Here is a 56,882-nt window from a genome sequence, read left to right on the forward strand (position 1 = left end):
CAGAACACCAAGCTGCCCGACGGCCGACGCATGATCGACCAGGAATGGGTGCAGATCAATCTGGCTCGCGTGCATGCCAAAGCCGAGTACCTGAAGTTGATGAACTGGGAAATCGCCTCCGCAACCGATCACGCTCCCGGCCCCGAAGCTGCGTCCGCCAACAAGGTGTTCGGTACCGAATTCGCCACCGAGGCTTACCGCTTGCTGATGGAAATCCTCGGATCCTCCGCCACGATCAGGCAGAACTCCCCCGGCGCCCTTCTGCGCGGCCGCATCGAACGTATGCATCGTTCTTCGCTGATCCTGACGTTCGGCGGCGGTACCAACGAAGTGCAACGCGACATCATCGGAATGACAGCTCTGCGGCTTCCCGCATCGAAGCGATAAGGACCCACGATCATGGAATTCACCCTTACCGAGGCCCAGCAGGACCTGTCCGGCCTGACACGATCCGTAGTCACCGAACTGGTCACCAACGATCGCCTTCGTGAACTCGACGCCGCGGAAGACCGCTTCGACGCCATCTTGTGGAATGCGCTGGCTTCGGCCGGCGTCCTCGGTGCGGCCCTTCCGGAATCGGTGGGCGGCGACGGATTCGGTGTCCTCGAGCAGTGCAGCATCCTGGCCGAACTTGGCCGCGGCGTCGCAGCTGTTCCGTTCCTGACGTCCATCGTCGGGTCCGCCGCAGCGATAGCCGAATTCGGCTCGGACAAGCAGCGCGACGACTGGGCAAGCGCTGCCGCTGCCGGTGAGAAGATACTCACCGCGGCCCTCGCCGAGGAATACAACGACGACCCGGCGCACCCGATCACGCGTGCCGAGAAGACCGCCGAAGGTTGGCGCATCGACGGAGCCAAGATCACCGTCGACAGTGCACCGCTCGCAGATCTGTTCCTCGTCCCCGCCATCACCGAGGACGGCGTCGCGGTCTTCCTCGTCGAACCGTCGGACGCGGGCGTGAGCATTACCAGGCAATCGACCACAGATTTCTCGAGCGCGGGTCTCGTCGAATTCGATTCGGTGCAGATCCCGGCCGATCGTGTTCTCGGCTCGGTTGCCCAGGGATCGGACATCGCGGCGTGGATCGTCGAGCGAATTCAGCTCGGTTCGACCGCCTACCAGTACGGAGTGCTCGATCAAGCGTTGAAGCTGACCGCCGAATATGCCACCGAGCGTGTGCAGTTCGGTCGACCGATCGGTAGTTTCCAGGCAGTGGCCCAGCGCCTCGCAGACGGATACATCGACGTCAAGGGTGTTCGTCTGACTCTGTGGGCTGCCGCGTGGCGTCTGAGCGAAGGACTTCCGTCCGACGGCGCTGTACAGACGGCCAAGTTCTGGGCTGCAGATGCGGGACACCGTGTCGGGCACACTGCGGTTCACGTTCACGGCGGTGTCGGTCTGGACGAGGACCACCCGGTTCACCGCTACTTCCTCGCGGCCAAGCATCACGAGTTCCTGCTCGGCAACGCAACGGATCAGCTTCGCGCGCTCGGCAAGGTACTTGCCGCAGTCCCTGCCTGAGTGCGTCCCACCGAGTGGAAATCCATGACCTGGTCCGAGACGAATCGATGATGATGCAGCTATGAGTCAGAGCCCCACTGTTTCCGATCTACTCCTCGGAGTCAGCGAGATCGACGACCGCGGTATCCGTTTCGAGGACCAGGTCATCACCTGGCGCGAGCACGTTCAAGGCTCGTTCGATCGAGCAGCGCTGCTGGACACGCTGCTCGATCGAACGCGCCCCAGGCATTTCGGACTTCTGATGGAGAACGTCCCCGAGTTCTCGTTGCTGCTCGGAGCGGCATCGTTCTCGGGTTCGGTCGCCGCCGGGCTGAACACGACCAGGCGCGGCCCGGCATTGGCGCGAGACATTGCGCTCTCCGACTGCCAGGTCATCTTCACCGAGAACAACCAGGCACATCTACTCGACGACATCGATCTCGGCGACGTCCGGGTGATCAACGTGGATTCTCCGGCCTGGGCGGAATTGTTGGCGCCCTTCGCCGATACGCCGGCCTACGCGTCGACGGCGCAGCCCGACGATCTGTTGATGCTCATCTTCACTTCCGGAACCAGCGGTGATCCCAAAGCGGTTCGGTGCACGCACCACAAGTTGGCCTCTCCCGGCGTCATGCTTGCCGATCGTTTCGGGCTCGGCGCCGACGACGTCGTCTACATGGCGATGCCCATGTTCCATTCCAACGCGATGATGGCGGCGTGGACGGTCGCGCTGCACGCTCGTGCGGGAATTGCCATGCGACGCAAGTTCTCCGCTTCGGGTTTTCTACCCGACGTTCACAAGTACGGAATCACGTACTCCAACTACGTCGGAAAGCCGTTGTCCTTCATCGCTTCCACCCCCGAGGTGCCGAACGAGCGGGACAACACCTTGAAGATCATGTACGGCAACGAGGGTTCGGCGCCCGCCGTCGCCACCTTCGTCCGGCGCTTCGACGCTCGCGTCATCGACGGGTTCGGTTCCACCGAGGGCGGCATTTCGATCTCCGCGGCACCGGTTCCCCGGCCCGGCGCCCTCGGACTGCTCCCGGACGGCGTCAAGATCCTCGATCCCGAGACCGGAGCGCCATGCCCGCCTGCAGTCTTCGATGCCGACGGCCGGATCACCAACGCCGACGAGGCAACTGGTGAACTGGTCAATGTCACCGGCCCAGGCACATTCGCCGGGTACTACAAGAACCCGGAAGCCGACGCCGAGCGAATGCGCAACGGCCAGTACTGGAGTGGCGATCTGGCGTACACCGACGTCGACGGTTACGTCTACTTCGCGGGACGCAGTTCCGGTTGGCTGCGAGTGGACGGCGAGAACATCGGTGCCGCACCCATCGAACGCTCCCTGGTCGGTTACCCGGGCTTCGCGCAGGTGTCCGTGTACGCAGTCCTCGACAGCGACGTCGGCGACCGCGTCATGGCGTCGGTGATTCCGGTCGGCGATGTCGACAACTTCGACCCGGCAGCCGTAGCCGAATACATCGATTCCCGGCCGGAACTCGGGCCGAAGCAGAAGCCGACCTTGATCCGAGTGTGCAGTGAGTTCCCGAGAACGGCGACGTTCAAGGTGGTCACTCGAACGCAGAGCGCCGAACGCTGGAACACCTCCGATCCGGTGTGGATCCGTCGGCGTGGGGAATCCGACTTCCAATTACTCACTCCCGAAATGGCACTCGGACTCGAGAAAACGCGAGAGCCCGTCTAGTCCGATGTCTCAGTAGTGCTGAGCAAGCGGTTTGTGCGCCGACACCGTCTTGTAGAACTCGGTGAGCCGAAGCTGTGACGCCGCTGCCTCGTCGATCACCACTGTCGCGTGTGGATGCAGTTGGAGGACCGATGCCGGGCACACCGCGGCCAGCGGCCCCTCGACGGCAGCGGCAATCGCAGCGGCCTTGTGCTCGCCGGTCGCGATCATCACCAGATGCTTTGCTTCGCAGATAGTTCCGAGGCCCTGGGTGATCACGTGCCGTGGTACGTCGTCCGGACTCTCGAAGAATCGGGCGTTGTCGGTTCGAGTCTGTTCCGTCAGCGTCTTGACCCTGGTCCTCGAATTCAGTGAGGACGTCGGTTCGTTGAAACCGATATGACCGTTGCCGCCGATGCCCAGAAGTTGAACGTCCACCGGACCATTCGACGCAATCGCCCGGTCGTAGGCCGCCGCGGCGGCAAATGGATCCGGCGCGGTTCCGTCGGGGCTGAATACCCTTGCCGCGTCCAGGTCCAGGTGATTCACCAGCTCGGTGCGGATCACCTGGGCATACGACTCCGGATGGCCTTCCGGCAGGCCGACGTATTCGTCCAACAGGAACGCCTGCACGCCGGCAAAACTCAACCCTTCCTCGCGGTGACGGCGCGCGAGTTCGCGGTACACCGAGAGCGGTGAAGATCCTGTCGCCAGGCCCAAAGTCCGTGCACCTGAATGCACCGCGTGTTCGAAGACGTCGGCAACAACGGTGCCGGCCGCCTCCGCACTGTCGACAATGACAATTTCCATCGGTTGATTCCTCAGCTTTCGGTGTAGTTCATGAGCCAGTTCCCAGCGGCCATGACGGCGCGCGTTTCGAGTTCTGGACCGGTGACGATCAGATCGGCCCGGCAACCCGGCACGAGATCGCCGACTATTCCGGCCAGCCCCATCAGCGCAGCAGGCGTTGCCGTCGCTGCGATGACAGCCGAAAGCAGATCGACGCCCGCGTGATTGACGGCTCTGCGGACAATGTCCATCAACCGACTCGTCCCGCCGGCAATGGCCGTGTCCCCCTGGCCGGCCAGCCGCGCCACGCCACCGACCACGTCGACGTCGAGAGGTCCGAGTGGGTAGCGCCCGTCGGGCATTCCCGCCGCAGCCATCGCGTCGGAGACCAACGCGATCTGATGCGGACCGACCAGATCGAACACCGTCGCCACCGTCTCGTCGGCGAGATGTACTCCGTCCCCGATCAACTCGACCACCATCTGTCCTTTCGCGGCCGCGGCAAGACACGCCGCCACTGCGCCGGGAGCGCGATGATGCATCGGAGCCATACCGTTGAACAGGTGAGTGGCACTGAGCGGTGCATGCGCCGAGTGTGCGATCGAACGTGTCGCAATCGGGTTGGACGCATCGGTGTGTCCGATACTCACGACGGCCCGGTGACGCTCCAGCAATGAGGCAAGTTCGCCGAAGTGTGCTGTCTCCGGAGCGATCGTCATCGAGCGGATGTGCCCGCGGCCGGCTTCGAGCAGCGACTCGAGCAGAGCCGGGTCGCCGTCGAGAATGCTGTCGGGATCCTGGGCGCCACAACGGAGTACCGACAGGAATGGACCTTCCAGGTGAATTCCGGCCAGCGTGCCCTCGTCCACCAGTCCTGCCAGGAGCTCGATGCGACTGCGCAGGATCTGCGGCGGCGCGGAGACGAGCGAGCCGATCACCGAGGTCGTGCCGTTCGTCCGGTGGTGATCGGCAGCCACGGTGGATCCGAACTCGTCTGCCTCGGGGAAACCGAATCCGCCGGCGCCGTGGCAGTGAACGTCCACCAACCCCGGGATGATCGTTGTCCCCGCAGCTGCCCGTTCGGGTAACGGGTCGGTTCGCTGCGACGCGGGCCCGGCCCACACCACACGATCACCGGAAATCTCGACGACACCGTCCGGAAGCAGTTGCCCACCGGTCACCAGTTGTCCACGAAGAATTTGTCTACGATGCATCACGACATCACCTGCGGTACAACGGGAACTTCGGTATCCGCGATCGACAACTCACGGAGCACGGCGTCCGCGAGCACGTAGTGCCCTTGTTCGTTCGGATGGAATGCGTCAGCCAGGAGAGCCGGCGGTGGGCCCTCGGGAGAATGGGCCGTCCACTGCGCGTAGTGGTCGACGAACACCACGCGCGTCGAGGCGGCAACCTGCCGCACGACCTCGACGTACTGAACCAATCCCGCTCTGGTGGGCGCATTCTCGACGTCGATCGGTGGCGGCGTCTGCAGGATCGGCACCGCACCGATCGCTCGTGTCCGGAAGATCGTGTCCAAGAGGTCGTCTCGAAACCGCTCCAGTCCTTCTTCGCCATCCAATGCGTCATTCGTACCGAGCATGATCAACACCACCGAGGGTTCGAACACCTCGATGCGGTGTGCGAAACCCGCACGCACATCGGAGGATCGATTGCCGCTCACCCCGGTGTTGACAAGGACGTGGTTGAACAAGGAAAGCTCACCACGGATGCGCTCGGCGCAGTGTTCGACGTAACTTCGATGACCGTCGGTGTGCATCAATCCCTGAGTGATGCTGTCGCCGGTGAAGACCCACCGTATCGGCGTCGAGGAGTCTACGAGCAAAGTCTCCAGTCGAATCCGTTCAGCAGTCCTGGACTTCAAACCCTTCGACGTCGGGGTCACACCCTCTGCCTTCCGGCGCCCGATACTGCGGCTGCAAATTTCGACGTGATGAACGCCGGATCCGTGATTGCGGTTCCGACAACCACCGAGTCTGCACCCAGGGCGATGGCGCGTGCCGCATCCTCCGGGCTGTGGTACCGCCCCTCGGCGATGAGGACTGCATCTGGAAGTGCCTGCCGCAGTTCCGAGATCAGCTCCAGGTCCGGGCCGGCCAGCCGTCGGCTGTTCTCGGTATATCCCGCCAGTGTGCTGGAGATGACGTCGGCGCCCGCCGCGGCGGCAGCGACGCCGTCCTCGAGTGTTCCACAGTCGGCCATGACGAGGCCGCCGCGATCATGGACCGCGTCGACGGTGTCGGCAAAGGTCAGCCCATCCGGACGAGGTCGCAGCGTGGCGTCGGCAGCCACGATCTGCGCACCCGAATCCACGACTTCGAGGGCTGATTCCCTTGTCGGCGTGATGAACACGCCCTCCGAGCCGATCTTCGTCAAACCGATCACCGGTACCTTCACTGCCGACACGACTGCTGCGACATCCGGGGTTCCGCCCACACCGCCGCAGCGGATAGCCACCGCTCCCCCGTCGACCGCAGCGCGGGCCATCCTCTCGATGGTCCCGGTGTCGCGCAGGGCATGGCCGTGTCCGGCCTGACAGGACACGATCAGCTTCCCGCTGATCATCGTGAGCAATTCTTCGACAGTCACGGTGTTACCTCGATTCGTGTTGCGGCGGCCAGGAGCGCAGCGCCGACGAGCGGCGCATCGGTCCCCAAACGGGCAGGAAGAATGGCGGTTTCGGCAATGGGGCCCATCGCTTCCACCCGGAAAGCGGACGTCAGCGGAGACAGGAGGTCGGCTCCGATCTGGGCTGCGCCGCCGCCGATGACGATCACCTCGGGATCGAATGCAGTCGCGATGCCGGCCAGGACGCGGCCCAGCAGAGTACCGGCGTCGGAGACCACGGCACGGGCGATCGGATCGCCCGAGTGCATGAGCGCCACCACTGCCTGTAACGGTTGAGTGGGCACACCCGCCCGCGCTGCGTACTCGGCTGCCATCGCCGGGCCAGACGCGACTGCCTCGAGGTGATCGGTTCTGCCGCAACCGCAACCTATCGCCCCGGAGACCGGAACCAACAGATGCGCGAGCTCGCCGGCTGTTCCGTGGGCACCGTGGTACAGCTGACCGCCCACGGTCAACGCGCCACCGATTCCGGTACCGATCGAGACGAACAGTGCAGAGGTTCGACCGCGACCGGCGCCGATCATGTTCTCGCCGTGAGCCATCGCGCGCACGTCGTTGTCCACCGTCACCGGTAGGCCTGAGTGTGCCTCGAGTTCTCCGCGAACCTCGGCGCCACTCCATCCGGACAGAATGTCGGAGGCGAAGACGACGCGGCCACGCACCCGATCGATGATTCCCGGTGCACCGACTCCGATTCCGGCTACCGTGTGATTCGCCCTCAGACGGTCGATCAACGCGGTAGCGGTCCCGAGAACGGCTTCCCTACCCGCCGTCGGTGTTGCCGCACGAACGGTGTCGATCACGTCTCCGTCGGACGTCACCACCGCGGCAGCCACTTTGGTGCCGCCGATGTCGATACCGATCCATCGCTTCTGCCCAGATGTCATGTCAGAGGAGCCCGGCCTGTTCCAGAACGACCTTGATCGTTGCGGTCTCGGACTCGTCGAGCGAGAGCATCGGCGCGCACATCGTGTTGCCGGTGATGACGCCGCGCAGGGCCAGAGCCGTCTTGAACGCGCCCAGACCCGCGGCACCGGCACTGACGCGACCCGGTGTCGGCGCCTCGACGATGGAGAACAGATCGGTGAGTCGATCCTGCTCGGCCTTCGCTGCGGCCCAGTCTCCTGCCTGCGCAGCGCGCCACAGTCGTACGTAGCCGTGCGGGTCCACGTTGGCCAGGCCGGGCACTGCGCCCGAAGCACCCATCAGCAGGCATCCGTCGACGACTACCTCGTGCCCGGTGAAGACGGCGAAGTTTTCGAGCCCGGCCGACTGACGGAGCAACATACGGAAACTGACGTCGTCGCCGCTCGAATCCTTCACGCCGGCGATGACTCCCTCGCGACCGAGCTCGACCAGCATTGCCGGGCTGAGCTTGCTGTGGACACGAACCGGGACGTCGTAGGCGAACAACGGAAGATCCACTGCGGCGTGGATGGAGCGGAAATGCGTTGCCGTCTCGGCTGCATCGGTGATCGCGTAGAACGGCGCCGTCGCGACGATGGCATCCGCGCCCGCTTCACGCGCCTGCTCGGCAACGGCGATGACCCGGTTGGTGGTCATGTCGTTCACTCCGACGAGGACCGGTACCTGGCCGCCGACGTGACCGATGGCCGTCTGCACCACCTGGGCGCGCTGAGCGTCGGTGAGGTAACCGACCTCACCCGAGGAACCGAGGACGAACAAGCCGTCGACTCCGGCTTCGATCTGCAGTGAGAGCAGGCGTTCGAGCGACGTGGTGTCGACCTCGCCCTCGAGCGTCAGGGGTGTGACGATCGGCGGGACGATTCCGCTGAAGGTGGTGGTTTCCGTGCTCATGGGGTCTCCATATGTTGGTTGTCGGATTGAGTTGTGGGTGCGGCTGTCAGGGAGAAACGGAGACCGGCTGACCGCTCGAGGCGGACAGATAGGCAGCATCGATCACGCGCATCGACGCGCGGGCGTCTGCCACGGTGTAGTCGGGTTCGGTCCGTGTGGGAAGTCGATCGAGCACGTGAGAGAGAAAGCTCGACACCGCGTTGTCCGAACCGAAGCCGCCGATGGGTAGTGCGGTCACGTCTCCCGAGGCCGCGAAGTGGGTCACCGCGGGTTTGTCGTCGTCGGAACTCGCGTATCCGTGGGATCCGAGGACCCGAACCGTCGCGGTATTCGCGCCGAAACCCGGTGCTGCGGGGATTCTTCCGACGGTCACCGTCGCGGTGACTCCGTTTTCCAGGGCGAGCGAGATCAACGCCGTGTCTTCGACGCCGAACTGCTGGTGGGCCCCGCCGTACAGTGTGCTCGTCTCGGCGTACACCTCGGTGACGTCCAGGCCGGTGAGGTATCTGAGGTAGTCGGCGGCGTAACCGGCGAAGTTCACTACTTCTCCCCCGCCGGAAAGCGCGGGATCCACCACCAGTTCGGGACGCTCGACGGACGTCGCGAAATGTGTTCCGCTTGCGAGGAACTCGATGTCGACGTGGCGCGGCAGTCCGAGATTTCCGGCGTCGATCCAGCGGCGCAGTCGCCGGAGCGCAGGTGAATGAGTGCGGTTCACCACCGTACAGATTCGCCCGTTCGACCGTGCCGCTTCCTCGACCGCCGCGGCCTCCGACTCGTCGATACCCACCGGCTTGTCCACCAGGACGTCGAGTCCCGCGTTCAGTGCGGAAATCGCAAGCCGTGCATGCCTGGTCGGCTCACTGCAGATGATCGCCAGGTCTATCCGTTCGGGGTCGAGCAGCTCGCCGAGTTCGTCGATCCACTCGATGTCTGCGGCCTTTGCCATCGCGATTCCGTCCTCACGAATCCAATCGGGGACCGAGGATTCGTCGGAGGCCCCGACCAGGCTCACTCGAGGATCGGAACGCAACAGGTCTGCATAGGAGCCGGCATGCCTTACGCCGCTGACAAATCCGACGCGGATCGAAGCGGTGCCGGTCATTGGTGTTCTCCGATCGAGATCGCGCGGCCGGTGTCGAGTGATTGCTGTGCAGCGATGGCCGTAGCGAGAGCTGCACGCACCTGCCAGTTCTCGACTATCGGGGTCGCTGAACCGTCGAGAGTGGCGATCCAGTGGCGCATCTGATGCGACATCGCGTCCTCGATCGACGACGGCGGCGCGTTGGTCGTGTCCGTCACCAGTCCCGGGTCGTCGCCGGTGTCGTGCGCGAGCGTGCCGGAAGTCCCCGACACCACGATCCGGCGTACCATCTTTCCCGATTGTGGTAGCGCGTAGGCCAATTCGATGAGAGCCAGCGATCCGTCCTCGAAGCGAACGGTCAGATGGAAGCTGTCGTGCACGGGCATCCCCGCCGCGAAGGTGGGGAAACTACGAGCGAACACACGGGTCGGACGACGACCGATCAGCCACGTCACCAGATCGAGTGCGTGGGTTCCGTTGTGAACGGGGTGACCACCCGAACGTTCCTTGTCGTGTTGCCAGCCTCGCCAGCCCCCTGGCCAGACATGGCCGGTGTACCAACTGAGATGGATCAACCGGGGGTCGCCGATGGCACCTTGTGCAACCGAGTTTCCGATCGAGGTGATCGACGGCTGGAATCGTACGGTCTGTCCGACCATCAGTGAGGTGCCGTTACCTTCGGTGGCCTCGACCATGGCGTCGAAGTCCGCGACTGTCAGCGCGGCCGGCTTCTCCACGTGCACATGCTTTCCCGCGCGGCCCGCGGCTATCGTCACGGGTGCGTGGTCGGGAGTGGCCCCGACGACGTTGACCGCCTGCACGCTCGGGTCGGCGAGAATCTTCGCCAGATCGGTACTGGCCTTCGCGCCCGGCGCCAACGCCGCAACCGATGCGGCCCGGTCCAAGTCACTGCCGAATACGTAGGCGACTTCGACCGACGGGATGCGCGCCAAGGCGCTGACGTGGTCCCGCGCGATTCCGCCACTACCGATGACGGCTACACGCACCGTCACTTGGCACTTCCCGAGAGCGCTGCCGGTTCGCCGCCACCGAGTCGCACCTGTTCGGCGACGACGAGTGCGCGTTCACGTGCGTACGTCAACGGCGAGTCGGGATCAGCCTTGCCGTCGAGAACTGCTGCCATCTCGTCGATTTCGTGACGAATCGCAGCCTGCATCCACAGCGAGGATCCTCCGTTGCCCGAGTTGTACTTCTGCGTCCTGCTCGCAGCGTCGATCAACGATTGGTTCTCGGTGTCGACGTCGAAGATCGGCCACGACTCTACGACCTGTCCCCCGCGCAGTCGGCTGACCCGGCCGGTGTGGAAGTCCGCGTGGACCGAACCTTCGGTGGCATCGACGGTCAGCTGCCACGACGAAGTGTGTGACCGCGTCGAAATGGTGTGTCTGCCGATCGCGCCGCCGGCGAACGACACCACTGTATTGCGGAAGCCGTCGTCCGCGGTGGCGATGCTCGACACGGCAGTCACCTCGCCGCCGAGCCAGCACATCAGGTCCAGTTCGTGAATCTCGTGAGTCAGTTCTCCACCCGTTCGGCTCTTGTCGAGCTTCCACCACTGTGGATCTGCGCCGTCGGTGTCGATCCAGCGTGAGCGAGACGTTTCGATCGCAGCGACCTCGCCGAGCTCCCCCGACGCCAGCAGGTCCGCCAGACGTCGTACACCCGGCATCATCCGCATGATGTGCCCGACCATCAACGGCGAACCGCTCGCGTCGGCGCTCGCGATCATGTTCTGCGCATCGACCAGTTCGACGGCGAGTGGCTTCTCGACAAAAACTGCCTTGCCGTGTTCGAGCGCCGCGATGGCAGGTTCGGCGTGCGCGTGATTGGGCGTCGCGACGACAACGAGGGCCAACTCCGGGTGAGCGGCCACCGCGTCGTGATCGTCTGTCGGGGTTGCCGAGAACTCTGCGGCGACGTCCTTGGCCCGCTCGAAGTCACGGTCGCACAGCATCGTCAGTTCGAAACGTGGATGGGCAGCCAGCTCGCGAGCGAGGGAACTACCGAAGAATCCGCAACCGACCACACCGACTTTGTATCGGGTCATGAAGTCTCCAAAGATTGGATGAGGGATGTCCTATGTTATACGGCCAGCGTCATCGCTCGTCAATTCGACGCCGGTAACACAGTCTTCATCTATGCAGGTGAACGCACTATTTTTGGCTCGAATCCGGCGAAACGTCGAGGTTCGGCGCCGCCAGTTCCGAAGATTCTCTAGACGCTTTCTGATCCACAATGTAAGTTACGCAACATCGGACGTCGAACATAGGACATCCCCTATCCACTCCCTTGATGTCCCGCTCCCCGCCTTGGAGGCCGCCTTGAAGAACGAACGACCGCTGAGCTCCGCGTTCACCCGCCGAGACCTGTTCCGGTACACCGGGCTACTGGGAGCTGCAGCAGGTATCACCGCGACTCTCGCGGCCTGTGGCGGCGGGCCGTCGTCGACCTCGGTTGTCGGCGGTTCCGCGAGCACCGGCGATCTGACCACCGCCATCGGATACGGCAACGACCAGAGCTTCGACCCGATGCAGACTGCATCCGGTTTCCTCATGGCAGCGGTCAACCACGTCTACGAGGGACTGCTCGAAAACGATCCAGGCACCGGTGAGACGTATGCGGCGCTCGCACAGGCCGTCCCGACCGACGCCACCGCCTCGAGCTGGACCATGAAAATCCGCGAGGGAGCAACCTGGCACGACGGCACTCCGGTCACCTCGGACGACGTCGTCTTCACCTTCGATCGCATCCTCGATCCACAGCAGAACGTACTGATCCGCTCCTTCTTCTCCTCCTGGCTGCAGTCCGTCACCAAGGTCGACGACCAAACGGTGACCCTGAACTTCAACTACCCGTTCAGCGCTGCCGCACAGCGTCTCTCGATCGCCAAGATCATGCCCAAGCACGTCTTCGACGGCCACTGGGACGAGGCCAAGTCCGGAGCGCTGGTCGTCGGTTCCGGTCCGTACAAGCTCAAGAGCCACACCCCCAAGAGCAACACAGCTTTCGAGGCCTTCGAGGCGTACAACGGGCCGCGTCCGGCCAACTTCGCGACCATGAACTGGCTCTCCATCGTCGACACCTCCTCACGCATCGCGCGCGTCTCGGGCAACAATGCCGGTGCACAACTCGCCGACAACATCCCCGTCGCCAACGTCCCCACTCTGACCTCCGGTGGGCGCACCGTCGAGGGCAACCCGGGCATGAACCTCATGTACCTGCTCTTCGACACCACTCAGGCACCGTTCGACGACGTTCGTGTTCGCCAGGCGATGTTCTACGCGATCAACACCCCGAAGATGATCGAGATCGCCCTCGGCGGCAAGGCAGCACCGGCCACGAGCTACCTGTACGAGCGCAACCCCGACTACGCGCGAGCGTCCACCGTCTACTCGTACGATCCGGACAAGGCCCGCTCACTCCTCGCTGCCGCCGGCGTCAGTGGCCTCGACCTGACACTGCTCTCCACCAACGTCAGCTGGCTGGCCGACTGCTTGCCGACCATCAAAGAGTCTTGGGACGCAGTCGGATTCAACACGACGCTCGAACCGCAGGACACCAGCGCCATGGTGAGCAAGCTCAACAGCGGCCAGAAGTTCCAGATCGCCGCCGGTACGTCCAACCCGCAGGCATTCGGCAGCGACGTCGACCTTCTCGTCCGCTACACGTACAGCAAGGGCGGCTTGTGGACGAAGACCTACGCCAAGTGGGACGACACCCCCGAAGCGCAGAAGATCTACGCCACCATGGACGAAGCCACCCGCGAGACCGACCCGGCAAAGCGCAGCACCCTCGTGCAGTCGTACCTGAACCAGATCGCCGAAAATGCTGTCTACTACCCGGTTCTCCATCAGGAACTCCTGACTGCGTGGGATCCGAAGAAGATCGCCGACGTCACTCCGCTGCCGTACCCCGGCGTCAACCTGCTTCAGGCGAAGCCGGCCTGATACCCGCCCGCTCGGCCGTTTCCCACAACTGAGAGATCCCCCGATGGCAAGAGTCCTCCCCATGCTGATCAGGCGATTACTGATACTGATCCCCCTGATCCTCGGCATCATCGCGTTCGTCTTCATCGTGATGCAGTTCGCGCCCACCGATCCCGCAACCGCGGCGTTCAACGGTGGCAACCCGACTGCGGAACAGCTGCAGCAGTTCAAGGAAGAGAACGGACTGCTCGATCCGCTTCCGCTGCAATACGTTCACTTCGTGACCGATCTGGTCAGCGGCAACATGGGTGACAGTCTGATTTCCGGTACCCCGGTGTTGGATTCGATCTCCACCGCTCTGCCACTGACCATTCAGCTCACGGTTCTCGGACTGGTGATCGCCATCGTGCTCTCGCTGATCTTCGGCGTCACCAGCGCACTGTTCCGCGATCGTTGGCCGGATCAGGTCATCCGAGTGATCTCCCTCGGTGGTGTGGCGGCACCGTCATTCTGGTTGGCACTGCTGATGATTCAGTATCTGGCTGTTCAACTCGGATGGTTCCCCACCGGTGGCTACGTCAATCCGAGCGACTCCGTCAGCGACTGGCTCTGGTACATGGCGCTCCCGGCGCTGTCCCTGTCACTGCCCGTCGCAGCACAACTCACGCGCATCATCCGCACGTCGATGGTCGAGGAGTTGGACAAGGACTACGTCCGGACCGCGATCGGCAGCGGCCTGCCCTATCACGTGGTGATCGGACGGAATGTGTTGCGTAACGCGCTGATCAACCCGCTCACCGTCCTGGGCCTCCGTGTCGGTTACCTCCTCGGTGGCGCTGTGGTCATCGAGCAGATCTTCGGCCTGCCCGGCATGGGTCAGCTCATGATCAACGGCGTCACCAACGGTGACCCCGCAGTCGTTCAGGGAGTTGTCATCGTCATCGCGGTCGGCTTCGTCGTCGTCAACCTCGCCGTCGACATCCTCTACCTGCTCGTCAATCCACGACTTCGGAGCGCAGCATGATGAGAAGAAAACTCACCGAGAAGCTTTCGCGACCCGGCATCACCTTTTCTCGCTTCCCCCTCTCGGCCTGGCTGTCGATGGCGGTTCTCGCGATCATCGTGCTCGCCTGCCTCTTCGCGCCGCTGATCACGCAGTACACCCCACTCGAACAGGCGGTAGGTACCGCGGGCCCCAGCGCCGACCACTGGTTCGGTCAGGACAGCCTCGGCCGAGATCTGTTCAGCCGCTTGCTCTACGGCGGACGCTGGTCGCTGACCATCGGTCTCGGTTCCACCTTCCTCGCACTGTGCGCCGGCGCTCTCATCGGATCGGTGGCCGCAACGAGCCGAAAAGGCGTCGACGAGACCATCATGCGAGTGCTCGACGTGGTCATGGCGTTCCCGGGCATTGCGCTCGCTGCCGTACTCGTCGCGGCCTTCGGTGGTTCGATCCCGGTTCTGATCGTCACTATCGCGTTCCTCTACACACCGATGGTGGCTCGCGTCATTCGCGCGAACGTTCTCGCTCAGTACGGTGAGGACTACGTCGCGGCCGAAAAGGTCATCGGCGCAAGAACTTCACACATCGTCGTCAAGCACGTCGTAGCCAACTGTGCTGCGCCCGTTCTCGTCTTCTGCACTGTCATGGTCGCCGACGCCATCGTGCTGGAAGCCAGCCTGTCGTTCATCGGCGCCGGTGTGCGTCCCCCGGACCCGTCGTGGGGATCGGTGATCGCGGACGGCAAGAACATGGTCCTCCTCGGTGGTTGGTGGGCAACGGTGTTCCCCGGCCTGCTCATTCTGCTGACGGTGCTCTCCCTCAACGTGCTCGCCGAGGGCCTGACGGACGCGATGGCCGATCCGAGTCTGAAGAAGACCAAGAAGACGCCCTCCGCGCTCCAAGCAGCGCAGACCGCTGCAGCGGAGGAGACCTCCAACGAGCTCATTCTGGAGGACGAAGCCGCATCGGTCACCGACACTCCGGAGTTGATCGACGACTTCGCCGATCCGAGCGTCGTGAAAGATGTTCTCGAGCCGGCCGCCGAGCCGACTCCTCTCGAAACGCACCTGAAGATCCTGGCGGAAACCGAGCGGTCCCGCTCCGATCGTCTTGTGTACGAGGGCGATGCCACGCCACTCCTCGAGGTCCGCAATCTCACGATCCGGTTCCCGGAACGCTACGGAGACACGGCGATTGTCGACAACGTGAGCTTCACCGTCCGCCCGAACGAGACGATGGCACTCGTCGGCGAGTCCGGTTGCGGAAAATCGCTCACGTCGCTGGCGATCATGGGTCTGCTACCCAAGACGGCAGTGGTGACCGGCGAGATCCTGTTCGACGGAGTCAACGTCCTCGAGCTGAACAACCGAGAGCGAAACAAGCTGCGCGGGCACGACATGGCCATGATCTACCAGGACGCGCTGAGTTCACTGAATCCGGCGATGCTGATCCGCGCGCAGTTCAAGCAGCTCACCAAGCGCGGCGGTACCCGCACAGCCAAGGAACTGCTCGAACTCGTCGGACTCGATCCGGTGCGCACTCTCTCCAGCTACCCACACGAGCTTTCCGGTGGTCAGCGTCAGCGCGTTCTGATCGCCATGTCGCTCACCCGCAGTCCGCGGTTGATAGTCGCGGACGAGCCCACCACCGCCCTCGACGTCACCGTCCAGGCCCAGGTCGTGGACTTGCTCAACGATCTTCGGGAAAAGCTGGGGTTTGCAATGGTCTTCGTCAGCCACGACCTGGCGCTGGTTGCCTCCCTGGCCCACAAGATCACGGTGATGTACGCCGGTCAGGTCGTCGAATCGGCGCCCACGAGTGATCTGCTCGTCGATCCCCGCCACGAATACACCCAGGGCCTTCTCGGTGCCGTTCTCTCGATCGAGGACGAAGCGCCGCGACTGCATCAGATTCAGGGAACTGTTCCCTCGCCCGGAAACTTCGCGCCGGGTGACCGTTTCGCCGAGCGTTCCACTCGCCCGGACTCCGACCCCCTGCGAAAGCCGGAGATGGTCCGGGTCGACGGGACCGAGCATTGGTTCGCCGACCAGTCCGCGACTCCCGTACGTACAGAATCGGAATTGGAGAGCGTGCGATGACTACAGCTGAAGCACCCATCCTGGAACTGAAGAACATTCACGTCGTCCACAAGACCCGTTCGGGATCACTGTTCAAACCGGGCACGGTTCACGCGGTCAACGATGTCAGTATCGACGTACGACGAGGGACGACGATCGGCATCGTGGGCGAGTCGGGTTGTGGCAAGTCCACTCTGGCCAAAGTCATGGTCGGACTGCAGAAACCGACGTCGGGCGACGTGGTCTTTCGCGGCCGAAGCGCTCTGACCCGGTCGGCCGGCGTGCGCAAGGAGTTCGGCCGGGCGATTTCGATCGTCTTCCAGGATCCGGCTACCGCGCTCAATCCCCGAATGACGGTGGCCGACATCCTCACCGATCCACTCGACGTCCACGGCATCGGCAACCGCGCGAGCCGAACCGCCCGAGTTCGCGAGTTGGTCGGTTTGGTCGGACTCCCCCAATCTGCGCTCGAAGTCATCCCGAGCCAGATCTCCGGCGGTCAGCGGCAACGTGTCGCGATCGCGCGTGCACTCGCGCTCGAACCTGACGTCATCGTGGCCGACGAGCCGACGTCGGCACTCGACGTCTCGGTGCGAGCGCAGATCCTGAATCTGCTCAGCGACATCAAGGCTCGGTTGGGGCTCGGCATGGTGTTCATCTCGCACGACATACAGACGGTGCGGTACGTCTCCGACACCATCGTCGTCATGAACGCCGGGCGGATCGTCGAGCAGGGAACGGCCCAGGAAGTATTCGACAGCCCGTCCGATGCGTACACGGCCAAACTGCTGGGTGCGGCGCCCAGCCTCCTGCAACGCACCGTTGACGTGGGTTGACCAATGGAGCGGATGACCGGACATAGGATGAAGGACGTTCGTATCAGAAAAGGGGAATCGATGTCTGTCCGGAGTGGCACACAGGGCGCTCGTTTCAGCGCGCAAAACCGCATGCGCGCACTTCAGACGGACATCATGAACTTGATCCTCGAACGCAGGCTCTCCCCCGGCGACCCGATGCCCACCGAGGCCGAACTGTCCGAGGAATTGGGTATCGGCCGAAACACGCTCCGGGAGGCGCTCAAGGTTCTGCAGGCCTTGGGCGTCGTCGAGATCCGTCACGGCTTCGGAATGTTCGTCGCCCCTAGCAACTTCGACGCTCTCGCCGACGGCCTGACCTTCCGTGGCCGGTTGTCCTTGCAGGGCACCGGGCACGAGGCGATGGAACTGGTCGACATTCGTCAGGCACTCGAGACCGGACTGATCGGTGCGGCGATGGCCGAGATGACGTCGGCCGACCACGCCGACCTCGACGAACTCGTCACCGGCATGGAGGTCCGTGCCGCTGCCGGGAAGAACTTCTCCGACATCGATGCGACCTTCCACTCCCGCCTGTACTCCCCTCTCGACAACCAGGTCCTCGGTCAGTTGATGGACGTCTTCTGGCAGGTGTACAGCGAGATACAGCAGGCCATCGGGCATTCGGATACGCCACTGATCGACATCGCGTCGAAGCACCGTGCGATTCTCGACGCGATCCGTACGGGTGATGCAGTCGAGGCGGCGCACACTCTCGATGTGCACTTCGGTGGCCTGCGCGAGCGGATCGCGAGTCTCCATGCGTCCGAAGCGCAGTAATTTCGAAACACGTGATTTTGCTCCGCTGGCTCACCATCGCGCCCGTTCTTCCGGCAAAATTACAGGTATGAAGAACCCGAACCTGACGCCTTCGCGCGTTCTCGCAGTTGTCCTCGCTGCCGCCCTGGTCATTTTCGTGATCGCACGCCGCCGCGACGACGGCGCCCTCAGTCGCGGAGAATGGTTGTCGGACACCGTCGGACCGGACGACCTCGCCGGCTGAAACGACGTGTGCCCTCGGCCGAAACTCGGCCGAGGGCACACGCACGTGTCATCTACTACTTCATCGAATCCAGTCGGGTTCGCGCGTCTTCGAACCCGGACACCAGCTCTGCCATGACCTCGGCGACCGGGCGGATCTCGTTCATCCGTCCCACGATCTGACCGACGGGCATTGCCACAACTTCCGGGTTCTCCGATGCAGCGATTCTCTGATGAGCGTCGCTGACCAGAAGGTTCTGCAGCGGCATCGGCAATGGCGCCGGTGCTCCCGGGTTCGACCAGGCTTCCGTCCACTTGGTCTTGAGCAACCGAGCGGGCTTACCCGAGTAGATGCGCGAACGAACGGTGTCGGCCGACGTCGCGCCCAACAGTGCACGCTGAATAGCGGACGGGCCCTCGCCCGATGCACTGCCGAGTTTGTATTCGGACGTGGTGAGCCAGTACGAGCCCATCCACACTCCGGACGCACCGAGTGCAAGTGCGGCAGCCACCTGACGGCCGCTGCCTATACCGCCGGCAGCCAGTACGGCAGCTGAATCACCCAGTGCATCAACGATTTCCGGAACGAGAACCATCGATGCGATTTCGCCGGTGTGACCGCCGGCCTCGTAGCCCTGCGCGATCACGATGTCGACACCGTTCTCGACGTGACGACGTGCATGCTCGACGGCGCCGGCCAGCGCTGCTACCGGTACGCCCTTCTCGTGTGCCTGATCGATGACGTCCTTCGGCGGTGATCCCAGTGCATTCGCAATCAACGCAATCCGGTGTCCCAGAGCAACATCGACGTGTGACCGCGCCACCGAGTGAAGCCATCCCAGTACGCCGGTCGCATGCTCCACGTCGTCGGAAAGCGGCGGCACACCGAGCTCGTCGAGCGTGCGGTTGACGAAGGCGCGGTGCTCCTCCGGAATCAGCTTGTCGAGATCGACGGCGCCGCCCTCGGTCGGCACCTTGGCCGGCATGACGATGTCGACGCCGTACGGCTTACCGTCGGTGTTCTCGTCCATCCACGTCAGTGCGGCTTCGAGCTCTTCCGGGTCGTTGAACCGGACGCAACCGAGCACGCCCAGACCTCCCGCGCGGCTGATCGCGGCCGCGACGTGCTCGGAAGGAGTGAATCCGAAAATCGGGTATTCGATGCCGAACTTGTCGGCGAGATCCGAACGCATCAGGCTTCCACGCTTTCGTTTGCGGACGCCACAGGAGCGCCGTTTCCGTTGTGATCATCGGCCTCGCGCGATTCCGTTTCGGCCTTCGCCCAGCGGTAGTCGGGCTTGCCTGCCGGGTTGCGCTTGATCTGGTCCACGAACCACACGCTGCGCGGAACCTTGTATCCGGCAATCTCTTTGCGTGCTGCGGTGGCGATGTCGTGCAGCGTCGGCGACGTGCCTTCGCGTACCTGGACCACTGCGGCAACGCGCTGACCGAAGCGCTCGTCGGGGATACCGACCACCAGGACGTCGAAGATGTCCGGGTGCGCCTTCAAAGCGCCCTCGACCTCTTCCGGGTACACCTTCTCGCCGCCGCTGTTGATCGACACCGAACCGCGGCCGAGCATCGTGACCGTGCCGTCGGCTTCGACCTGCGCATAGTCGCCGGGGATCGAGTAGCGAACGCCGTTGATGGTGCGGAAGGTTTCGGCCGTCTTGACCTCGTCCTTGTAGTAGCCGAGCGGGATGTTGCCCTTGCGAGCGAGCATGCCGCGCTTGCCCGATCCGGGTTCGACCTCGTTGCCGTCGTCGTCGAGAACCGTTGTGGAGGCGTCGATCTTGACCGTCGGACCGCCAGTGTGCTTCTGACCCTTGCTCAGCACGGCCAGTCCGCCGAAGCCGGTCTCGGATGCTCCGATGGAGTCGGTCAGCAGGCGGTTGGGCAACAGTTCGAGGAACTGCTCCTGGATACTCGGCGAGAAGAGTGCAGCACTGCTGGCCATCACGTAGAGCGTCGAAAGATCGTACGGCTCACCGGTCTCCGGGTTTCCGGCGATGAGTGCGTCGAGCATCGGACGGCCCATCGCGTCACCCGTGATGAAGATCAGGTTGACCTTGTGCTTGTCGATGTTCTGCCACACCTCGTGGGCGTCGAATTCCGGGTGCATCAAACAGGTTCCACCGCCGAAGAGGCTGTGGAATACCGCCGACTGCGAACCGCCGTGAATCATCGGAGGGATCGGGTAGCGGATCATGCTCGGGTTGGCTGCGCCGACCTTCGCCATCTCGTACTCGTCCTCGACCGGAACTCCGGTGACGAAGTTGATGCCTCCGCCGAGAACACGCCACCAGTCCTCGTGACGCCACATGACGCCCTTGGGACTTCCGGTGGTGCCGCCGGTGTAGAGCATGAAGATGTCGTCGTTGCTGCGCTCTTCGAAATCACGCTCACCCGAACTCTGCGCGAGTGCGTCCTCGTAGCCGATGCCGAAAGCACTGAAGTCCAGATCGGTGCCGTCCTCGACCACGATGACGGACTTGACCTTGGGAGTGTTCGGCAGGACGTTCGCGACCTTGTCCGAGTAGCGGCGCTCGTGAATGAGCGCAACCATGTCGGAGTTGTCGAAGATGTACTGCAACTCGTTCTCGACGTACCGGTAGTTGATGTTGACCATCACGGCCCGGATCTTGAAAACCGCGACCATGGCCTCGATCGCCTCGATGACGTTCCGGCAGTAGATGCCGACCTTGTCACCCGGCTGAACGCCATGTTCACGCAGGTAGTGACCGAGGCGGTTTGCTCGGTCCTCCAACTGTGCATAAGTCATCTCGCGGTTGTCCGAGACCAGCGCAACGCGGTCCGGAACGAGGTCGATTGCGTGCTCTACGAAGTCTGCGATGTTAAGGGCCACGAGTTCAAAGTAGAACGTGTTACCGTTTCTGGCAAGACCCAATTTGAGAGCCAGCTCACAGACCCGCCAGGAGCCATCAGTGTCCACTTCGACGACCGAAAAATCAGACATTTCGGAAACCGCGCCGCATTGCCTCGTGGAGAAGCGTGGCCACGTTCTCATCGTGACCATGAATCGCCCCGAGCGTAAGAACGCCATCACCGGCGAGATGATGGCGATCATGGTCGACGCCTGGGATCAGGTCGACAACGACCCCGAAATCCGTGTCGCCATCCTCACCGGTGCGGGCGGCGACTTCTGCGCCGGCGCCGACCTCAAGAACATGTCCGCCAAGCCGCCGGGAGATTCCTTCGCGGGCGGTGGCGTCGACATGTCCAAGATCGAAGGCCTCCTCAAGGGCCGTCGGTTGACCAAGCCACTGATCGCCGCCGTCGAGGGTGCAGCTATCGCCGGCGGAACCGAAATCCTGCAGGGCACCGACATCCGCGTCGCGGGTGAGAGCGCCAAGTTCGGCGTCTCCGAAGCCAAGTGGGGGCTCTTCCCGCTCGGCGGTTCCGCAGTGCGTCTGGTGCGACAGATTCCGTACACGATCGCGGCGGACATCCTGCTCACAGGTCGTCACATCAAGGCTCCGGAGGCCAAGGAGATCGGGCTCATCGGCCACGTGGTCCCGGACGGCCAGGCCCTCGACAAGGCGCTGGAGCTCGCGGACCTGATCAGTGCCAACGGCCCCCTCGCCGTGCAGGCGATTCTCAAGACCATCCGCGACACCGAGGGCATGCACGAGGAAGAGGCCTTCCAGATCGACGCACAGCTGGGCATGAAGGTGTTCATGAGCGCCGACGCCAAGGAGGGCCCGCGGGCTTTCGGTGAGAAGCGGGCGCCCCAGTTCAAGGGTGTCTGACCCACCCCTGTCTGAGCCACCCCCGTCTGACCGACCCCCCGCCTGAGCCCCCTTTCCCGTCCGCTCTCGGTCCCACCCACCCCCTTTTCGAGCGAACGTACCTTTCGGCGCCTTCAGTGCGCCGAAAGGCACTTTCGCTCAGCCGGTTTCGTCCAATTTCACCCATCTCGACCTCGCGAACACCTGCGGCCGGGGACGTGACTGCGCCAATCTGTAGTGCGCACGCAGGTCCTCGATCACGCGATCAGGGTCCGTTCGCAGTGCACTGGGCACCGTCGGCAACACGATGATTCCCGCATTCTGCATACGCGTCCGACGCTCCACCGTGCGCTTGTAGTCCGTCGGCGCGGCATGCCATTCCAAGGAGTCGATGTCCCACGCGAAGGCAACCGAATCGATCCATCCGTCCGGAACTGCGATGAAGTCCCCGTTGGCATCCCGGATCTCATGGTTGAACAACATTTCCGGCAGCCCGCTCCGCTGCCACAATTTTCGCGCGTGAACCTCCGGAACCGAGTGGACGTTCGCGTTCACTTCGCGCAACACGACCCGAGGTAGCGCGGAACCCCGACTGCTACCGGCTTCGAGTTCCTTCGCAAGTTCGCGCACCGAGACATCGCCGCGCTGAACAGCCTCAGCGATGAGTGCCCGTGTGGGATCGAGCGCCTTGTACCGCCTCGCAGCGTCGAGTAACGCTCGCGGCAGCGGAGCACAGCGCAGACCGTTCCGAATCTCCGGCTCGGGCAGTCGAACAGTGCGCTCCACCGTGACGAACCCAACCGATTGAACTCGACGGTCGATGGGGATGAGCACCTGCACATCCCCCGAGTGCGTTCGATATCCGTACTCCGACATGGCTGATCGCCCCGTCAGCAGGGAATCGTCACCGCTCAACATGAGCGCAGCGATCGAGCGTTGACGTGGCGTCGGTTGACCGTTTCTGAGCAGAATGACCCCCGGCAATATGCGCTGCCACGGTCCACCTACCCGACACCGGGTGTGCACTGCGGAGTTGGACACGCCCAATCGCGCCAACTCCGCCGTTCGGATCACTCCGCTTCGACTGACGCGGTAAATCGCGTCCAGATCATCGCCCCACGTTCCTCGCCGCATGGTTGCAGCATGACTCGAGCATCAGCGCGGGCCCCGGCGGCGAACTGGGGTTTCGGTGCGCCTGTGGATAACTTTGGGCGAGCGAAAGGTACGTTCAGCGCCTCAGATGCGCTGAACGTGCCGTTCGCTCGAAGAAAAAGGGGGGTACCGCTCGAAAATGGGGGGTGCCCCGCTCAACCACCCACCGCGGCCGCGAGCTCTCGCACATGGTCGGCGTCGCGGCAGGTCACCAGCAGCATCGTGACTCCGGCTTCCTCCCAACGCTTCACGTCTGCGCGCACCTCGTCGACGTTGCCGATGATCATGGTCTCGGTGACCATCTCGTCGGGGACGACGGCAGCAGCTTCGTCCTTGCGGCCCGACATGAAGAGGCGACCGATCTCGTCGACCTCCTTCTCGTAGCCCATCCGCTTGTAGACCTGCGCGTGAAAGTTCAACTCCGGGGCGCCCATTCCGCCGACGTAGAGGGCGGTCATCGGCTTGAGAGCGGCGATGGCAGCGGCGCGATCGTCAGTCACGATGACCTGGCACGTGGCGGCCACCTCGAAATCTTCGCGACTACGACGGGCCCCGGCGCGAGCGAAGCCTTCGTCGAGCCACTTGTTGTACATCGGGGCCAGGCGCGGGGTGTAGTAGATCGCCAGCCAGCCGTCGGCGATTTCACCGGCGAGCGCGACGTTCTTCGGCCCTTCGGCGCCGAGCCAGATCGGGATGTCCGCACGCAGCGGGTGCGTAATGGGCTTGAGCGGCTTGCCAAGTCCCGAACTGCCCGGTCCCGCATACGGCAGAGGGTAGTGGGGACCGGGACTGGTGACGGGCGCTTCACGGGCGAGGACCTGGCGCACGATCGAGACGTATTCGCGGGTGCGCGCGAGCGGCTTCTCGAACGGCTGGCCGTACCAACCTTCGACGACCTGCGGTCCGGATACGCCGAGCCCGAGGATCGTTCGCCCACCGTTGAGGTGATCGAGAGTGAGCGCGTGCATGGCACAGCTGGTCGGTGTTCGCGCCGAAATCTGTACGACGGAGGTCCCGAGACGGACGTTCTCGGTGCGCGATCCCCACCAGGCGAGCGGGGTGAAAGCGTCCGAGCCCCACGACTCCGCCGCGAAGACCGCGTCGAATCCGGCGCCTTCCGCGGCCTCGATCAGTTCCGGGGCGTTTGCCGGCGGCTGTGCGCCCCAGTATCCGAGTTGCAACCCAAGCTTCATCGCAGGCCTCCACATTGCCGGTGATCAGAAGTGACTCTTGCCACAATCTCTAGAACCTGTTCTACTCGATCTTGTGACCATCGGAAAGAGCGGGGTGGCCGACAAGCCCCTGAGCGCACCATTGAATCTCCATTTCGACTACACCAGATCGACGGGACCGACCATCGGCGCGTTCGTGACTGCCCTGCGTGATCGCAAGGTGATCGGCGCACGCGGGTCGAACGGTCGTGTCTTCGTGCCGCCACCGGAATTCGATCCGGACACGGCCGAGCCACTGACCGACTTCGTCGGAGTCTCCGACGGCGGAACGGTCGTGAGTTGGACGTGGATGCCCGAACCCATCGAGGGTCAACCCCTGACGAAGCCTTTCGCGTGGGCCCTGATCAAGCTCGACGGCGCGGACACGTCCATGCTCCACGCGGTCGACGTCGACTCCCCCGACGACATCAGCACCGGCCTGCGGGTTCGTGCTCGCTGGGCGTCGGAGCGGATCGGGCAGATCAAGGACATCGAGTGCTTCGAACCAGGTGAGAGCGAAAATGGAATCGCGACAGTCGATTCCAGCGCCGATCCTGTCACCATGATCACGACGCCTGTCGATCTGCACTTCATGCATTCCGCTTCGGCCGAGGAGAGTTTCTACCTCCGCGGTCTCGCAGAAGGCAAGCTCATCGGTGGTCGCAGCGGACCCGAAGACAAGATCTACATCCCACCGCGCGGCGCGAATCCCACCAACGGGAAGCCGACGAGCGAGCAGATCGAACTGCCGGACAAGGGAATTGTCACCACCTTCTGCATCGTCAACGTCCCGTTCCTCGGGCAGCGAATCAAACCGCCCTACGTGGCCGCCTACGTGCTTCTCGACGGGGCTGACATTCCGTTCCTGCACTTGATTCTCGAATGTGATGCCGCGGACGTACGGATGGGCATGCGCGTCGAAGCCAAGTGGAAGCCTCGCGAAGAGTGGGGTTACACCCTCGAGAACATCGAATACTTCCGGCCGACAGGTGAACCCGACGCCGAGTACTCCACCTTCCAACACCACCTGTGAGGCTCCTGAAATGACTTCTGCAGACATCGCAGTCGTGGGCTTTGCTCAGGCACCCCACGTCCGCGAAACCAACGGCACCACCAACGGCGTCGAGATGCTCGTCCCGTGCTTCCAGCAGCTCTACAGCGATCTGGGAATCACCAAGTCAGACATCGGCTTCTGGTGCTCCGGATCTTCCGACTACCTGGCCGGACGAGCGTTCTCCTTCATCTCGGCCATCGACTCCATCGGAGCGGTCCCGCCGATCAACGAATCTCACGTCGAGATGGACGCCGCGTGGGCCTTCTACGAAGCGTGGATCAAGATCTTGACCGGTGAGGTCGAGACCGCGCTGGTGTACGGATTCGGCAAGTCCTCCGCCGGGCACCTGCGCAAGATCCTGTCCATGCAGCTCGATCCGTACCTCGTCACTCCGCTGTGGCCGGACTCCGTCTCGATCGCCGGACTTCAAGCCCGACTCGGACTCGACGCGGGTAAGTGGACGCACGAGGACATGGCGGAGGTTGCCGCTCGTAGCCGTCGTCACGCGCTGAGCAATCCGAAGGCTCAGCTCGCAGGCGAGGTCGACATCGAGGCCCTTCTCGCCAGCCCCTTCCTCGCAGATCCGTTGCGCGCACACGATTGTGCGCCCATCACCGACGGCGCGGCAGCAATCGTCCTGGCCTCGGGTAACCGCGCCCGCGATCTCTGCGAGCGGCCGGCGTGGATCACCGGACTCGAGCATCGCATCGACTCCCCCAACCTGGGTGCACGTGACCTGACCACCTCACCGTCCACTACGTCCGCAGCCAAGGCGGCAACGGGCGGCGAGGTCGGCAACATCGACGTCGCCGAACTGCACGCACCGTTCACTCACCAGGAATTGATCTTGAAGGAAGCGATCGGCCTGACCGACGCCACCACGATCAATCCGTCCGGCGGTCCGCTCAGCGGCAACCCACTGTTCGCCGGTGGTCTGGAACGAATCGGCCACGCCGCCAAGGCAATCTTCGACGGCCAGGCGAATCGCGCTCTGGCCCATGCAACAAGCGGCCCTGTGCTGCAGCAGAACCTGGTAGCAGTCTTGGAGGGACGGAACTGATGGCCGGAACGCCTCAACTCGCGGCCGTGCTCGGCACCGGCCAAACTCACTACGTCGCAAAGCGTCACGATGTCTCGATGGCGGGCTTGGTTCGTGAAGCCATCGACGCCGCGATGCTCGACGCCAACGTCGGCTGGGACGACATCGACGCCGTCGTCATCGGAAAGGCCCCCGACTTGTTCGAGGGTTCGATGATGCCCGAACTCGCCATGTCGGATGCTCTGGGCGCCAACGGAAAGCCGTTGCTGCGTGTTCACACTGCCGGCTCGGTGGGCGGTTCGACGGCTATCGTCGCCTCCAGCCTGGTCAAATCCGGTGTCCACAAGCGGGTTCTGACGGTTTCCTGGGAGAAGCAGTCCGAGTCGAACGCCATGTGGGCGCTGTCCGTACCGGTTCCGTTCAACATGCCCGTCGGCGCCGGTGCCGGTGGATACTTCGCCCCGCACGTCCGTTCGTACATTCGTCGATCGGGCGCACCGGAGCACATCGGCTACCTCGTCGCGGTGAAGGATCGGCTCAACGGCAGCCTCAATCCGTATGCGCACTTGCGGCAGCCGGACATCACTCTCGAATCGGTACAGGCATCTCAGATGCTCTGGGATCCGATCCGATACGACGAGACCTGCCCGTCCTCTGACGGCGCGTGCGCTCTGGTGATCGGCAACGAGGAAGCGGCCGCACAGGTCGAGGCCGAGGGTCGTTCGGTCGCGTGGATCCACGCGACGGCCATGCGCACCGAGCCGACCTTCTATGCCGGACGCGATCAGGTCAATCCGCAAGCCGGCCGTGACGCTGCAGCAGCACTGTGGAAGTCAGCGGGAATCACCGATCCGCTGAACGAGATCGACTGCGCCGAAATCTATGTCCCGTTCTCGTGGTTCGAGCCGATGTGGCTCGAGAACCTCGGCTTCGCGGAGGAAGGCCAGGGCTGGAAGCTGACCGAGGCAGGTGAAACCGCGATCGGCGGCAAGCTCCCGGTCAATGCCTCGGGCGGTGTTCTCTCCTCCAACCCGATCGGCGCCTCGGGCATGATCCGATTTGCCGAGTCGGCGATGCAGGTCATGCACCGCGCCGGCGATCACCAGGTAGCCGACGCGCGCAAGGCTCTCGGCCATGCCTACGGCGGTGGCTCGCAGTACTTCTCGATGTGGGTCGTCGGCTCCGAACGTCCCACCACGTAAGCAGCAGCACACACGCCGATCAGGAAGAGGCCGAAGATGAAGTACACCGTCGGGGTTGCCATGAACCCCTTGGACCAGTTAGCCGGTATCGCCAAAACTGCCGAGGAATGCGGCTTCTCGTCGATCGCTCTCCCCGATTCACTGTTCTTCATGGAAACACAGGCGGCGGATTACCCGTACACCCCGGACGGGTCTCGGATGTGGAATGCCGAGACCCCCTGGGTCGATCCGCTCATCGCCGCGGCTGCAATGGGCGCGGTGACCGAGAAGATCGAGTTCTACACCCAGGTGCTCAAGCTGGGTAGCCGCAATCCCGTCCTGCTCGCGCGGCAGGTCGGTTCGGTGGCGGCATTGACGAACAACCGTTTCGGCTTCGGCGTCGGAATCGGTTGGGCTCCGGAAGAGTTCGAGTGGTGCGGCGCTCCGTACAAGCGTCGGGGCGCACGTGTGGACGAGATGATCGACGTCCTCAAACTGATCCTCGGCGGCGGCATGGTCGAGTATCACGGTGAGTTCTTCGATTTCGATCGCCTGCAGATGAGCCCGGCCCCCACCAAGCCGGTTCCGTTCTACGTCGGCGGCCACACCGAGGTCGCACTCAAGCGTGCTGCGCGAGTCGGCGACGGTTGGACCTCGGCGATGATCAAGTTCGACGACCTGGTGGGTGTGATCGCACGACTACGCGAACTGCGCGCCGAGTACGGCCGCGAGAACGAGCCGTTCGAAATCCAGACGGTGTGCATCGACCGTTTCGGCAAGGACGGTTACGCAGAGCTCGAAGATGCCGGCGTCACGGACATCATTACCGTGCCTTGGGTTTTCGACGGAATCGGATTCGATGCCCCACTGGAGGCAAAGCAGGATTCGATGCGCAAATTCGCCGAGCAGTACATCAACTGAGGAGCCGCGATGACCGACGAACACCCCGCCCGCGTCGCGGGTAACGCTTCGCGCGCCGCAGCGAGTGGCAAGAACAAGGAAGCCTGGCTGGACCTCTTCGCCGAGGACGGTTGGGTGGAAGATCCGGTCGGGCCTTCGGGCTTCGATCCCGAAGGCAAAGGCCATCACGGGCGCGAAGCGATCTCCAAGTTCTACGACATGACGATCGCGAACGCGGACAAGCTCGAATTTCTGATCGACGATTCCCTGGTGTGCGGCAACGAGAACGTCAACATCGGCAAGATCCGAACCACCATCGGCGGCTCGATCATCGACGCCGAGGGCGTGTTCGTCTACCGGGTGAACGACGACGGCAAGATCGCGTCGCTTCGAGCATTCTGGGAAGTGGACCGTGCAATGAAGACGGCACGCAAAGCCTGAGAACCCACAGTACGAGCGCGGCCCCGGTCATCGACCGGGGCCGCGCTCGTCGTATTCGAATCAGCCCGTCGTACTTGCACCGAGAAGCTCGAAATGGTTTCCTGGTTCCCAACGTCGCGTGTCGATGACGGACTGCGTCAGGCATGGAGGCGTCGTACCGCAAGGGGTCACTCATGACCATTTCGTTCAATCACACCATCATCGCCGCAAAAGACCGACAAGAGTCTGCGTGGTTCTTCACTCACATGTTCGGCCTTCCAGGCCCGGTCGAAGCCGGCTACTTTCTCGGCGTTGAACTCGAGCACGGCGTGACGTTGGACTTCGCACAGGTGGAAGAAGGCGCCGAGGTTGCGTCTCAGCACTATGCTTTCCTCGTCTCCGAGGATGACTTCGACGGCATCTACCAGCGGATACAGGCGCTGAAACTGGATCACTGGGCCGATCCGCGCCAGTCGAGTACCGGCTTCAACACCAACGACGGTGGGCGTGGGGTCTACTTCCTCGACCCGTCGGGACATTTCCTGGAAGCCATCACCAAACCGTACGGCGGCTGAATTGGAGATCGAACTACAAACGGCGGCGCCTACGGGAGATGAGGGATCCCGCAGACGCCGCCGCAGTTCCAGGTTGCCAACAAGTGGCTTCCCGGAACGTCTACTGTAGTTCTGCGTGTTCGAGAGCGCAGAGGCAACTCCCGAAAACCTACACAGAACCTACTCGCCGGTTACCAGGTCAGTATATGTCCGGATCAGTGTTTGACCGGGCAGCCCGATGTCTTGTAATCAACCTGAAACTCTTTGATGCCGTTGAGCCAGCCCGAGCGAAGGCGTCGGGGATCCCCGAGCCTGGTGATGTCGGGTAGGTGATCGGCGATCGCATTGAAGATCAGATCGATTTCCAGACGGGCCAAGTTGGCGCCGATGCAGTAGTGCGCACCGGTGCCGCCGAATCCGAGGTGCGGATTGGGGTCACGCATGATGTCGAACTTCGTCGGGTTCTCGAAGACGTCCTCGTCGAAGTTGGCCGACGCGTACATCATCACGACGCGATCGCCCTTCTTGATCTTCTGTCCGCCGAGTTCGGTGTCTTCGAGCGCGGTGCGCTGGAAGGAAGTCACCGGGGTCGCCCAACGAACGATCTCGTCGGCCGCCGTCTTTGGGCGTTCCTTCTTGTACAGCTCCCACTGGTCGGGATTGTCGAGGAAGGCAACCATGCCGTGTGTGATGGCATTGCGAGTGGTCTCGTTACCCGCGACCGCAAGCAGGATCACGAAGAAGCCGAATTCCTCTGGGGAGAGCTCATTTCCGTCGATGTCAGCTTCGATGAGCTTGGTGACGATGTCATCGGCGGGACACTTCTTGCGCTGATCCGCCATCTGGTACGCGTATCCCAGAATCTCCATCGACGCTGCCTGCGGGTCGATGTCGAACTCGGGATCGTCGTACGACGTCATCTGGTTGGACCAGTCGAAGAGCTTCATTCGATCTTCCTGCGGCACACCGAGAAGCTCGGCGATTGCCTGCAGCGGAAGTTCGGACGCGACCTGAACCACGAAGTCACCGGCACCGCCGGCAGCCGCGGTCGTGACGATCTTTTCGGCACGCTCGGTCAGTTCCTCGCGCAGGCTGTTGATGGCGCGCGGGGTGAATCCACGAGATACCAGCTTGCGCAGCTTGGTGTGCTCCGGAGCGTCCTTGTTGATGAGAATGAATCGCTGCATCTCGACGTTCTCACGCGGGATGTCGTCGGCGAAGCGAGGAATCGCAGTGTTCTCGTGGGTCGAGAAGATGTCGCTTCGCTGCGAAACTTCCTTGACCTCTTCATGACGGGTGACCACCCAGAAGCCCTCGTCCTGGAATCCACCGATTTCCGGGGGCTGCGGATTCCACCACACGGGGGCCGTCTTCCGGAGTTCGGCGAACTCCTCGAACGGCATGCGTTCCGCGTAGATGTCGGGGTCCGTGAAGTCGATTCCCTCGGGGAATGCGGGCTGTGCCACTGATGTCTCCTGCCCTAAGCCTTTTCATCACAGGGGTGATGGGGATCCGTGATGTGTAACACGTTCTACTCTCATTGAAACACAAGCCTGCTTACTAGGAAAGGAAACGTCGGCAGGTCTTGCTTCCCGCAGAGAACCTGTTCTACTTTTTCATTACAAGGAAAGGAGCCCGCTGTGGGCACACCAGTAATCGTCGAGGCTGTCCGTACACCGATCGGCAAGCGCGGAGGTTGGCTCGCCGGTCTGCACGCCGCCGAGATCCTCGGAGCTGCACAAAAGGGAGTTCTCGACCGGTCGGGAATCGACCCGTTGCTGATCGAGCAGGTGATCGGCGGCTGCGTCACCCAGGCCGGCGCTCAGTCCAACAACATCACGCGCACGGCCTGGCTGCACGCCGGACTTCCGTGGCAGACCGGCGCAACCACCGTGGACTGCCAGTGCGGTTCGGCCCAGCAGGCGAACCATCTGATCGCCGGTCTGATCGCCACCGGCGCCATCGACGCCGGTATCGCCTGCGGCATCGAAGCCATGAGCCAGGTTCCCCTCGGCGCCAACGTCGGCGATCAGGCCGGGCCGCGCCGACCCGCGACGTGGGACATCGACATGCCCAACCAATTCGAAGCTGCAGAACGCATCGCGCGTCGACGCGGACTGACCCGCGACGACGTCGAAGCCCTCGGCGTCCGCTCGCAGGCGCTGGCCAAGCAGGCTTGGGAGGAAGGACGTTTCGACCGCGAGGTTCTCGAACTCTCGGCACCCCAGGTCGACAAGGAAGGAAACCTCACGGGCGAGACCAAGGTCGTCAATCGCGATCAGGGCCTGCGCGATACGACGGCGGAGTCCCTTGCCCGACTGAAGCCCGTCCTCGAAGGCGGGATTCACACGGCCGGAACGTCTTCCCAGATCTCCGACGGCGCGGCCGCAGTCCTGCTCATGGACGAGGACAAGGCTCGCGCGCTCGGATTGAAGCCGCGAGCCCGCATCATCGCCCAGGCACTGGTCGGCTCGGAACCGGAATTCCACCTCGACGGACCGGTGCAGGCAACCAGCCGTGTCCTGGAGAAGAGCGGAATGAAGATCGGCGATCTCGATCTGTTCGAGATCAACGAAGCATTCGCATCCGTCGCACTGTCCTGGGCTCAGGTTCACGAACCTGACTTCGACAACGTCAATGTCAACGGCGGCGCGCTCGCTCTCGGCCATCCGGTCGGCAGCACGGGATCTCGCCTGATCACCACCGCACTGCACGAACTCGAGCGTCGCAACGGCTCGACGGCTCTGATCACGATGTGCGCCGGCGGCGCACTGGCCACCGGAACCATCATCGAGCGTATCTGAGATGACTACTCCCCCAGCCAAACCCAAGGGACTCGACGCTCCGGCGACGGTCAAGATCATCAAGTGGATGTCGAAGGCGAACGTCGCGATGTATCGCGCCACCGACGGGCGGCTGGGTAGCAAGTGGCGGGTCGGCAGCGCGTTCCCTCGCGGGCTGCCGATCTGCCTGCTGACCACCACCGGTCGCAAATCCGGCGAGGAGCGGATCAGTCCGTTGCTGTTCCTCGAGGACGGCGAGAACGTGATTCTGGTGGCGTCGCAAGGTGGTCTTCCGAAGAACCCGATGTGGTACCTCAACATCAAGGCAGACCCGGTGGTGACGGTGCAGATCAAGTCTCGGATCCGCTCGATGAAAGCCCGCGTCGCGGCCGAGGACGAGCGTGCTCGGCTGTGGCCGAAATTGACGGCGATGTATCCGGATTTCGACAACTATCAGGCCTGGACCGACCGGGTCATTCCCGTCATCGTGTGCGAGTCACTGAAGAGTTAAACGAACTGTTTACAACAAAACGTTTACATCGACCCGGGTTCGTGCCACCCTGGGTTCATGACCGATGACCAGTTCAGACCGATCGATTCCGGCCGCGAACGCGCACATCGCGAGTACGCCGGACTCTTTCGAATCAGCGAGCGCCACGGCGCGACCCCAAGCCAGCGCGCGCGGCAATCTCATCCGGAGATGCTCGAGCCCTACGGCGCGGTGCGCGTCGTGGCTCGTCTTGCGGGCGGAACCGACATACCTGAGCCGAACGAACCCGAGGTCGACGATGCCGACGTCATGGCTGCGTTGACTCTGATCCCCAAGGCCCGAGCCGAAATGGAACAGCTGGAAGCACTGTTCCTCGGGATTGCCCGCGAACGGGGCATGACCTGGCAGGACATCGCTTTCGGGCTGGGACTCGGAAGCACTCAAGCCGCCCGCCAGCGCTACGAACGGCTCGTTCGCCGCACCGGAGGCTGAACGCGTGCCATAACCGGCGAGTTGGAGCACTATTGACTCGTACGGTCCGCACGGCGTTTCGACAGAGCCTCGAACACAGCAAGGAGTCGCATATATGACGACGCATATTCAAGATCAAATCCTGGACCGACGCGAGATCACCTCAGCCCTCGTGCGTGCGCTGGAGCGTCGCCACGAGGTGCTGGACGCAGTGGTCGACAGCAAGGACCACCAGGAGGCACTGACCACCGTCGCGGAACTCCTCGGCACGTCGGAAGCAAATGCCGAAGCAGTTCTGAGCCTCAAGTTCAGCGCACTGACCAAGGCAGCGCGCGATCGCATCCAGGGCGAGCTGGAGAATCTCGACGCCACTCTCGAATGGACGACGCTCGATCGTCCCGCGAGCAGCGGGCAGAACTTCACCCTGCGTCCGTTCAGCGACAGCGCAGAAGACAAGGCACTGTTCACGATTCGCTCGGCCGAGCAGCTCGGCGAAGACGGCAAGCCGTGGAGCGAGGATCGGATCGAAGCCGAGCGCGTCGGCGGTCTCGGTCGGATCGACGACGAGAGCGCTGCCTGGTTCGTCGCCGAGGACGTCTCCGGTGACGGCCCGAAGAGCGTCGGCCTGGTATTCGGCGAACTCGACGGCCAAGAGGTGAACGTGGCGATCTGGATCGCGCCGGAATCTCGCAAGAAGGGCTACGGCACCGCCTGCGTGAAGCATTCGCGGCGCGAACTCGCAGCTGAGTTCCCCGGCACCGTCTTGGTGGTTCGGGCGCCCGCGTAGGCGGCACGCCGCCTGTGAGTGGTTGAGGAGTTCCTGCACTCCTTAACCACTCACAGGGCCGGAGGCCCTACGCCCCGTACACCGGCGTCGGAATCTCCGCCTTCTCCAACAGCGTTGCCACGACGGGCCCGATCTCCTTCGGGTCCCAGCGATCTCCCTTGTCCTCGCTCGGGCCGTGACGCCAGCCCTCCGCGACGGTGATCTTTCCGCCCTCTACCTCGAACACCCGGCCCGTGACGTCCTTGGACTCGGCGCTACCGAGCCAGACGACCAGCGGCGAGATGTTCTCGGGAGCCATGGCGTCGAAGCCCTCTTCCGGAGCTGCCATCGCTTCTGCCATCGCCCCGCCCGCGCCGACAGTCATGCGTGTGCGCGCAGCAGGCGCGATCGCGTTGACACTGACTCCGTAATTCTTGAGCTCGGCGGCGGCCTGGATGGTCATCTCGGCGATGCCGGCCTTGGCCGCGGCGTAGTTGCCCTGGCCGATCGAACCCTGCAGTCCTGCACCCGAACTGGTGTTGATGATGCGTGCGTCGACGGTCTTGCCTGCCTTGGCCTCGGCGCGCCAGTAGGCAGCTGCGTGACGGAGCGGCGCGAAGTGCCCCTTGAGGTGCACGCGGATCACCGCGTCCCACTCGCCCTCGCTCATACCGACCAGCATGCGGTCCCGCAGGAAGCCTGCGTTGTTCACGAGTACGTCCAGGCCACCGAAGGTGTCGATCGCGGTCTTGATCAGATTCTCGGCGCCCGCCCAGTCGGCGACGTCGTCTCCGTTGACCACTGCTTGGCCACCGGCGGCGATGATCTCCGCGACAACCTGCTCGGCCGGACTCTCACCGGTCGCGGAACCGTCGGCACCCGCACCGATGTCGTTGACGACAACCTTGGCGCCCTCGGCAGCAAATGCCAATGCATGCGCACGTCCGATACCGCGGCCAGCCCCGGTGATGATGACTACGCGTCCGTCGACCAATCCACTCATATTTATCTCCTAATGCACTCTGCTCGGGCTTGTCGGCTCCGCTTGTGTGCTAACTTACCAAGCAATCGCTTGGTTTGGTACACAGACGTAAGGAATCCCGATATGGGCATCAGCACCTCCTCCGACGGAACCGGCATCACCACGGTCACCATCGACTACGCGCCGGTCAATGCAATCCCGTCCAAGGGATGGTTCGAGCTTGCCGACGCCATCCTCGACGCGGGCAAGGATCTCAACACTCACGTGGTGATCCTGCGAGCCGAGGGACGCGGATTCAACGCCGGCGTCGACATCAAGGAGATGCAGGCCACCGAGGGATTCGACGCGCTGGTCGCCGCCAACCGCGGTTGCGCCGCGGCCTTCGCGGCCGTCTACGACTGTGCTGTACCCGTCGTCGTGGCCGTCAACGGATTCTGTGTCGGCGGCGGCATCGGACTCGTCGGCAACGCGGACGTGATCGTCGCTTCCGACGACGCGATCTTCTCCCTCCCCGAGGTCGACCGCGGCGCACTCGGCGCTGCCACACACCTCTCGAGGCTGGTGCCACAGCACATGATGCGCACGCTCTACTACACCGCACAGAGCGTCGACGCACACACACTCAAGCAGTTCGGCAGCGTCTACGACGTGGTCCCGCGCGAGAAGCTCGACGAGTGCGCTCGCGAGATCGCCGCGAAGATCGCCGCCAAGGACACCCGCATCATCCGGTGCGCCAAGGAAGCCATCAACGGCATCGACCCGGTGGACGTCAAGGGCAGCTACCGCCTCGAGCAGGGCTACACCTTCGAACTCAACCTCCTCGGCGTGTCCGACGAACACCGCGACGAGTTCGTCGCCACCGGCAAGCCGCGCGAGAACGCAACCCAGAAGGAAGGCTGAGACAAACATGGCTAGCAAGCGTGACAAGACGAAGTCGCTCGACGAGGTAGTCGGCGAACTCCGCAGCGGAATGACGATCGGCTTGGGCGGCTGGGGATCTCGCCGCAAGCCGATGGCCTTCGTGCGTGCGATTCTGCGTTCGGACGTCAAAGACCTGACCGTGGTCACCTACGGCGGACCGGATCTCGGACTGCTGTGCTCGGCCGGCAAGGTCAAGAAGGCATACTACGGTTTCGTGTCCCTCGACTCCGCGCCGTTCTACGACCCGTGGTTTGCCAAGGCACGCACCGCCGGTGAGATCGAAGTCCGCGAGATGGACGAGGGCATGGTCAAGTGTGGCCTCGAAGCAGCTGCCGCTCGCCTTCCCTTCCTCCCGATCCGCGCCGGCCTGGGTTCGGATGTCCGCAACTTCTGGGGCGACGAACTCAAGACCGTCACCTCCCCGTACCCCGAGGCCGACGGCCGCTCCGAGACCTTGATCGCGATGCCTGCGCTCAACCTCGATGCGTCGTTCGTTCATCTCAATCTCGGTGACAAGCACGGCAATGCCGCGTACAACGGCGTCGACCCGTACTTCGACGACCTGTACTGCATGGCCGCCGAAAAGCGATACGTCTCCGTCGAACGCATTGTCGAGACCGAGGAACTGGTCAAATCCGTTCCACTGCAGAACCTTCTGCTCAACCGCATGATGGTTGACGCCGTCGTCGAGGCACCCAATGGTGCGCACTTCACGTTGGCCGGCGAAAGCTACGGCCGCGACGAGAAGTTCCAGCGTCACTACGCCGAGTCCGCCAAGACCCCCGAGTCGTGGCAGGCGTTCGTCGACACCTTCCTCTCCGGCAGCGAAGAGGACTACCAAGCCGCAGTAAAGAAGTTTGCCGATTCATCAAAGGCAGGGGAGCAGGCAAAATGAGCGAATCCACCGTCACCCGCGCAGAGTACGTTGTTCTCGCTTGCGCTGAAATCTTCTCCGGTGCAGGCGAAATCATGGCCAGCCCGATGTCGACGTCGTCCACCATCGGCGCTCGCCTGGCTCGACTCACCACCGAACCCGACCTGCTGATCACCGATGGTGAAGCCCTCATTCTCGAGGACACTCCGGCCGTCGGAACAAAGGGCCCCGTCGAAGGATGGATGCCTTTCCGCAAGGTGTTCGACGTCGTCGCTTCCGGCCGCCGTCACGTAGTCATGGGCGCCAATCAGCTCGATCGCCACGGCAACCAGAACCTCTCCGCCTTCGGCCCGCTTCAGCAGCCGACGCGTCAGATGTTCGGTGTGCGCGGCGCCCCGGGTAACACCATCAACCACGCGACGAGCTACTTCGTCCCCAAGCACTCCAAGCGAGTGTTCGTCGACAAGGTCGACGTGGTGTGCGGTGTCGGCTACGACCAGATCGATCCCGAGAATCCGGCTTACAAGTACCTGAACATCCCCCGCGTCGTCACCAACCTCGGTGTCTTCGACTTCGGCGGACCAGGAAACACCTTCCGCGCGTTGAGCCTTCACCCCGGCGTCACCGCCGAAGAGGTAGCCGAGAACACCTCGTTCGAGGTTGCCGGACTCGCCGAGGCCGGTATCACCCGTGACCCCACCGTCGAAGAACTTCACCTCATCCGCGAAACCCTCGATCCGCGCAACCTCCGGGACCGTGAGGTCTCGGCATGACCCCCACCCTGAAGACCGCGCTGACCGAACTGGTCGGTGTCGAGTACCCGATCGTGCAGACGGGTATGGGCTGGGTTTCCGGTCCCGCTCTCACGTCGGCAACGGCTAACGCCGGTGGTCTCGGCATCCTGGCTTCGGCCACGATGACGTACGACGAGCTCGAGCACGCGATCAAGAAGACGAAGCAGCTCACGGACAAGCCGTTCGGCGTCAACATGCGTGCCGACGCCACTGACGCCCCGCAACGCGCGGATCTGCTGATCCGTGAAGGCGTCAAGGTCGCGTCGTTTGCGTTGGCTCCCAAGAAGGAACTGATCGCCAAGCTCAAGGACCACGGCATCGTCGTCGTGCCCTCGATCGGTGCCGCGAAGCACGCGGTCAAGGTTGCATCCTGGGGCGCGGACGCCGTCATCGTCCAGGGCGGCGAAGGTGGTGGCCATACCGGCGGTGTGGCCACGACATTGCTTCTCCCCTCGGTTCTCGACGCGGTCGATATTCCGGTCATCGCCGGTGGCGGATTCTTCGACGGCCGCGGGCTGGCTGCCGCACTGGCGTACGGCGCTGCCGGTGTCGCGATGGGAACGCGATTCCTTCTCACCAGCGACTCTTCGGTGCCCGATTCCGTCAAACAGGAGTATCTCAAGCGCGGACTGACGGATACGACTGTCTCCCGCAAGGTCGACGGCATGCCTCATCGTGTGCTCAACACCGACCTGGTCAACAGCCTCGAAGGTTCCAGCTATGCAACCGGTTTGATCGCCGCGGCCAAGAATGCCACGAAGTTCAAGGCCATGACGGGCATGAAGTGGTCGACCCTCGCCAAGGACGGTCTCGCGATGAAGCGGTCGGGTGACCGCACGCTGATGCAGATCATCATGGCAGCCAACACCCCGATGTTGCTCAAGGCCGGACTGGTCGAGGGCAACACGGAAGCCGGTGTTCTTGCTTCGGGTCAGGTTGTCGGCATGATCAACGATCTGCCCAGCTGCAAGGAACTGATCGAAAGCATCATGGAAGGTGCCGCGGGGCGTATCGACGCGCTTGCGGCTCTTCGCTGACACAGCTCTATCCGAGTGCGTCTCCCCCACTGCGCTTTACGCGTAGTGGGGGGAGGCGCACTATTTGCGTTTGTCGGACTATCCCGTCTTCTCCTGCTCGAACCCGTCGATCATTCCGAAATACTGCGAGATCGCTGCTGCCGCCATCTGTACGGGAGCGGCGTTCCTCTTGTCTATCGTGCCGCGAATCAAGGGCCCACAAATCGAGAGACCTACTGGCATGTGGTCGAGCACCCCGATTCGCGCGCCGATACAGCCCATCCCGGAATTGCAGATTCCGAACGCAACTGCGTGTTGGCGAACGCCATTGGCATTGTGCGACGATGCCACCGATCTGTTGCCGGCGCTCAACAGTGACTTCCCGATGGTCGACGCTTGCGCTGGGATACGTGAGCCGACGCGAGTCTGAAGGTCGGGGACCATCAGGCTCCCGATCTTCTGGATATAGCGCACATGGTTTCCTTCCAACACCCCGAGGTGCACGGCGTGTCCAGTCACGAAATGTAATTGCTGAAGTAGGGGCGTAACCACTCGATCCACTTTGTTTCGATACAGCGAGAGCGCGCCCAGATCTCCTAGCTTGTCGCCTATCTCGTACTCGAGTCCTTCGCGGCGTAGCCAGTTCATCCTCACGAGTTTCAGTAGCATCCGGTGCACGGACGATCGCGGAATCCCGGTTCGGCGCGCCACCTCCCCCAATGTCAGCCGAGGCGCGTCACGAAAGCAGTCCACCACCACCGACAGTCTGTCGAGAGTTGACATGGGGATGGACTCTTCGGTGATCGGTCCGACCAACATCGATGTCTCCGTTCCGGTGGCCCGCCGCTTCGGCAGCCAACATTCGTTCCGCCCATCTGAGCTTCCGTGGACACACGACGCCAGTACGTTTCCCACGCAGCGGGAGATGCATCTGCATGGGCTCTCACCAGCACCTATACCGATGATCGGTCATGTTCGTTGAGCCCGAATCCATCCCTCGTCACAGTGATGACCGGAGCCCATCAGATCATGCGGCGCCGAGCAGAACGCTTCAAAATCAGGAGGACACATGAATGCTTCATCCCCGTCGACAGGCGTGATCATCACCGGCGGCGCATCCGGAATCGGATTGGCCTCCGCCCGCGCGCTCGCGGCGATCCGACGACCAGTCGCTCTCTGGGATATCGACGAGGCAAAAGCGGTCGATCAGGCAGCAGTGATCTCCTCCGAATTCGGCATCGACGCCATCGGAGTGGGAATCGATCTCACGAGAGCGGACGACTACGCGGCCGCATTGGCCACAACCCGTTCCTCACTTCCCTCCATCGGCGGACTTGTTCACTCCGCCGGGGTCGTCGATATCGGATCCCTCGAAGGAGTGACGCTCGACGTGTGGGAGACGGGTATCAACACCCATCTACGTCCGCTCATCCTGTTGGTTCAACAGTTGATGCCTGATTTCACGGCCAATCCCGGTTCGGCAATAGTCGGAATCGCTTCGATCAACGCAACTTTGGGCAATGCAATCAACCCTGTCTACTCCGCTGCAAAGGGTGGGATGTTGTCGATGGTCCGATCGCTGGCGGACCGACTGGGCCCGGACGGCATTCGGATCAACTGCGTCTCTCCCGGACAGATTCTGACCCCTCTGCTTCAGCCGACCGTAGACGCATTGGGTGACGGGGCATTCGAACGACGCATCCTCCTCGGCAGGCTCGGTCGCCCGGAGGAAATCGCACACGCTGTCCGCTTCCTGCTGTCCGACGAAGCAAGTTACATCACCGCAACGGAATTGGTTGTCGACGGCGGCAACATCTCGTCGCAACGTATGTGACTTGCCCAGAGATTTACACCCCTTCGACTGTCGTACAACGTCGCTCGGTCCAGCCCACCGGGTGCACTCACGAAAGGAAGAACATGACAATTGCGGATGTCAATGAATCGGAAGAGGTTCGCATCATCGACCAGGGAGAACCTCCCACTCGATTTGCCCGCGGATGGCACTGCCTCGGCCTCGCCAAGGACTACAGCGACGGGAACCCGCATCCCGTCAAAGCTTTCGGTACCAAACTGGTCGTCTTCTCCGACTCGCATGGCGAACTGAGGATCCTCGACGCGTACTGCCGTCACATGGGCGGCGACCTGAGTCAGGGCACGGTCAAGGGCGATTCGATCGCGTGCCCCTTCCACGACTGGAGGTGGGGAGGCAACGGTAAGTGCACCGCGATTCCCTATGCTCGACGTGTCCCCCCGCTTGCCAAGACCCGCGCTTGGACTGCGCTCGAACAAGACGGGCTGCTCTTCGTCTGGCACGATCCCGAAGGCAATCCGCCTCCTGCCGAAGTCGCCATACCGATCATCAAGTCTGCGGAGCACGAGTGGACCGATTGGGTCTGGAAGTCGATAGTCATCGATACGAACTGCCGAGAAATCGTCGACAACGTCGTTGACATGGCGCACTTCTTCTACGTGCACTTCTCGTTCCCCACCTATTTCAAGAACGTCTTCGAAGGACACGTCGCCATCCAGGAGCAGAGCGGCATCAACCGCGACGACATCGTGACCTGGACCGACCCCGACGTACCGAAGTTGGTATCGAATCTTTCGACAGCGGCCTACCACGGACCGTCGTTCATGATCGACGACTTGCGCTACGTCTACGAGAACTTCACGACCGATTCGGTGCTGATCAACTGCCACTACCCGGTGAGCCCGAACAAATTCGTACTCATGTACGGCATTACCGTCCAGAAGTCCGCAGAGATGCCCGCCGAGTTCGCCGATCAACTTGTCGACGCAATGATCGGGTACATCGGCGTCGGATTCGAACAGGACATCGAGATCTGGAAGAACAAGACCCGTATCGACAATCCACTGCTCTGCACCGAGGACGGCCCGGTCTACCAACTACGCCGTTGGTACGAACAGTTCTACGTGGACGTCGCCGACATCACCCCGGACATGGTCGACCGTTTCGAATTCGAGATGGACACAAGCAAACCCATCGAAGTGTGGAAGCAGGAAGTCGCTGACAACATCGCACGCAGGGCCGCCGCAGGAGTAGGGCAATGACCATGGAACCGCTGGACTGCGAGCGGTGCGGAACATACGTCCTCGTGGAGAAGAACAGCTGGCATCACACGTCGACCCAGTGGCGATCAGATTCGCGCACGGCATGTTTGGAGTACCGCGACGATGCTGAACCGCTGAGAATTCGATCCGGAAGTTGTTCCGCATTGAGAAATTCCATCAATCAGGCAGCTACCGACGGACGCATAACAGTTCCCGAATGACAATCGTCCTCGCGACCTGAAGGCTCACGTCATAGCGGCGGCCAACTGCTGAGACAACGTACCTTTGTTCTCCACCTCGACGGTGTCGCAGCCCTGCCAACGCGCAGTTCTCCGAAGGAGTTCCGCCAACCGCGGCGCAGTGTCGGCGTCCGCGGTGGGTTCGGCCCACGCCGCGCGGACAAGCAGTCGACGGTTCTGACGGTCGTTCTTCAGATCGACTCGGGCGCAGATCTTGTCGTCGATCAAGACCGGAAGCACGTAGTATCCGTGAACTCGCTTGTGCGCCGGAGTGTAGATCTCGATCCGGTAGTGAAAGTCGAAGAGCCGCAACGCTCGATCGCGTGCCCACACTACCGGGTCGAAGGGTGACAACAACGCTTCCGCACGGATGGACCTGGGACGCTTCGCTCGCGGATCGATCCACACCTCCCTTGCCTTGCCTCGACGCTCCCAGCCGTCGACGGACACCCGGCGCACACTGCCGGCATCTTCGAGTTCCTGCAATGCCGTTCGTGCTTCTGCGCTGGGCAGACGAAAGTAGTCGGCGATGTCGTCGAGGGTGCCGAGACCGTGTGCCTTCACACCCCGCAGCACCAGTTCGCGTATCGCCTCCGACCGCTCGACGTGTGCGTCGAGTATCTCGGGTGCAAGCATCTGCTCGGCCAGGCCGTAACGACGCTCGAAACCGGCGCGCCCCGCCGAGACCACCTCGCCCCAACGGAACAGCGTCTCCAGCCCGACCTTCACGTCGGACCACCCCCACCACGGACCGCGCCGTGTGTTCGCCTCGTGTTCGATCTCGCTCGCCGCCATCGGACCGTTGTCGCGCAACTCCTGCCGCAACCAATCGAGGAAGACACTCCGATCGGAAGCCCACCCGTCCTTGTCACTCAACGCTTTGGCGCGAAACTGGTCCATCCGCCAACGGAACAACGGCCACATGTCCACCGGCAAGAACGTTGCTTCGTGGCCCCAGTATTCGAGGTATCCCGAACCGGGGGCGAAGGCAAGCTGATCGAGTCTGGATTTGTCGTATGCGCCCAATCGCGCATAAACGGGTAGGTAGTGACTGCGTTCGAAGACATTGACCGAGTCGATCTGCAGCACCTGCAGCCGGTCCATCACGCCGACCAGATTGCGACGCGTCACCGTCGTGGGATGCGATTTGCCGAATCCCTGAGCGGCAAGGGCTATGCGACGGGCAGCTGCCAGTGACACGACTTCGCTCATAGTGGGCCAGACTACGCACACTCACCGACACGCTTCAGGCGGCCGAAGCCCGACGGCCGAACAGTACTGCCGACATGAACACCTGCAACCTGGCCGCGTTCTCTGCGGCAGCGTCGAACTTCATCATGCGGCCGACATCCGGGACCAGGTTGAGCGCAGCGTGAACTACGAACTTCGCCTCTACTGCCGACAGCTCAGGACGAATCTCGCCGAGCACTCGCGCCCATTCGACCACGTAAAGCTTCTGGCGATTCTTCAGATCGCTTCGATGACTCGGCAGAAGGTTGTTCATCTCGGAGAAGTAGACCGACATCAATTCGTGCTGTGCAAACGACAACTCCACGTACATCGCCGACAGTGACCGGAGCACTTGTTCGTGCGAAGTCGCGGAGTCGAAGACCGCTGCCGTCGCCAAGTCCAAGCGATCTGCAGCTCGATAGAACACGGCGCCGAGAAGCTCTGCCTTGCTGGGAAAGTAGCGGTACATACCGGATGCGTTCAAGCCGGCGGCCGCGGCGATCTCTTCGATGCTGACGTCGTGATACCCGCGAGAGTCGAAGAGGCGCACGGCTTCCTGCAAGAGACGTTCACGTTTGTTCGTGGTCACGGTTCGTGGTAACGAGGACTGCTCCAAGCGGCTAGCGGTGATTGCACCCTCACCTTGATCTATCGCCAGACACGCGTCGAGCAGAACCTTCTCCATCGATCGCTGGGGCAGCAACAGGTTATGGACGGTGATGCTGCCGATGACGCTGAACATCGCTGCCACGACGAGGGTCTCGTCCCTCGCCGTCATCGCGGGTTCGGAACGCGAAAGATACCGGGCTACTCGGCGATTGACCGCACTGGCTTGCGCTCGAACGGATTTCCGATCATCGGCGTCGAGAAACCGGCTCTCCCAACGATAGATTCCGGCCGTACGCCGATTGTGGATCGTCGTTCGTATCACTGCAATCAGATCTTCGCGCAACCGCTGCGCATCGGTTGCCGCAGGCGCAACCGAAACGGCATCGAGGGCACTGGCGAGCGCTCCGGTCAACTCCAGTGCCGCGTGGCGGAACATCGCGTACTTGTTCGGAAAGTGCCGATAGAGCGCCGAACCCGAAATACCGACCGCCGACGCGATGTCGTCGACACTGACAGCAGGATATCCGCGCTCACTGAACGCGATTGCCGCTGCTGCCGCGATCTGCGCCTTGCGGTCCTTCGGTCGCCTCTTGACGGAGTCGGACCTCGGCTGCCGAACAATCCCATTCGACGTCTGCGCGTCGACGAACTGATCGTTCAGGCTCACCGTGTACCCCACTCTCCAGCCCTCACGCACAAAGCACTTCGATCCGCCTGCTCATCAGACGAGAATCAGCATAAGCATGATTCTGAAAACTCGTACACCGATTTCAGCACATCGCGCGTCTAGAGTTTCATACATGCAGGTAACACTGCCTTTGATCAGAACACACCACTCGCCATTCGCCACCTCCCCCGTTGCTTCCACCGAGAATCTTCGTTAACAAAACGTTGCCTGTGGCCACCAGCAGTGGGTAGGGTCACCGCTCGAAGCATCCAGCCCGCATCCACGAAGCAATCCGACTGACAGATTCGGAATATTCGTAAACATACACAGGATGTCGATATGAACAGTTCCGATATCTCCACGTCAATGAAGGAAACTCGGTCAACAGGGCTGACAGTTCGACGAGAATTTCGGTTCACATAATGCTTGCTTGGACACATATATGTGTGAGATGCTTCACAGGCAGTTCGCTCGACCGCCAGCGCTCGAACAGTTCGAACTCCGTGCCGAACACTGTTGATCTGCAAAGGAATTCAATTAGATGACGTACGAGCTGCCAGCCGCGAAGGGCCCGGTGCGAGACGTAGCGTTACAGGGGGGCTATCTGATCGGATTCTCGGTTCAGGCACTCTTCGGCCTGTTCACGGCAATCCTGCGCAGACGACTCTCATTGCACGAGACGGTTACTCAGACCCTGTTCATCGGTCGCGTCAGCACCGGCCCGTCGCTGCTTCTCATGATTCCGATCGGTGTATTCATCGCCGTCTCGGTCGGTGAACTGGCCGGCCGGATCGGAGCCGGTGGATATTCCGGAGCTGTCGTAGCTTTCATCATCGTCGGTCAGGCCGCGGCGCTGGTGTGCGCGTTGATGATGGCCGGTGTCGCAGGATCGGCGATCTGCACGGATTTGGGTTCACGAAAGATCCGGGAAGAGATCGACGCGATGGAAGTGATGGGCATCGACGTGATCGAGCGCCTCGTCGCACCGAGATTGGTTGCGGCAGTGATCGTCTCCCTTGCACTGTGTTCGATGGTCACCTTCGGCGGTGTGATCGCGTGCTACCTGTACCACATCTACGTCCAGCATCTTCCGGCCGGAACGTTCATGGCAACGTTCAGTCAGTACGGGCGATCTTCCGACTTCGTCATGGCTTTGGTGAAGGCTGCGGTCTTCGGCATCGCTTCGACTTTGGTCGCCACCTTCAAAGGTCTACATGCAAAAGGTGGCCCACGCGGCGTTGCCGACGCAGTCAACGAAGCCGTGGTCATCGCGTTCGCGCTCGTCTTCATCGTGAACACAGTGTTGTCCGCGCTCTACACCGTAATCGTCCCGGCAGTCGGTGAATTCTGATGTCGCTCGTCGATCTCCGTGTTCGAGCACGTCAAGCGAGCAGACCCCTGCGAACCGCGGGCGACGGCCTCGTCTCCCTCGGTCAGCACGTCACTTTCTACGTCCGCACTATCGCATCGATCCCCTTTGCGCTCACCAAGTACCGCAAGCATGTACTCGGTCAGATCAGCGAGGTCAGCTTCGGCACGAATTCCTTGTTGTCCGGCGGCGGCACCATCGGGATCGTCTTCGCGATGTCGCTGGCCGCGGCGATGATGTTGGGCGTCGAGACCCACCGGGGCCTCGAGCTTGTCGGGATGACCTCGCTCTCCGGCATGCTGTCCGCGGTTGCCAACACCCGTGAACTGGCCCCTGTTGTCGTCGCGATCGCGTTGGCCGCCAAGGTCGGAACGGGTTTCACCGCCCAGATCGGGGCCATGCGTATCTCCGACGAAATCGACGCGCTGGACTCGATGGCGATCCGATCGATCCCCTTCCTCGCGGGTACCCGGGTGATCGCTGCCATGATCTGTGTCATCCCGATCTACATGATCGGACTCCTGGCCAGTTACCTCTCGACCCGACTGGTCGTCGTGTTCTTCAACGGCGCATCGGCCGGTACTTACGACTACTTCTTCCATCTGGCGATCTCTCCGCAGGATCTCCTGTACTCGGGTCTCAAGGCCGTGGTGTTCGCCGCTGTTGTCGCGCTGGTTCACTGCGCGTACGGCTACTATGCCTCCGGTGGTCCGGCCGGCGTCGGGCAAGCGGCCGGGCGCGCGCTCCGGACTGCGATCCTCGCGATCGGAATCCTCGACGTACTGATGACTTTCGCGCTGTGGGGCCTCGTGCCCCAGATCCCGGGAATGGGGGTCTGAGCCGTGGACAGACTCACTACACGCACGAAGATCGTGTACGCCCTTCGCGGCGCGATCGCCATAGTCGTAGCCGTCGCCGCCGCCGTGACAATGGTTCTACGCGGTTCGGGAAATCTCGAGCAGAGCACCGACATCTTCGTCGCTGTTCCAGCCACAGCCGGTCTCATCAGCGGTGAAGCTCCGGTTCGGTACCACGGCGTCAACGTCGGCCGAATCGGCGAAATCGAATCAGGGACCGCCGAATCCGTTGTGCAGTTGCAGATTCAGACCGATGACGCGTCGAAGATTCCCGCTGACGTGGTGGCTCGCGTTGTTCCACGCACGTTCTTCGGCGACATCTACATGCAGCTCGTGGACAGTCCGAATGAGCAGGGCCAGACGACTCTGGCGGACGGAGACGAGATCCACATGGACGACGGTCCCGAAGCCGTTGCGCTCTACGACGTGTACACCAAGTTGGTGGGCGTCCTCACTGCGATGCAGCCCGAGAAGTTGCAGACAGCCCTGACTGCGCTGGGCCAGGCGCTCGACGGAAACGGAGCCGAGATCGGTACCACGATAGACAATCTCAGTGCCGCGTCCGGCGTACTGACACCCGCCGCACACCAATTCCTCGAATCGACACCCGAATTCAAGTCGGTCGTCGACGCGTTGGACCGTGCGACCCCCGACATTCTCGATACCTTGGCAGCCGCCACAACCGTCTCGAACGACATGGTCGCCAACAGAGCGAATCTCGAGTCCTCGATCGGCGCGGCCGCAGTCTTCGCCGCTACCGTCGACGATTTTGTCGGGGCGAACAACCGAAACATCATCACTGTGATCGATTCCGCCGGAAAGATACTCGCAACCACCGCGGCCAATCCCGGAGGACTGCGTTCCACCCTCGCCAATGCCAGTACGTTCGGCGCCGCGGGCGCTCGAGTCTTCGCCACCGGAAAGTTCGACATCACAGCAGTTGCCACGTTCGCCGAACCGCTCCCATACACGGGTGATGATTGCCCGCAGTACGGTGACTCGCGCGGAGCACAGTGTTCGGGCTCCAACCTGACGCCTGAACAACCCGTCAGTGCCCCGGTCGTGGGCGGCGTAGCCGAAGCGGCCCCCCTGCGGTACCTCGAAGATCAACTACTGGGCGGATCGCCGGAACCCTCGGATACCCCCAACCCGGCAACAACACTGATGTTGGGGCCGATGGTCAGAGGTAACGAGGTGACCGTCCCGTGAAGGTCCGTCCTGGCCAGGTAATTCGGTTGTCACTCTTCTGTCTCACCGGCGTCGCCTGCGCGTCGTTCGTGGCGAACACGTTGTCGGTCCCGGTTCGCGGAAGCACCGATTCGTACTCGTTCGAGTTCACCGACGTCGAAGGACTCAACCCGGGCAACCCGGTCACCATGTCGGGTGTGCGTATCGGCCGCGTGGACTCGGTTGCGTTCGCCGACAACGGAGGCGGGACGAGCAAGGCGATCGTCGACGTTGAAATCGAGTCGCGATATTCCCTCGAGTCGGATGTCCGTGCCGCCGTGCGCTACGGCGACATGCTCGGTGCTCGATATCTGGCACTGACGCAAGACGACAGCGCAACAACGGTATCCGCACGACAGCTCGAACCAGGTGACACGATACCGCTGGCGCAGACAACACCGCCGATCAACTTGACGGCCCTGATGAACGGGTTCAAACCGTTGTTCGCCGCGCTGCAGCCCGAGCAGGTCAACACGCTCACGCGAAGTTTTGTCGAAACCTTCAATGGCCAGGGCAAGGCAATGACCACCCTGCTCGACCAGATCGCGACCATGAGTTCCGGCCTGGTCGACCGTCAGGACGTCTTCGCGCAACTACTCACGAACATGAACACTCTTCTCACCTCCGTCGACGAGCGTCAACCCGAATTGGTCGGTCTGTTGGACGGTTTGAACGATCTGAGTACTTCCGTCGTCGGGCAGAACGATCAACTGGTCTCGCTCTTGGATCAGGGAAACCGCACTGTCTCGTCGTTGGCTCAGATCATGGCCGGGTCGAACGGCGCATTCGGTCAGACCGTGCAACAACTCGAAAGTGTCACCGGGAGTTGGATTGCGAGCACCGACGAGTTCAACAGACTTCTCGTCAACCTTCCCCAGTTCGCCGACGCCGCCAACCGGATCGGAAGTTACGGAAGTTTCATCAGCCTGTATCTGTGCAATTTCACTCTGAAGGCAGGCGACATGGAAGCCAACATCTTCGGTCCGACACACTCGCCGGTGTGCTCATGATGTTCCTGGTCAAGCTGATCGACGTGTTCGTCGGCATCATGCTCTTCCTGTTCAAAGGGGATCGCCGTCGCAGCGGTAGCGGCACCGCTCTCGCCCTGGGCAGTCTCGGAATCTTCGTTCTGGTGGTGGGACTCGGCGCCGCCTTGGGCATTCCGAAGCTCTGGTACAACGTACGCACGTCGGCATACACAGCCGAGTTGGCCAATGCCAGCGGGCTTTCCGACACCGATCCGGTTTACGTGGCCGGGGTTCCCGCGGGCCGAGTGGATTCGATCGACCTTGCCGGCGACCACGTCGTCGTCAACTTCCGCTTGGACAAGGACCAGCCTTTGGGAAACCAGAGCACGGCGACGGTCAGGCTCAAGACGGTCCTCGGCAAGCGCTACCTGGAGATCGTGCCGGCCGGAGTGGTCGACGACTCCGAGGCGCGGGTCATCCCGCTCTCCCGCACAACCGTGCCGTACAGCCTCGACGACGTCAGCAGTGATGCCACCACTGCGGCAACAGGCGTCGACCTACAGGCGATGGAGTCCATGATGAACACCCTTTCGCAGGTGATTCCCACTGATTCCGATCAGGTGGGCCGGGCTCTGGCCGGAATCAGCGGCGCCTCGGCGGCTTTCGCGCAGAACAGTGAACAGATCGACCAGATTCTCATCATGTCTCGTGAGCTGTCGGACATGGCTGCGGCACAAACCGATTCGATCGTCGGTACTGCGGCCAATGCTCAGACGATCGTTCGAACTCTTGCGATGCGCAAGGACGCACTGACTCAGCTGGTCGACAACCTGACAATCATCATCTCGAAGCTCTCCACCACTTTCGTCGATCGTCAGGACGAGTTCGGAGCCATGACCGACAACCTCGTCGCGGTCACCACCACGCTGAAGAACAACGCAGATCAGATCGACCTGCTGTTGACTCGTCTTCCTTCCGCGCTGCGTTCGGTCACCGATTCAACCGGCACCGGCAATTGGACCGACGTCAACGCGCCGGCGGCCGTGATCCCGGACAATCTGCTCTGCGCGCTCGGCATCATGGAGGGCTGCAAGTGAATACACGAAAAGCCGTCACGGCCATGCTGGTAGTGACCTTGGCGATCGCCCTGCCCGGTTGGTACATATTCGGACGAACAGATCAGTCCAAGACCGTCTACGCCGATTTCAGCTACGTCGGCGGAATCTACGAGGGAAGCAAGGTCACCGTCCTCGGAGTCGGCGTCGGGACGGTCACGTCGGTGGAACCTCGCGGAACTTCTGTTCGAGTAGCGATGTCGATGCCCGACTCCGTGGACCTGCCCGCAGACGCCTCGGCCTATGTCCTCAATCCATCGGTGATCAGCGATCGACACATCGAACTCGGCCCGGCGTACACCGGCGGAGAGACACTGAAAGACGGCGACCAGATTCCGATCGAACGTGCCCACTCCCCCATAGATTTCGACGGCTTGATGGGAAGCGTCAGCACTTTGGCCGACGCATTTGCCGGGGATGGGGGCAATCTCGGCGATCTCGTGAGCCGCGGCGCCGCCGGGTGGCAGGGCCAGGGCGATCAATTCAACACCGCAATTCGCAACCTCAGCACGGCAACCGGAGTTGTCGGCGCTCGGTCGGAAGACATCGGTGCCCTTGTCGACAATCTCAACACTTTGATGAATGCTCTGGACGCACGGCAGGTCAGCCTCGACGAACTTGTCGGCGACCTCGGCGTCCTGGGTGATCAATGGGCGAGCCAGAACATGGACATCTCACAGCCTCTGCAGGATCTGCAGGTGGTCTTCGACCAGTTGAACAGTTTCATGACAACTCACGGCGATGATGTCGGTGCCATAGCCGACAACGTGCGAGTTCTCGGTGACACTCTGGCTGCCAAAGAACCCGGCCTCGCCGAGTTCATGGACCTGGTGCCGTTGATGATGCAGAACCTCTCCCAGACAATCGGTCCTGATCAGCGCGGGCGCATTCGGCTCAACGTCTCGACTGCATTGACTCAGTTCGCGGTGGCGAAACCGCTGTGCGACACCTACAAGTTGCCGATCTGCACCGGAGCCGGGTTCACGAATCCGATTTCCTTCCCCCTCAGCACTTCTGATCCGCTCGGCATCGCCTCCGCGATTTCCGGCGGAGCCGTCCCCGGAGGTGGCAATTGACGCGGCAATCGGTTCGAATAATCGCCGGTATCGTGATCATCGGTGTGGGTTCTGCGGCCGTGCTCGCCTTCGGCGGCTGTAGCGCAGGCATTCAAGACCTACCCCTGGGTCGTTCGGCCGACGGTGACGCGTACAACGTGGCGCTTCAGCTGGCCGGCGCCGACGGCCTGGTGTTGGGAGCAGACGTCCGCAGCGGCCAGAAAGTCATCGGTCGAGTATCCGCGCTGTCAGCCGATGTCGTCGGAGCCGATGTGACTCTGAGTCTGGACGCCGCGACGCCATTGCCCGACAACGTCGAAGCTTCCGTCGAACTCCCGTCCGCACTTGGCAATCCGTTCATCAGACTCTTGGTGCCGGAAGTTCCGTCCGGCTCCACGCTCAGCGACGGAGACACAATTCCGGAGTCTCGCACCGAGATCGGTCCGCAGGTCGAAAGTGCGCTTGCCACCCTCGGCACGGTTCTGACCGGAAGCGGCATCGACCAACTCGATACCGTGGTGCGCGAGCTGAACACCGCGTTTTCCGGGCGCTCCGGTGAAGTTCGTTCTCTGACCGAGACCCTCACCTCGCTCATGGCAGAGGCAAGCAGTCACCGCAGCGAGTTCGACGAGGCCGTCGACCTCGCTGCCCGGGTCTCCTCCCAACTGGCCGGCCAACGCGTAGTTGTCGACAACTACCTCGATTCCGTTCCACAGGTGGTGTCGATTCTCGTGGGACAGAAGGATCAGATTGCGAGCCTGTTGAACTCGACCGTTCAGCTCGCCACCAACGCAAACACCATTCTCGACTCGTCACCCGACGGCCTCGACGCGATGCTGCACGATGCGTCGACCGTTGTCGGGACTCTGGATTCGTTCAACTCGGAGATCGGCCAGACGCTGACGAACATGAACGGGTTGCTCGAAAACTTCACCGGTGCAGTGCAGGGTGACTACCTCGTTTTCGACGGCGCCCTGGATATTCCGGGAACGATCGACAAGCTCTGGAGCGGCGGTATGGCCGGTCAATCGATCGCACCAGCGGGAACTCTCACCGATCTACTTCAGGGAGGTCCGCGTTGAGTCGCCTTGCGCTTGTTCAACTTGTCCTGTTCGCTCTGATCGCTGCTGTGGTCATCCCTTTCGGGATCGTCTACGTGGTCGGCCCTCAGGGTTTCGGGGGTCAAATCCGGCTGCACGCCAACATGTCCGACGCCTTCGGACTGACCAAGGGCACGGTCGTCACGTATCGCGGCGTACAGGTGGGGAAAGTGAGTGAAGTCGAACTCGACGCAGGCACCCGCACGGCTCGGGTGGAACTCTCACTCAACGACAACACCGAGATACCTACCGACAGCGTCGCCAAGGTGACGATGGGGACCGCAGCCGGAATTCAGAATGTCGACATCTACCCCAACACAGACCACGGCCCGTATCTTAGGGACGGCGACGAGATCGCCATGCCCGCGGATCAGCAACCGGTCCAGATGAGCCAGTTGATGCTTCAGGCGTCCGGTGTCCTGGAAGGGATTGATCCACAAGCGATCAGCGACATCGGGACCGAGCTGGGGAATTCGTTCAACGGGCTCGGCCCGAGCTTGGCGACGATGATCGACAACGGTGGGACCATGTCGGCGCAGTTGAACGACCAGTCGGCCGAACTCGCTGCGCTGCTGTCGCGAACCTCCACGTTGGTGGACTCCATGGCGACACAATCGGATTCGTTCGTCCGGGGAATGGCAGCTGCCAAGAACTTCACCGAACAACTCGAATCCAACGCGCCGGTGCTGATCTACCTCACCGATCATTCGCCCGCCGCCCTGAACAGCGCTCAACAGTTGTTCGACAAGTACCACAACACTTTCGGAGCGGTCCTGGCCAATCTCGTCACTGTCGCACCGATCATCTCCGACCGCACAGAGGCCCTGGAAACCGGACTTGTCACGATTCCTGAAGGTCTCGCCAAACTGGCATCCATCGTCAAAGGCGATCGCGCCGACTTTGCCTTGGTTGCGACCCAGGGGCCGGTCTGCAACTACGACACCCCTCGGCGTGAGGTCGGCGATCTGTCTCCCACCAGTCCGAGTCTGGCGATGTACTGTCCCCCCGCCGACGACCTCGTCCAACGCGGAGCACAGAATGCTCCGCGTCCGAACGACCTCGGTTTGCAGAACTCGACCGTCCCGGGCACTCCGATCGGACCGCCCGTCGTCGCAGATCCGATTCTCGTCCCGACCGGAGTCGACGCCCTGAACTACTGGAGATTGATGTTGGAAGGACTGGGAAATGGCACACGGTGACAACGCACTACTCGACGAGACAGAAGCCGAGGTGGCCGAACATCCGACTTCTCCGTCGCTACTTCACCGCCTGAAGGAGCCACGCAACGCACTGATCTCACTAATGGCGGTAGCGCTGGTCGCAGCATTGGCGGTGCTCGGATTCCAGATGTACTCGGCGAATCAGGAAGACACGCTGCGGCAGGAGGCTTTGGACACCGCACGGGATTACTCAACCATCATGTCCTCCTTCGATTATCAGAACCTCGATGTCAACAAGGACACCATCGCCTCGATGTCGACCGACGAGTTTGCCGGCACCTACCGAACGATGGTGGATTCCCTGAGGGAAGTCGTTGCCGGGGGCCAAGGCCAGGCGAGCGCGACGGCGACAGACGTCGGCATCGGATCACTGGACGATTCGTCGGCCAAGGTGCTCGTGTTCGTCGACCAACAAGCCAAGAATGTCGCAGCGCCAGAGGGAAACACACAGAAGTACCGCATGGTCGTGTCCCTGGTCCGCTCGGGCGACCGGTGGCTCGTGAGCAACGTCGAGACCAAGTAACTCACCACACGCGGAGGAAGATCCATGCCCACTCACTACCTGGATTCGGAAAAGTCCGAGTCGTCGCTTCGCACCGATCAGACACGCATCACCATCACGGCCGAGCGTAGACGGTGGGCACGTAAGCCCGCACACATCACCGACGCACTCGATTTCTGGTCGTTCGCCGGAGCCGCTGCCAACGTCATCCTGCAACTCGGTTGGCCCGAGGTGGCGTACGGCGTCATGGAGAGCAAGGTCGAATCGGGTGCTCTGACAGCGCATCCGTGGAAGCGTGCACGAACCACGACGCAGTACCTGACGGTCGCGATCCTGGGTGACGAGGAAGAGCGAAAGGCTTACCGCGAGGCCGTGAACTCGGTGCACCGACATGTGAAGTCGGATTCAAACAGCCCGGTCAAGTACAACGCCTTCAATCGCGAACTCCAATTATGGGTTGCTGCATGCCTGTTCATCGGTTTCGAGGACAGTCATCAGTTGCTGCACGGCAAGATGTCCGATGAACAGGCGGAGTCGTTCTACAAGTCCGCGTCAACTTTGGGAACGACGCTGCAGGTCACCGAAGAGATGTGGCCGGCCACACGTGCCGACTTCGAGCGCTACTGGAACCTCGGTTGCGAACGCGTCGTCATCGACGAACGCACCAAGCAGTACCTGATCGACTTGGTCAACCTACAGATGATCGCGTGGCCGATACGCCTGGTGTTCCGAAACTTGTTGCGGTTCCTGACGGTCGGATTCCTTCCACCGATCTACCGCGACCAACTCGATCTCGAGTGGACCGAAGACGACCGCCGCCGGTTCGAACACCTCTTCATTTTCGTGTCGTTCGTCAACAGGTTCATCCCACGCTCCGTTCGTCAGGCCGGCAACACCATTCAGATGCGCGACATTCGCCGCCGGATCAAGGCGAGCAAGAATCTCGTCTGAGCCAGCGGCGCGTTATTCGTTGTCAATTCTGCTGCCCTACAGGTAAATCGGGCCGGTCGGTCGACAACAGATCACGGCTGGACATGGGTTCCAGCACGACTGGAAACCGGGTCGAAAAGCCGACAAACCGGGCTGATTGAGTGTCACATTCGCCGCATATCGACGCCGTCGAGGCACGTTTAAGGTGACTTACATCATATTTTATCTCGTTTATGTAACGCCGGGAGAGGTGGCATATCGCCATGCGACCTGGGAAAACACTCTTTGATGCATTTCTGTTGCACAAACATGTGTCGACACGCCGACCCGTGACCAATCCGTAATCATCTCTTATGGTTGGTGACAGCCCGATCAACCGGGCATTACCGAATCGCCACCGCCCGTCCCACCCCGCGGTTCGGACTCGACAACATTCCTAGTGGTGGGAGCGGAGCTGAGACGGTCACCGTCCTCCGTCGGCGGGACTCGAGAGGATTTACCGAAAATGACCAAGACCACCGTTACCCGTGCACTTGCCTCTGTCGCCGCAGCCGGAGCCCTCGCGGCCGGAGCCCTCGGACTGAGCGCAGGCACCGCATCCGCAGCCACCCACGACTGGTCGGGTGTCGCAGAATGCGAATCTTCGGGCAACTGGGCCGCGAACACCGGAAACGGCTACTACGGCGGACTCCAGTTCAGCCAGAGCACGTGGGAGGCCTACGGCGGAGCGGGCAGCGCCGCCAACGCCAGCCAGGCAGAACAGGTCCGCGTTGCTGAAAACGTCCTTGCCGGTCAGGGCGCCGGCGCGTGGCCGGTGTGCGGACAGTACCTCCGCTGACCCCAGTTCGAGTAGTGCGTCACTGCCCGGTGTTCGTCGAGAATTCGACGGGCCCCGGGCAGCGTCGTACTAGCGACCTTCATGCCCCGCCTGATCCGGCCCCTCCGCCGCTGCTGTTGAAAGACATTACGGCGGTACGTGATCCGTCGGGATGACGCGGAGCGAGCGAGGTGTACCGACTCGCCTTCCGATCACGCATCAGCCCTCGGAAAGCCATCCACAATTTTTGGGCCGCCCTCGCCAACCGGTTGTGAGAGCTGACCAGCGCAGCCGTAGAAGCGTACGGGATGGGGTCCTTACGCACGTAGTGCTCCATAACCCCAGCGTAGCCGTGTTTCGATGCCGAAATGTTCGTTTTCAATCGCTACCTCGCATCCCTCACGGCGACCGAACAAATCGATCCGGCGCACTCGATGGCCCATCCTTGACCAGGCGTGCAAACCGGTCGGGTAAATCGCGTGGCCCGAACACTTCTCGACCACTGTGTGACAAGAGGCGGTCAACGCTCCACCACTCGAAGTGCTCGACCAGCTCGGCGGCCAGCGCTTCGCGCCCCAACGACCCACAGGGCTCGAATGCGGTCGCCACCGGCACGAGGAAGTAGTCGTTGATCGCACCGCCCCAACCCGGCAATATCGCCGGGTCACGGATCTCCTCATGCCACACATGGGTGGCTGCGCCGTAGTCGCGCAAGCCGATCTCCTCGTCCAATTCGCGCGCGAGCGCCTCGGACGGGGTTTCGTCTCCTTCCAAGCTTCCGCCCGGAGGACACCAGACCGTCAGCCCGCCCCCGGGCGCGATGAATCGGTAAAGCAGAAGACGGGACTGGTCGTCAACGACCAACCCCCTGGCCGAATGCCTCAGACGCATGAGTGCCACTGTAAACCCGGCTCGCGCCCTGGAACGGTGGATGTGCAGTGCTCACATCAGTATTCAATCACCGTCACGCTCCACGCTCGTAAGTCGTGAGCCTAGGGCAAATCCCAACTCAACCAGCCCTGGTCGACACTCGGAATCCAACCGCCGCATGGCTGTCCGTGCTCCAACGCAAAAACGACGTCCTCCAATAGCGCGGCGACGGAGGGCCAGGTTGTCCCTTGGTCGGCGCTGTCTCCGAGGAATTCGCGTACA

The 56,882-nt window shown here is 62.4% G+C and carries 56 protein-coding genes and 1 pseudogene (2 of these 57 only partly in view); 37 read left to right on the forward strand and 20 right to left on the reverse strand.

What is annotated here, in order from left to right:
* The 3 genes from PCS43_RS04830 to PCS43_RS04840 form a co-directional block, all read left to right on the forward strand.
* Nucleotides 1–387, forward strand: partial view of an acyl-CoA dehydrogenase family protein gene (locus PCS43_RS04830; protein ID WP_003945878.1) — the 3' portion only. 795 nt of this gene lie to the left of the window's left edge; only the last 387 of its 1,182 coding nucleotides appear in the window; its start codon lies beyond the left edge, outside the window; it ends in the stop codon at nucleotides 385–387.
* 12 nt (nucleotides 388–399) lie between these two features.
* Nucleotides 400–1,521, forward strand: a complete 1,122-nt coding sequence (locus tag PCS43_RS04835) for an acyl-CoA dehydrogenase family protein (protein WP_058039188.1) — start codon at nucleotides 400–402, stop codon at nucleotides 1,519–1,521.
* 61 nt (nucleotides 1,522–1,582) lie between these two features.
* The gene (locus PCS43_RS04840) at nucleotides 1,583–3,214 is read left to right on the forward strand and encodes a long-chain-fatty-acid--CoA ligase (protein ID WP_209911413.1); all 1,632 of its coding nucleotides are present in this window, start codon (nucleotides 1,583–1,585) and stop codon (nucleotides 3,212–3,214) included.
* Nucleotides 3,215–3,223: 9 nt separating this feature from the next.
* Here PCS43_RS04840 and nagB read toward each other — a convergent pair whose 3' ends face one another.
* Genes nagB through PCS43_RS04885 form a run of 9 tightly spaced genes read right to left on the reverse strand, consistent with a single transcriptional unit; the run spans nucleotide 3,224 to nucleotide 11,601 of the window.
* A complete protein-coding gene (gene nagB, locus PCS43_RS04845) occupies nucleotides 3,224–4,003 on the reverse strand; it encodes a glucosamine-6-phosphate deaminase (protein ID WP_042449513.1) in 780 nt (259 codons plus the stop codon).
* 11 nt (nucleotides 4,004–4,014) lie between these two features.
* Nucleotides 4,015–5,196, reverse strand: a complete 1,182-nt coding sequence (locus PCS43_RS04850; protein WP_042449511.1) for an N-acetylglucosamine-6-phosphate deacetylase — start codon at nucleotides 5,194–5,196, stop codon at nucleotides 4,015–4,017.
* Entirely contained in the window at nucleotides 5,196–5,888 is a 693-nt protein-coding gene (locus PCS43_RS04855; RefSeq protein WP_209911410.1) for an SGNH/GDSL hydrolase family protein, read from the reverse strand. Before PCS43_RS04855 ends, PCS43_RS04850 begins: the two co-directional genes overlap by 1 nt.
* Nucleotides 5,885–6,592 (reverse strand): N-acetylmannosamine-6-phosphate 2-epimerase, encoded by a 708-nt coding sequence (locus PCS43_RS04860; protein WP_209911405.1) that lies wholly within the window; start codon nucleotides 6,590–6,592, stop codon nucleotides 5,885–5,887. Before PCS43_RS04860 ends, PCS43_RS04855 begins: the two co-directional genes overlap by 4 nt.
* Nucleotides 6,589–7,518, reverse strand: a complete 930-nt coding sequence (locus PCS43_RS04865) for an ROK family protein (protein WP_007734314.1) — start codon at nucleotides 7,516–7,518, stop codon at nucleotides 6,589–6,591. The genes PCS43_RS04860 and PCS43_RS04865 overlap by 4 nt, the downstream gene beginning before the upstream one ends.
* A 1-nt stretch (nucleotide 7,519) precedes the next feature.
* Nucleotides 7,520–8,449, reverse strand: coding sequence for a dihydrodipicolinate synthase family protein (locus PCS43_RS04870; protein ID WP_007734313.1), 930 nt, complete (start codon nucleotides 8,447–8,449; stop codon nucleotides 7,520–7,522).
* 46 nt (nucleotides 8,450–8,495) lie between these two features.
* Nucleotides 8,496–9,554, reverse strand: coding sequence for a Gfo/Idh/MocA family protein (locus PCS43_RS04875; protein ID WP_042920434.1), 1,059 nt, complete (start codon nucleotides 9,552–9,554; stop codon nucleotides 8,496–8,498).
* Nucleotides 9,551–10,546, reverse strand: a complete 996-nt coding sequence (locus tag PCS43_RS04880; RefSeq protein WP_209911403.1) for a Gfo/Idh/MocA family protein — start codon at nucleotides 10,544–10,546, stop codon at nucleotides 9,551–9,553. Before PCS43_RS04880 ends, PCS43_RS04875 begins: the two co-directional genes overlap by 4 nt.
* Nucleotides 10,543–11,601: a Gfo/Idh/MocA family protein gene (locus PCS43_RS04885; RefSeq protein WP_209911400.1), complete on the reverse strand. Its 1,059-nt coding sequence runs from the start codon at nucleotides 11,599–11,601 to the stop codon at nucleotides 10,543–10,545. Before PCS43_RS04885 ends, PCS43_RS04880 begins: the two co-directional genes overlap by 4 nt.
* 274 nt (nucleotides 11,602–11,875) lie before the next feature.
* Between PCS43_RS04885 and PCS43_RS04890 the strand changes: the two genes are divergently transcribed.
* The 6 genes from PCS43_RS04890 (at nucleotide 11,876) to PCS43_RS04915 (ending at nucleotide 18,418) form a co-directional block, all read left to right on the forward strand.
* Entirely contained in the window at nucleotides 11,876–13,501 is a 1,626-nt protein-coding gene (locus PCS43_RS04890; RefSeq protein ID WP_003945716.1) for an ABC transporter substrate-binding protein, read from the forward strand.
* A gap of 43 nt (nucleotides 13,502–13,544) precedes the next feature.
* Nucleotides 13,545–14,504 carry an ABC transporter permease gene (locus PCS43_RS04895; protein WP_003945671.1) on the forward strand — a complete coding sequence of 320 codons (960 nt, stop codon included), beginning with the start codon at nucleotides 13,545–13,547 and terminating at the stop codon, nucleotides 14,502–14,504.
* Nucleotides 14,504–16,582: a dipeptide/oligopeptide/nickel ABC transporter permease/ATP-binding protein gene (locus tag PCS43_RS04900; protein ID WP_245362021.1), complete on the forward strand. Its 2,079-nt coding sequence runs from the start codon at nucleotides 14,504–14,506 to the stop codon at nucleotides 16,580–16,582. Before PCS43_RS04895 ends, PCS43_RS04900 begins: the two co-directional genes overlap by 1 nt.
* Nucleotides 16,579–17,397, forward strand: coding sequence for an ABC transporter ATP-binding protein (locus tag PCS43_RS04905; protein WP_003945888.1), 819 nt, complete (start codon nucleotides 16,579–16,581; stop codon nucleotides 17,395–17,397). The genes PCS43_RS04900 and PCS43_RS04905 overlap by 4 nt, the downstream gene beginning before the upstream one ends.
* Nucleotides 17,398–17,457: 60 nt before the next feature.
* The gene (locus tag PCS43_RS04910; protein ID WP_050655749.1) at nucleotides 17,458–18,195 is read left to right on the forward strand and encodes a FadR/GntR family transcriptional regulator; all 738 of its coding nucleotides are present in this window, start codon (nucleotides 17,458–17,460) and stop codon (nucleotides 18,193–18,195) included.
* 67 nt (nucleotides 18,196–18,262) lie between these two features.
* A complete protein-coding gene (locus PCS43_RS04915; RefSeq protein WP_003945810.1) occupies nucleotides 18,263–18,418 on the forward strand; it encodes a hypothetical protein in 156 nt (51 codons plus the stop codon).
* Between the two features lie 55 nt (nucleotides 18,419–18,473).
* On the opposite strand, the gene PCS43_RS04920 is transcribed toward PCS43_RS04915, so the two are convergent.
* Together PCS43_RS04920 and PCS43_RS04925 are read right to left on the reverse strand one after the other, a co-directional pair.
* Nucleotides 18,474–19,589 carry an NAD(P)H-dependent flavin oxidoreductase gene (locus tag PCS43_RS04920; RefSeq protein WP_003945863.1) on the reverse strand — a complete coding sequence of 372 codons (1,116 nt, stop codon included), beginning with the start codon at nucleotides 19,587–19,589 and terminating at the stop codon, nucleotides 18,474–18,476.
* Nucleotides 19,589–21,262, reverse strand: a complete 1,674-nt coding sequence (locus tag PCS43_RS04925) for an acyl-CoA synthetase (RefSeq protein ID WP_039973409.1) — start codon at nucleotides 21,260–21,262, stop codon at nucleotides 19,589–19,591. The genes PCS43_RS04920 and PCS43_RS04925 overlap by 1 nt, the downstream gene beginning before the upstream one ends.
* A 79-nt stretch (nucleotides 21,263–21,341) precedes the next feature.
* On the opposite strand from PCS43_RS04925, the gene PCS43_RS04930 reads away from it, so the two are divergent.
* Complete coding sequence (locus PCS43_RS04930) at nucleotides 21,342–22,166, forward strand: crotonase/enoyl-CoA hydratase family protein (protein WP_007734275.1); 825 nt, start codon at nucleotides 21,342–21,344, stop codon at nucleotides 22,164–22,166.
* 138 nt (nucleotides 22,167–22,304) lie between these two features.
* On the opposite strand, the gene PCS43_RS04935 is transcribed toward PCS43_RS04930, so the two are convergent.
* Together PCS43_RS04935 and PCS43_RS04940 are read right to left on the reverse strand one after the other, a co-directional pair.
* Nucleotides 22,305–23,279: a hypothetical protein gene (locus PCS43_RS04935; protein WP_042920440.1), complete on the reverse strand. Its 975-nt coding sequence runs from the start codon at nucleotides 23,277–23,279 to the stop codon at nucleotides 22,305–22,307.
* A 173-nt stretch (nucleotides 23,280–23,452) separates the two neighbouring features.
* Nucleotides 23,453–24,490, reverse strand: coding sequence for an LLM class F420-dependent oxidoreductase (locus tag PCS43_RS04940; protein ID WP_019746980.1), 1,038 nt, complete (start codon nucleotides 24,488–24,490; stop codon nucleotides 23,453–23,455).
* A 73-nt stretch (nucleotides 24,491–24,563) separates the two neighbouring features.
* On the opposite strand from PCS43_RS04940, the gene PCS43_RS04945 reads away from it, so the two are divergent.
* The 6 genes from PCS43_RS04945 (at nucleotide 24,564) to PCS43_RS04970 (ending at nucleotide 29,677) form a co-directional block, all read left to right on the forward strand.
* Nucleotides 24,564–25,541: a Zn-ribbon domain-containing OB-fold protein gene (locus PCS43_RS04945; RefSeq protein ID WP_019746979.1), complete on the forward strand. Its 978-nt coding sequence runs from the start codon at nucleotides 24,564–24,566 to the stop codon at nucleotides 25,539–25,541.
* Nucleotides 25,542–25,551: 10 nt separating this feature from the next.
* Nucleotides 25,552–26,622: a thiolase domain-containing protein gene (locus PCS43_RS04950; RefSeq protein ID WP_007734273.1), complete on the forward strand. Its 1,071-nt coding sequence runs from the start codon at nucleotides 25,552–25,554 to the stop codon at nucleotides 26,620–26,622.
* Nucleotides 26,622–27,803, forward strand: a complete 1,182-nt coding sequence (locus PCS43_RS04955; RefSeq protein WP_007734272.1) for a thiolase domain-containing protein — start codon at nucleotides 26,622–26,624, stop codon at nucleotides 27,801–27,803. The genes PCS43_RS04950 and PCS43_RS04955 overlap by 1 nt, the downstream gene beginning before the upstream one ends.
* Before the next feature lie 36 nt (nucleotides 27,804–27,839).
* A complete protein-coding gene (locus tag PCS43_RS04960; protein WP_019746978.1) occupies nucleotides 27,840–28,703 on the forward strand; it encodes a TIGR03619 family F420-dependent LLM class oxidoreductase in 864 nt (287 codons plus the stop codon).
* 9 nt (nucleotides 28,704–28,712) lie between these two features.
* Complete coding sequence (locus tag PCS43_RS04965; RefSeq protein WP_007734269.1) at nucleotides 28,713–29,123, forward strand: nuclear transport factor 2 family protein; 411 nt, start codon at nucleotides 28,713–28,715, stop codon at nucleotides 29,121–29,123.
* 173 nt (nucleotides 29,124–29,296) lie between these two features.
* Entirely contained in the window at nucleotides 29,297–29,677 is a 381-nt protein-coding gene (locus PCS43_RS04970) for a VOC family protein (RefSeq protein WP_020906296.1), read from the forward strand.
* Between the two features lie 194 nt (nucleotides 29,678–29,871).
* On the opposite strand, the gene PCS43_RS04975 is transcribed toward PCS43_RS04970, so the two are convergent.
* Entirely contained in the window at nucleotides 29,872–31,122 is a 1,251-nt protein-coding gene (locus PCS43_RS04975; protein WP_007734267.1) for a cytochrome P450, read from the reverse strand.
* A 174-nt stretch (nucleotides 31,123–31,296) separates the two neighbouring features.
* On the opposite strand from PCS43_RS04975, the gene PCS43_RS04980 reads away from it, so the two are divergent.
* From PCS43_RS04980 to PCS43_RS04995, 4 genes are all read left to right on the forward strand, one after another.
* Nucleotides 31,297–32,460, forward strand: coding sequence for a steroid 3-ketoacyl-CoA thiolase (locus PCS43_RS04980; protein WP_003945509.1), 1,164 nt, complete (start codon nucleotides 31,297–31,299; stop codon nucleotides 32,458–32,460).
* Nucleotide 32,461: 1 nt separating this feature from the next.
* Nucleotides 32,462–32,950 (forward strand): nitroreductase family deazaflavin-dependent oxidoreductase, encoded by a 489-nt coding sequence (locus PCS43_RS04985; protein WP_209911395.1) that lies wholly within the window; start codon nucleotides 32,462–32,464, stop codon nucleotides 32,948–32,950.
* A gap of 57 nt (nucleotides 32,951–33,007) precedes the next feature.
* A complete protein-coding gene (locus PCS43_RS04990; RefSeq protein WP_042449485.1) occupies nucleotides 33,008–33,421 on the forward strand; it encodes a hypothetical protein in 414 nt (137 codons plus the stop codon).
* Nucleotides 33,422–33,515: 94 nt separating this feature from the next.
* Nucleotides 33,516–34,187, forward strand: a complete 672-nt coding sequence (locus PCS43_RS04995) for a GNAT family N-acetyltransferase (protein WP_003945460.1) — start codon at nucleotides 33,516–33,518, stop codon at nucleotides 34,185–34,187.
* 67 nt (nucleotides 34,188–34,254) lie between these two features.
* Here the strand turns inward: PCS43_RS04995 and PCS43_RS05000 are convergent, their stop codons facing one another.
* Entirely contained in the window at nucleotides 34,255–35,169 is a 915-nt protein-coding gene (locus tag PCS43_RS05000; RefSeq protein ID WP_003945561.1) for an SDR family oxidoreductase, read from the reverse strand.
* Between the two features lie 102 nt (nucleotides 35,170–35,271).
* Here PCS43_RS05000 and echA20 point away from each other — a divergent pair, with 102 nt between their 5' ends.
* Genes echA20 through PCS43_RS05020 form a run of 4 tightly spaced genes read left to right on the forward strand, consistent with a single transcriptional unit; the run spans nucleotide 35,272 to nucleotide 38,774 of the window.
* Entirely contained in the window at nucleotides 35,272–36,048 is a 777-nt protein-coding gene (gene echA20 / locus PCS43_RS05005; protein WP_003945611.1) for a (7aS)-7a-methyl-1,5-dioxo-2,3,5,6,7,7a-hexahydro-1H-indene-carboxyl-CoA hydrolase, read from the forward strand.
* A 7-nt stretch (nucleotides 36,049–36,055) separates the two neighbouring features.
* The gene (gene ipdA / locus PCS43_RS05010) at nucleotides 36,056–36,964 is read left to right on the forward strand and encodes a cholesterol ring-cleaving hydrolase subunit IpdA (RefSeq protein ID WP_042449482.1); all 909 of its coding nucleotides are present in this window, start codon (nucleotides 36,056–36,058) and stop codon (nucleotides 36,962–36,964) included.
* A complete protein-coding gene (locus PCS43_RS05015; RefSeq protein ID WP_042920450.1) occupies nucleotides 36,961–37,716 on the forward strand; it encodes a CoA-transferase subunit beta in 756 nt (251 codons plus the stop codon). Before ipdA ends, PCS43_RS05015 begins: the two co-directional genes overlap by 4 nt.
* Nucleotides 37,713–38,774: an NAD(P)H-dependent flavin oxidoreductase gene (locus tag PCS43_RS05020; protein ID WP_007734249.1), complete on the forward strand. Its 1,062-nt coding sequence runs from the start codon at nucleotides 37,713–37,715 to the stop codon at nucleotides 38,772–38,774. The genes PCS43_RS05015 and PCS43_RS05020 overlap by 4 nt, the downstream gene beginning before the upstream one ends.
* A gap of 78 nt (nucleotides 38,775–38,852) precedes the next feature.
* Here the strand turns inward: PCS43_RS05020 and PCS43_RS05025 are convergent, their stop codons facing one another.
* Nucleotides 38,853–39,572 (reverse strand): IclR family transcriptional regulator, encoded by a 720-nt coding sequence (locus PCS43_RS05025; protein WP_116057222.1) that lies wholly within the window; start codon nucleotides 39,570–39,572, stop codon nucleotides 38,853–38,855.
* A gap of 250 nt (nucleotides 39,573–39,822) precedes the next feature.
* Between PCS43_RS05025 and PCS43_RS05030 the strand changes: the two genes are divergently transcribed.
* Entirely contained in the window at nucleotides 39,823–40,587 is a 765-nt protein-coding gene (locus PCS43_RS05030; protein WP_007734247.1) for an SDR family NAD(P)-dependent oxidoreductase, read from the forward strand.
* 83 nt (nucleotides 40,588–40,670) lie between these two features.
* The gene (locus PCS43_RS05035) at nucleotides 40,671–41,825 is read left to right on the forward strand and encodes a Rieske 2Fe-2S domain-containing protein (RefSeq protein ID WP_209911392.1); all 1,155 of its coding nucleotides are present in this window, start codon (nucleotides 40,671–40,673) and stop codon (nucleotides 41,823–41,825) included.
* Nucleotides 41,826–42,070: 245 nt separating this feature from the next.
* Here the strand turns inward: PCS43_RS05035 and PCS43_RS05040 are convergent, their stop codons facing one another.
* Together PCS43_RS05040 and PCS43_RS05045 are read right to left on the reverse strand one after the other, a co-directional pair.
* On the reverse strand, nucleotides 42,071–43,276 hold the full coding sequence (locus PCS43_RS05040) for a winged helix-turn-helix domain-containing protein (RefSeq protein WP_209911388.1): 1,206 nt from the start codon (nucleotides 43,274–43,276) through the stop codon (nucleotides 42,071–42,073).
* 34 nt (nucleotides 43,277–43,310) lie between these two features.
* Entirely contained in the window at nucleotides 43,311–44,570 is a 1,260-nt protein-coding gene (locus tag PCS43_RS05045) for a TetR/AcrR family transcriptional regulator (RefSeq protein WP_270922999.1), read from the reverse strand.
* Between the two features lie 541 nt (nucleotides 44,571–45,111).
* Here PCS43_RS05045 and PCS43_RS05050 point away from each other — a divergent pair.
* From PCS43_RS05050 to PCS43_RS05100, 11 genes and pseudogenes are all read left to right on the forward strand, one after another.
* The gene (locus tag PCS43_RS05050) at nucleotides 45,112–45,921 is read left to right on the forward strand and encodes an MlaE family ABC transporter permease (protein ID WP_003945485.1); all 810 of its coding nucleotides are present in this window, start codon (nucleotides 45,112–45,114) and stop codon (nucleotides 45,919–45,921) included.
* A complete protein-coding gene (locus PCS43_RS05055; protein ID WP_003945491.1) occupies nucleotides 45,921–46,778 on the forward strand; it encodes an MlaE family ABC transporter permease in 858 nt (285 codons plus the stop codon). Before PCS43_RS05050 ends, PCS43_RS05055 begins: the two co-directional genes overlap by 1 nt.
* Before the next feature lie 3 nt (nucleotides 46,779–46,781).
* Nucleotides 46,782–48,005, forward strand: a complete 1,224-nt coding sequence (locus PCS43_RS05060; protein ID WP_007734237.1) for an MCE family protein — start codon at nucleotides 46,782–46,784, stop codon at nucleotides 48,003–48,005.
* Nucleotides 48,002–49,033, forward strand: a complete 1,032-nt coding sequence (locus PCS43_RS05065) for an MCE family protein (protein ID WP_099697034.1) — start codon at nucleotides 48,002–48,004, stop codon at nucleotides 49,031–49,033. The genes PCS43_RS05060 and PCS43_RS05065 overlap by 4 nt, the downstream gene beginning before the upstream one ends.
* Nucleotides 49,033–50,088, forward strand: coding sequence for an MCE family protein (locus PCS43_RS05070; RefSeq protein WP_007734231.1), 1,056 nt, complete (start codon nucleotides 49,033–49,035; stop codon nucleotides 50,086–50,088). Before PCS43_RS05065 ends, PCS43_RS05070 begins: the two co-directional genes overlap by 1 nt.
* Nucleotides 50,085–51,182: an MCE family protein gene (locus PCS43_RS05075; RefSeq protein WP_003945762.1), complete on the forward strand. Its 1,098-nt coding sequence runs from the start codon at nucleotides 50,085–50,087 to the stop codon at nucleotides 51,180–51,182. Before PCS43_RS05070 ends, PCS43_RS05075 begins: the two co-directional genes overlap by 4 nt.
* On the forward strand, nucleotides 51,179–52,243 hold the full coding sequence (locus PCS43_RS05080) for an MCE family protein (protein WP_209911365.1): 1,065 nt from the start codon (nucleotides 51,179–51,181) through the stop codon (nucleotides 52,241–52,243). The genes PCS43_RS05075 and PCS43_RS05080 overlap by 4 nt, the downstream gene beginning before the upstream one ends.
* On the forward strand, nucleotides 52,240–53,460 hold the full coding sequence (locus tag PCS43_RS05085) for an MlaD family protein (protein WP_047269602.1): 1,221 nt from the start codon (nucleotides 52,240–52,242) through the stop codon (nucleotides 53,458–53,460). The genes PCS43_RS05080 and PCS43_RS05085 overlap by 4 nt, the downstream gene beginning before the upstream one ends.
* Complete coding sequence (locus PCS43_RS05090; RefSeq protein WP_047269603.1) at nucleotides 53,447–54,004, forward strand: hypothetical protein; 558 nt, start codon at nucleotides 53,447–53,449, stop codon at nucleotides 54,002–54,004. Before PCS43_RS05085 ends, PCS43_RS05090 begins: the two co-directional genes overlap by 14 nt.
* Nucleotides 54,005–54,028: 24 nt before the next feature.
* A complete protein-coding gene (locus tag PCS43_RS05095; protein WP_047269604.1) occupies nucleotides 54,029–54,934 on the forward strand; it encodes an oxygenase MpaB family protein in 906 nt (301 codons plus the stop codon).
* Nucleotides 54,935–55,418: 484 nt separating this feature from the next.
* Nucleotides 55,419–55,745, forward strand: a pseudogene (locus PCS43_RS05100) (transglycosylase family protein); the annotation flags it as partial.
* Between the two features lie 384 nt (nucleotides 55,746–56,129).
* On the opposite strand, the gene PCS43_RS05105 reads toward PCS43_RS05100, so the two are convergent.
* Nucleotides 56,130–56,621, reverse strand: a complete 492-nt coding sequence (locus tag PCS43_RS05105) for an NUDIX domain-containing protein (protein ID WP_080726636.1) — start codon at nucleotides 56,619–56,621, stop codon at nucleotides 56,130–56,132.
* A gap of 101 nt (nucleotides 56,622–56,722) precedes the next feature.
* Nucleotides 56,723–56,882, reverse strand: the end of a protein-coding gene (locus tag PCS43_RS05110) for a hypothetical protein (protein WP_154100282.1). It continues 428 nt past the right edge of the window; only the last 160 of its 588 coding nucleotides appear in the window; its start codon lies off the right edge, out of view — the gene reads right to left on this strand; it ends in the stop codon at nucleotides 56,723–56,725.

Source organism: Rhodococcus sp. C-2, from assembly GCF_027854095.1.
GTDB lineage: Bacteria > Actinomycetota > Actinomycetes > Mycobacteriales > Mycobacteriaceae > Rhodococcus_F > Rhodococcus_F qingshengii.

Excerpts from the sequence above, each read along its gene's own strand:
- PCS43_RS04875 (WP_042920434.1), bottom strand. The coding sequence starts at position 9,554 with ATGACCGGCACCGCTTCGATCCGCGTCGGATTTGTCAGCGGCGTAAGG.
- ipdA (WP_042449482.1), top strand. The coding sequence starts at position 36,056 with ATGGCTAGCAAGCGTGACAAGACGAAGTCGCTCGACGAGGTAGTCGGC.
- PCS43_RS04920 (WP_003945863.1), bottom strand. The coding sequence starts at position 19,589 with ATGCGTTCGGATCTCGCCGACAAGTTCGGCATCGAATACCCGATTTTC.
- PCS43_RS04985 (WP_209911395.1), top strand. The coding sequence starts at position 32,462 with ATGACTACTCCCCCAGCCAAACCCAAGGGACTCGACGCTCCGGCGACG.
- PCS43_RS04870 (WP_007734313.1), bottom strand. The coding sequence starts at position 8,449 with ATGAGCACGGAAACCACCACCTTCAGCGGAATCGTCCCGCCGATCGTC.
- nagB (WP_042449513.1), bottom strand. The coding sequence starts at position 4,003 with ATGGAAATTGTCATTGTCGACAGTGCGGAGGCGGCCGGCACCGTTGTT.
- PCS43_RS05015 (WP_042920450.1), top strand. The coding sequence starts at position 36,961 with ATGAGCGAATCCACCGTCACCCGCGCAGAGTACGTTGTTCTCGCTTGC.
- PCS43_RS04885 (WP_209911400.1), bottom strand. The coding sequence starts at position 11,601 with ATGACCCGATACAAAGTCGGTGTGGTCGGTTGCGGATTCTTCGGTAGT.
- PCS43_RS05070 (WP_007734231.1), top strand. The coding sequence starts at position 49,033 with ATGTTCCTGGTCAAGCTGATCGACGTGTTCGTCGGCATCATGCTCTTC.
- PCS43_RS04970 (WP_020906296.1), top strand. The coding sequence starts at position 29,297 with ATGACCATTTCGTTCAATCACACCATCATCGCCGCAAAAGACCGACAA.
- PCS43_RS05095 (WP_047269604.1), top strand. The coding sequence starts at position 54,029 with ATGCCCACTCACTACCTGGATTCGGAAAAGTCCGAGTCGTCGCTTCGC.
- PCS43_RS04960 (WP_019746978.1), top strand. The coding sequence starts at position 27,840 with ATGAAGTACACCGTCGGGGTTGCCATGAACCCCTTGGACCAGTTAGCC.
- PCS43_RS05040 (WP_209911388.1), bottom strand. The coding sequence starts at position 43,276 with ATGAGCGAAGTCGTGTCACTGGCAGCTGCCCGTCGCATAGCCCTTGCC.
- PCS43_RS05105 (WP_080726636.1), bottom strand. The coding sequence starts at position 56,621 with ATGCGTCTGAGGCATTCGGCCAGGGGGTTGGTCGTTGACGACCAGTCC.
- PCS43_RS04940 (WP_019746980.1), bottom strand. The coding sequence starts at position 24,490 with ATGAAGCTTGGGTTGCAACTCGGATACTGGGGCGCACAGCCGCCGGCA.
- PCS43_RS04835 (WP_058039188.1), top strand. The coding sequence starts at position 400 with ATGGAATTCACCCTTACCGAGGCCCAGCAGGACCTGTCCGGCCTGACA.
- PCS43_RS04915 (WP_003945810.1), top strand. The coding sequence starts at position 18,263 with ATGAAGAACCCGAACCTGACGCCTTCGCGCGTTCTCGCAGTTGTCCTC.
- PCS43_RS04905 (WP_003945888.1), top strand. The coding sequence starts at position 16,579 with ATGACTACAGCTGAAGCACCCATCCTGGAACTGAAGAACATTCACGTC.
- PCS43_RS05020 (WP_007734249.1), top strand. The coding sequence starts at position 37,713 with ATGACCCCCACCCTGAAGACCGCGCTGACCGAACTGGTCGGTGTCGAG.
- PCS43_RS04995 (WP_003945460.1), top strand. The coding sequence starts at position 33,516 with ATGACGACGCATATTCAAGATCAAATCCTGGACCGACGCGAGATCACC.
- PCS43_RS05050 (WP_003945485.1), top strand. The coding sequence starts at position 45,112 with ATGACGTACGAGCTGCCAGCCGCGAAGGGCCCGGTGCGAGACGTAGCG.
- PCS43_RS05055 (WP_003945491.1), top strand. The coding sequence starts at position 45,921 with ATGTCGCTCGTCGATCTCCGTGTTCGAGCACGTCAAGCGAGCAGACCC.
- PCS43_RS04935 (WP_042920440.1), bottom strand. The coding sequence starts at position 23,279 with ATGCGGCGAGGAACGTGGGGCGATGATCTGGACGCGATTTACCGCGTC.
- PCS43_RS04955 (WP_007734272.1), top strand. The coding sequence starts at position 26,622 with ATGGCCGGAACGCCTCAACTCGCGGCCGTGCTCGGCACCGGCCAAACT.
- PCS43_RS04865 (WP_007734314.1), bottom strand. The coding sequence starts at position 7,518 with ATGACATCTGGGCAGAAGCGATGGATCGGTATCGACATCGGCGGCACC.
- PCS43_RS04990 (WP_042449485.1), top strand. The coding sequence starts at position 33,008 with ATGACCGATGACCAGTTCAGACCGATCGATTCCGGCCGCGAACGCGCA.
- PCS43_RS05090 (WP_047269603.1), top strand. The coding sequence starts at position 53,447 with ATGGCACACGGTGACAACGCACTACTCGACGAGACAGAAGCCGAGGTG.
- PCS43_RS04965 (WP_007734269.1), top strand. The coding sequence starts at position 28,713 with ATGACCGACGAACACCCCGCCCGCGTCGCGGGTAACGCTTCGCGCGCC.
- echA20 (WP_003945611.1), top strand. The coding sequence starts at position 35,272 with ATGGGCATCAGCACCTCCTCCGACGGAACCGGCATCACCACGGTCACC.
- PCS43_RS05030 (WP_007734247.1), top strand. The coding sequence starts at position 39,823 with ATGAATGCTTCATCCCCGTCGACAGGCGTGATCATCACCGGCGGCGCA.
- PCS43_RS04850 (WP_042449511.1), bottom strand. The coding sequence starts at position 5,196 with ATGCATCGTAGACAAATTCTTCGTGGACAACTGGTGACCGGTGGGCAA.
- PCS43_RS04840 (WP_209911413.1), top strand. The coding sequence starts at position 1,583 with ATGAGTCAGAGCCCCACTGTTTCCGATCTACTCCTCGGAGTCAGCGAG.
- PCS43_RS04900 (WP_245362021.1), top strand. The coding sequence starts at position 14,504 with ATGAGAAGAAAACTCACCGAGAAGCTTTCGCGACCCGGCATCACCTTT.
- PCS43_RS04895 (WP_003945671.1), top strand. The coding sequence starts at position 13,545 with ATGGCAAGAGTCCTCCCCATGCTGATCAGGCGATTACTGATACTGATC.
- PCS43_RS05035 (WP_209911392.1), top strand. The coding sequence starts at position 40,671 with ATGACAATTGCGGATGTCAATGAATCGGAAGAGGTTCGCATCATCGAC.
- PCS43_RS04950 (WP_007734273.1), top strand. The coding sequence starts at position 25,552 with ATGACTTCTGCAGACATCGCAGTCGTGGGCTTTGCTCAGGCACCCCAC.
- PCS43_RS05000 (WP_003945561.1), bottom strand. The coding sequence starts at position 35,169 with ATGAGTGGATTGGTCGACGGACGCGTAGTCATCATCACCGGGGCTGGC.
- PCS43_RS05025 (WP_116057222.1), bottom strand. The coding sequence starts at position 39,572 with ATGTTGGTCGGACCGATCACCGAAGAGTCCATCCCCATGTCAACTCTC.
- PCS43_RS04910 (WP_050655749.1), top strand. The coding sequence starts at position 17,458 with ATGTCTGTCCGGAGTGGCACACAGGGCGCTCGTTTCAGCGCGCAAAAC.